Origin of the sequence: Bradyrhizobium sp. (assembly GCF_047605465.1) — a bacterium.
Taxonomy (GTDB): Bacteria; Pseudomonadota; Alphaproteobacteria; order Rhizobiales; family Xanthobacteraceae; genus Bradyrhizobium.
The window spans coordinates 1-56,419 of sequence record NZ_JASGFS010000037.1 but is presented as its reverse complement, the minus strand read 5'-3'; the positions used below and the strand labels follow the sequence as shown (position 1 = coordinate 56,419).

Annotated in this window: 52 protein-coding genes and 1 tRNA gene (1 of these 53 cut by a window edge); 24 read left to right on the top strand and 29 right to left on the bottom strand. The window is 64.3% G+C overall.

Translation table 11 applies throughout. The features are described 5' to 3' along the window. A protein-coding gene (locus QM712_RS23830; protein WP_415025589.1) for a DUF2244 domain-containing protein crosses the window boundary here: on the bottom strand, positions 1-79 show its 5' portion. 455 nt of this gene lie to the left of the window's left edge; the window shows 79 of its 534 coding nt (coding positions 1-79); its start codon is at positions 77-79; the stop codon falls past the left edge of the window. A 22-nt stretch (positions 80-101) separates the two neighbouring features. On the opposite strand from QM712_RS23830, the gene nth reads away from it, so the two are divergent. From nth to QM712_RS23815, 3 genes are all read left to right on the top strand, one after another. Further along, the gene (gene nth / locus QM712_RS23825; RefSeq protein ID WP_415025588.1) at positions 102-908 is read left to right on the top strand and encodes an endonuclease III; all 807 of its coding nucleotides are present in this window, start codon (positions 102-104) and stop codon (positions 906-908) included. 82 nt (positions 909-990) lie between these two features. After that, positions 991-2,124, top strand: a complete 1,134-nt coding sequence (locus QM712_RS23820) for an HlyD family secretion protein (RefSeq protein ID WP_415025587.1) — start codon at positions 991-993, stop codon at positions 2,122-2,124. Further along, positions 2,111-3,739 carry an MFS transporter gene (locus QM712_RS23815; RefSeq protein WP_415025586.1) on the top strand — a complete coding sequence of 543 codons (1,629 nt, stop codon included), beginning with the start codon at positions 2,111-2,113 and terminating at the stop codon, positions 3,737-3,739. The genes QM712_RS23820 and QM712_RS23815 overlap by 14 nt, the downstream gene beginning before the upstream one ends. 6 nt (positions 3,740-3,745) lie before the next feature. Here the strand turns inward: QM712_RS23815 and QM712_RS23810 are convergent, their stop codons facing one another. The 3 genes from QM712_RS23810 to QM712_RS23800 form a co-directional block, all read right to left on the bottom strand. After that, entirely contained in the window at positions 3,746-4,486 is a 741-nt protein-coding gene (locus QM712_RS23810; protein ID WP_415025585.1) for a sulfate transporter family protein, read from the bottom strand. Between the two features lie 213 nt (positions 4,487-4,699). Beyond that, positions 4,700-5,146: a nickel-responsive transcriptional regulator NikR gene (gene nikR / locus QM712_RS23805; RefSeq protein WP_415025584.1), complete on the bottom strand. Its 447-nt coding sequence runs from the start codon at positions 5,144-5,146 to the stop codon at positions 4,700-4,702. A 77-nt stretch (positions 5,147-5,223) separates the two neighbouring features. Beyond that, a complete protein-coding gene (locus QM712_RS23800) occupies positions 5,224-7,683 on the bottom strand; it encodes a heavy metal translocating P-type ATPase (protein ID WP_415025583.1) in 2,460 nt (819 codons plus the stop codon). Positions 7,684-7,733: 50 nt separating this feature from the next. Here QM712_RS23800 and QM712_RS23795 point away from each other — a divergent pair, with 50 nt between their 5' ends. Continuing rightward, positions 7,734-8,009 carry a metal-sensitive transcriptional regulator gene (locus tag QM712_RS23795; protein ID WP_063685637.1) on the top strand — a complete coding sequence of 92 codons (276 nt, stop codon included), beginning with the start codon at positions 7,734-7,736 and terminating at the stop codon, positions 8,007-8,009. Positions 8,010-8,300: 291 nt separating this feature from the next. Here the strand turns inward: QM712_RS23795 and QM712_RS23790 are convergent, their stop codons facing one another. Next, positions 8,301-9,260 carry a YiiX/YebB-like N1pC/P60 family cysteine hydrolase gene (locus tag QM712_RS23790; RefSeq protein WP_415025582.1) on the bottom strand — a complete coding sequence of 320 codons (960 nt, stop codon included), beginning with the start codon at positions 9,258-9,260 and terminating at the stop codon, positions 8,301-8,303. A 193-nt stretch (positions 9,261-9,453) separates the two neighbouring features. Here QM712_RS23790 and QM712_RS23785 point away from each other — a divergent pair, with 193 nt between their 5' ends. Continuing rightward, complete coding sequence (locus tag QM712_RS23785) at positions 9,454-10,851, top strand: flavin monoamine oxidase family protein (protein WP_415025581.1); 1,398 nt, start codon at positions 9,454-9,456, stop codon at positions 10,849-10,851. A 159-nt stretch (positions 10,852-11,010) separates the two neighbouring features. On the opposite strand, the gene QM712_RS23780 is transcribed toward QM712_RS23785, so the two are convergent. The 4 genes from QM712_RS23780 to pheS all read right to left on the bottom strand — a co-directional run bounded on the left by QM712_RS23780 (position 11,011) and on the right by pheS (position 15,980). Next, positions 11,011-11,781, bottom strand: a complete 771-nt coding sequence (locus QM712_RS23780; protein WP_415025580.1) for a sulfite exporter TauE/SafE family protein — start codon at positions 11,779-11,781, stop codon at positions 11,011-11,013. A gap of 55 nt (positions 11,782-11,836) precedes the next feature. Continuing rightward, complete coding sequence (pheT, locus tag QM712_RS23775) at positions 11,837-14,245, bottom strand: phenylalanine--tRNA ligase subunit beta (protein ID WP_415025579.1); 2,409 nt, start codon at positions 14,243-14,245, stop codon at positions 11,837-11,839. Continuing rightward, positions 14,242-14,688 carry an endonuclease domain-containing protein gene (locus QM712_RS23770; RefSeq protein WP_415025578.1) on the bottom strand — a complete coding sequence of 149 codons (447 nt, stop codon included), beginning with the start codon at positions 14,686-14,688 and terminating at the stop codon, positions 14,242-14,244. The genes pheT and QM712_RS23770 overlap by 4 nt, the downstream gene beginning before the upstream one ends. 209 nt (positions 14,689-14,897) lie before the next feature. Next, positions 14,898-15,980, bottom strand: a complete 1,083-nt coding sequence (gene pheS / locus QM712_RS23765; RefSeq protein WP_415025577.1) for a phenylalanine--tRNA ligase subunit alpha — start codon at positions 15,978-15,980, stop codon at positions 14,898-14,900. A 137-nt stretch (positions 15,981-16,117) separates the two neighbouring features. On the opposite strand from pheS, the gene QM712_RS23760 reads away from it, so the two are divergent. Then, positions 16,118-16,525 carry a hypothetical protein gene (locus QM712_RS23760; RefSeq protein ID WP_415025576.1) on the top strand — a complete coding sequence of 136 codons (408 nt, stop codon included), beginning with the start codon at positions 16,118-16,120 and terminating at the stop codon, positions 16,523-16,525. A gap of 32 nt (positions 16,526-16,557) precedes the next feature. On the opposite strand, the gene rplT is transcribed toward QM712_RS23760, so the two are convergent. From rplT to infC, 3 genes are all read right to left on the bottom strand, one after another. Further along, positions 16,558-16,917 (bottom strand): 50S ribosomal protein L20, encoded by a 360-nt coding sequence (gene rplT / locus QM712_RS23755; RefSeq protein ID WP_027550107.1) that lies wholly within the window; start codon positions 16,915-16,917, stop codon positions 16,558-16,560. 80 nt (positions 16,918-16,997) lie between these two features. After that, complete coding sequence (rpmI, locus tag QM712_RS23750) at positions 16,998-17,198, bottom strand: 50S ribosomal protein L35 (RefSeq protein ID WP_008539890.1); 201 nt, start codon at positions 17,196-17,198, stop codon at positions 16,998-17,000. A gap of 416 nt (positions 17,199-17,614) precedes the next feature. Beyond that, complete coding sequence (infC, locus tag QM712_RS23745) at positions 17,615-18,154, bottom strand: translation initiation factor IF-3 (protein ID WP_415025600.1); 540 nt, start codon at positions 18,152-18,154, stop codon at positions 17,615-17,617. A 250-nt stretch (positions 18,155-18,404) separates the two neighbouring features. On the opposite strand from infC, the gene QM712_RS23740 reads away from it, so the two are divergent. Further along, a complete protein-coding gene (locus QM712_RS23740) occupies positions 18,405-19,214 on the top strand; it encodes an alpha/beta hydrolase (RefSeq protein WP_415025575.1) in 810 nt (269 codons plus the stop codon). A gap of 87 nt (positions 19,215-19,301) precedes the next feature. Further along, positions 19,302-19,769, top strand: a complete 468-nt coding sequence (locus QM712_RS23735; RefSeq protein WP_415025574.1) for a nuclear transport factor 2 family protein — start codon at positions 19,302-19,304, stop codon at positions 19,767-19,769. A gap of 117 nt (positions 19,770-19,886) precedes the next feature. Here QM712_RS23735 and QM712_RS23730 read toward each other — a convergent pair whose 3' ends face one another. Next, the gene (locus QM712_RS23730; protein ID WP_415025573.1) at positions 19,887-20,684 is read right to left on the bottom strand and encodes an acyl-CoA thioesterase domain-containing protein; all 798 of its coding nucleotides are present in this window, start codon (positions 20,682-20,684) and stop codon (positions 19,887-19,889) included. 96 nt (positions 20,685-20,780) lie between these two features. After that, positions 20,781-21,473 (bottom strand): glutathione S-transferase family protein, encoded by a 693-nt coding sequence (locus QM712_RS23725; RefSeq protein ID WP_415025572.1) that lies wholly within the window; start codon positions 21,471-21,473, stop codon positions 20,781-20,783. A 168-nt stretch (positions 21,474-21,641) separates the two neighbouring features. On the opposite strand from QM712_RS23725, the gene QM712_RS23720 reads away from it, so the two are divergent. From QM712_RS23720 to QM712_RS23710, 3 genes are all read left to right on the top strand, one after another. Beyond that, positions 21,642-22,448 (top strand): undecaprenyl-diphosphate phosphatase, encoded by an 807-nt coding sequence (locus tag QM712_RS23720; RefSeq protein ID WP_415025571.1) that lies wholly within the window; start codon positions 21,642-21,644, stop codon positions 22,446-22,448. Positions 22,449-22,593: 145 nt separating this feature from the next. Continuing rightward, entirely contained in the window at positions 22,594-23,925 is a 1,332-nt protein-coding gene (locus tag QM712_RS23715) for an FAD-binding oxidoreductase (protein WP_415025570.1), read from the top strand. Positions 23,926-23,928: 3 nt separating this feature from the next. Beyond that, on the top strand, positions 23,929-24,669 hold the full coding sequence (locus QM712_RS23710; protein ID WP_415025569.1) for an SDR family oxidoreductase: 741 nt from the start codon (positions 23,929-23,931) through the stop codon (positions 24,667-24,669). Between the two features lie 151 nt (positions 24,670-24,820). On the opposite strand, the gene QM712_RS23705 is transcribed toward QM712_RS23710, so the two are convergent. Then, on the bottom strand, positions 24,821-25,786 hold the full coding sequence (locus QM712_RS23705) for a complex I NDUFA9 subunit family protein (RefSeq protein ID WP_415025568.1): 966 nt from the start codon (positions 25,784-25,786) through the stop codon (positions 24,821-24,823). A 152-nt stretch (positions 25,787-25,938) separates the two neighbouring features. Between QM712_RS23705 and QM712_RS23700 the strand changes: the two genes are divergently transcribed. The 3 genes from QM712_RS23700 to QM712_RS23690 all read left to right on the top strand — a co-directional run bounded on the left by QM712_RS23700 (position 25,939) and on the right by QM712_RS23690 (position 28,463). Beyond that, positions 25,939-26,025, top strand: a tRNA-Leu gene (locus tag QM712_RS23700). An 88-nt stretch (positions 26,026-26,113) separates the two neighbouring features. Continuing rightward, a complete protein-coding gene (locus QM712_RS23695; RefSeq protein WP_415025567.1) occupies positions 26,114-27,772 on the top strand; it encodes a tyrosine-type recombinase/integrase in 1,659 nt (552 codons plus the stop codon). Positions 27,773-28,100: 328 nt separating this feature from the next. Next, on the top strand, positions 28,101-28,463 hold the full coding sequence (locus QM712_RS23690) for a hypothetical protein (protein ID WP_415025566.1): 363 nt from the start codon (positions 28,101-28,103) through the stop codon (positions 28,461-28,463). A 190-nt stretch (positions 28,464-28,653) separates the two neighbouring features. On the opposite strand, the gene QM712_RS23685 is transcribed toward QM712_RS23690, so the two are convergent. Then, positions 28,654-29,349, bottom strand: coding sequence for a hypothetical protein (locus tag QM712_RS23685; RefSeq protein ID WP_415025565.1), 696 nt, complete (start codon positions 29,347-29,349; stop codon positions 28,654-28,656). Between the two features lie 551 nt (positions 29,350-29,900). Then, a complete protein-coding gene (locus tag QM712_RS23680; RefSeq protein WP_415025564.1) occupies positions 29,901-30,539 on the bottom strand; it encodes a recombinase family protein in 639 nt (212 codons plus the stop codon). 430 nt (positions 30,540-30,969) lie between these two features. Between QM712_RS23680 and QM712_RS23675 the strand changes: the two genes are divergently transcribed. Continuing rightward, positions 30,970-31,587, top strand: coding sequence for a ComF family protein (locus QM712_RS23675; protein WP_415025563.1), 618 nt, complete (start codon positions 30,970-30,972; stop codon positions 31,585-31,587). Here the strand turns inward: QM712_RS23675 and QM712_RS23670 are convergent. Both QM712_RS23670 and QM712_RS23665 read right to left on the bottom strand, forming a co-directional pair. After that, a complete protein-coding gene (locus QM712_RS23670; RefSeq protein WP_415025562.1) occupies positions 31,555-32,337 on the bottom strand; it encodes a DNA-processing protein DprA in 783 nt (260 codons plus the stop codon). The genes QM712_RS23675 and QM712_RS23670 overlap by 33 nt on opposite strands. A gap of 676 nt (positions 32,338-33,013) precedes the next feature. Next, complete coding sequence (locus QM712_RS23665; RefSeq protein WP_415025561.1) at positions 33,014-34,060, bottom strand: ParA family protein; 1,047 nt, start codon at positions 34,058-34,060, stop codon at positions 33,014-33,016. A 1,019-nt stretch (positions 34,061-35,079) separates the two neighbouring features. On the opposite strand from QM712_RS23665, the gene QM712_RS23660 reads away from it, so the two are divergent. Continuing rightward, positions 35,080-35,904 (top strand): AraC family transcriptional regulator, encoded by an 825-nt coding sequence (locus QM712_RS23660; protein WP_415025560.1) that lies wholly within the window; start codon positions 35,080-35,082, stop codon positions 35,902-35,904. Between the two features lie 140 nt (positions 35,905-36,044). Here QM712_RS23660 and QM712_RS23655 read toward each other — a convergent pair whose 3' ends face one another. Further along, positions 36,045-38,132 (bottom strand): TonB-dependent receptor, encoded by a 2,088-nt coding sequence (locus QM712_RS23655; RefSeq protein ID WP_415025559.1) that lies wholly within the window; start codon positions 38,130-38,132, stop codon positions 36,045-36,047. Between the two features lie 773 nt (positions 38,133-38,905). Next, positions 38,906-40,177 carry an MFS transporter gene (locus tag QM712_RS23650; RefSeq protein WP_415025558.1) on the bottom strand — a complete coding sequence of 424 codons (1,272 nt, stop codon included), beginning with the start codon at positions 40,175-40,177 and terminating at the stop codon, positions 38,906-38,908. A gap of 348 nt (positions 40,178-40,525) precedes the next feature. Between QM712_RS23650 and QM712_RS23645 the strand changes: the two genes are divergently transcribed. The 8 genes from QM712_RS23645 (at position 40,526) to ptsN (ending at position 48,487) form a co-directional block, all read left to right on the top strand. Further along, complete coding sequence (locus QM712_RS23645) at positions 40,526-41,851, top strand: UbiA family prenyltransferase (RefSeq protein WP_415025557.1); 1,326 nt, start codon at positions 40,526-40,528, stop codon at positions 41,849-41,851. Between the two features lie 108 nt (positions 41,852-41,959). Next, positions 41,960-42,574 (top strand): ribonuclease D, encoded by a 615-nt coding sequence (locus QM712_RS23640; protein WP_415025556.1) that lies wholly within the window; start codon positions 41,960-41,962, stop codon positions 42,572-42,574. 146 nt (positions 42,575-42,720) lie between these two features. Then, positions 42,721-43,458 carry an LPS export ABC transporter periplasmic protein LptC gene (gene lptC / locus QM712_RS23635; protein ID WP_415025555.1) on the top strand — a complete coding sequence of 246 codons (738 nt, stop codon included), beginning with the start codon at positions 42,721-42,723 and terminating at the stop codon, positions 43,456-43,458. Between the two features lie 5 nt (positions 43,459-43,463). Next, positions 43,464-44,171 (top strand): LptA/OstA family protein, encoded by a 708-nt coding sequence (locus tag QM712_RS23630; protein ID WP_415025554.1) that lies wholly within the window; start codon positions 43,464-43,466, stop codon positions 44,169-44,171. A 209-nt stretch (positions 44,172-44,380) separates the two neighbouring features. Next, on the top strand, positions 44,381-45,403 hold the full coding sequence (gene lptB, locus QM712_RS23625) for an LPS export ABC transporter ATP-binding protein (protein ID WP_415025553.1): 1,023 nt from the start codon (positions 44,381-44,383) through the stop codon (positions 45,401-45,403). A 91-nt stretch (positions 45,404-45,494) separates the two neighbouring features. After that, positions 45,495-47,117 (top strand): RNA polymerase factor sigma-54, encoded by a 1,623-nt coding sequence (gene rpoN / locus QM712_RS23620; RefSeq protein ID WP_415025552.1) that lies wholly within the window; start codon positions 45,495-45,497, stop codon positions 47,115-47,117. A gap of 77 nt (positions 47,118-47,194) precedes the next feature. After that, positions 47,195-47,803, top strand: a complete 609-nt coding sequence (hpf, locus tag QM712_RS23615; RefSeq protein WP_415025551.1) for a ribosome hibernation-promoting factor, HPF/YfiA family — start codon at positions 47,195-47,197, stop codon at positions 47,801-47,803. Between the two features lie 222 nt (positions 47,804-48,025). Beyond that, positions 48,026-48,487 carry a PTS IIA-like nitrogen regulatory protein PtsN gene (gene ptsN, locus QM712_RS23610; RefSeq protein ID WP_074122528.1) on the top strand — a complete coding sequence of 154 codons (462 nt, stop codon included), beginning with the start codon at positions 48,026-48,028 and terminating at the stop codon, positions 48,485-48,487. A gap of 273 nt (positions 48,488-48,760) precedes the next feature. Here ptsN and QM712_RS23605 read toward each other — a convergent pair whose 3' ends face one another. The 8 genes from QM712_RS23605 to QM712_RS23570 all read right to left on the bottom strand — a co-directional run bounded on the left by QM712_RS23605 (position 48,761) and on the right by QM712_RS23570 (position 56,174). Then, positions 48,761-49,033 carry a DUF1150 family protein gene (locus tag QM712_RS23605; protein ID WP_415025550.1) on the bottom strand — a complete coding sequence of 91 codons (273 nt, stop codon included), beginning with the start codon at positions 49,031-49,033 and terminating at the stop codon, positions 48,761-48,763. Between the two features lie 51 nt (positions 49,034-49,084). Then, positions 49,085-49,510: an Hsp20 family protein gene (locus tag QM712_RS23600; protein WP_211388084.1), complete on the bottom strand. Its 426-nt coding sequence runs from the start codon at positions 49,508-49,510 to the stop codon at positions 49,085-49,087. A 282-nt stretch (positions 49,511-49,792) separates the two neighbouring features. Continuing rightward, entirely contained in the window at positions 49,793-50,878 is a 1,086-nt protein-coding gene (locus QM712_RS23595; RefSeq protein ID WP_415025549.1) for a sn-glycerol-3-phosphate import ATP-binding protein UgpC, read from the bottom strand. 108 nt (positions 50,879-50,986) lie between these two features. Continuing rightward, positions 50,987-51,835, bottom strand: coding sequence for a sn-glycerol-3-phosphate ABC transporter permease UgpE (ugpE, locus tag QM712_RS23590; RefSeq protein ID WP_415025548.1), 849 nt, complete (start codon positions 51,833-51,835; stop codon positions 50,987-50,989). Continuing rightward, positions 51,835-52,716, bottom strand: a complete 882-nt coding sequence (gene ugpA, locus QM712_RS23585; RefSeq protein ID WP_415025599.1) for a sn-glycerol-3-phosphate ABC transporter permease UgpA — start codon at positions 52,714-52,716, stop codon at positions 51,835-51,837. The genes ugpE and ugpA overlap by 1 nt, the downstream gene beginning before the upstream one ends. A 50-nt stretch (positions 52,717-52,766) precedes the next feature. Beyond that, positions 52,767-54,083 carry a sn-glycerol-3-phosphate ABC transporter substrate-binding protein UgpB gene (gene ugpB / locus QM712_RS23580; RefSeq protein ID WP_415025547.1) on the bottom strand — a complete coding sequence of 439 codons (1,317 nt, stop codon included), beginning with the start codon at positions 54,081-54,083 and terminating at the stop codon, positions 52,767-52,769. Positions 54,084-54,351: 268 nt separating this feature from the next. Continuing rightward, positions 54,352-55,572: a CaiB/BaiF CoA transferase family protein gene (locus QM712_RS23575; protein WP_415025546.1), complete on the bottom strand. Its 1,221-nt coding sequence runs from the start codon at positions 55,570-55,572 to the stop codon at positions 54,352-54,354. Between the two features lie 176 nt (positions 55,573-55,748). After that, positions 55,749-56,174 (bottom strand): organic hydroperoxide resistance protein, encoded by a 426-nt coding sequence (locus QM712_RS23570; RefSeq protein ID WP_415025545.1) that lies wholly within the window; start codon positions 56,172-56,174, stop codon positions 55,749-55,751. Between the last annotated feature and the right edge of the window lie 245 nt (positions 56,175-56,419).

The window sequence follows — 56,419 nt, the reverse complement described above, 5'->3', positions numbered from 1 at the left end:
GCGTCAGGCGCGCGGAGAAGATCTGCGGCTCGTCTTCGCCTTCGGATCGGCCGCGCTCAATTTCGTTGCCTGTGCTCATCGTCCCTCAGTATATCCCGATCATGGCGAAAATCATCCGCACGCCGGCCCCGCGCAAAGCGGCCGCGCCGAAGAAAAAGGCAAAGACGGCCGCCGCAAAGCCGACGGCCTCGGCGAACAAACCGCTCAAGGCCGCGAAGTCAGAATCTGCAAAATCCAAGCCTGTAAAATCCAAGCCTGCGAAGTCGACCAAGCCCTGGACCGCGGCCGAGATCCGCGAAGTCTTCAGCCGCTTCCAGAAGGCCAATCCGGAGCCCAAGGGCGAACTCGAGCACCTCAACCCCTACACGCTGCTCGTCGCCGTGGTCCTGTCGGCGCAGGCGACCGACGCCGGGGTCAACAAGGCGACGCGCGAATTGTTCAAGATCGCCGACACGCCGCAGAAGATGCTCGACCTCGGCGAGGACAGGCTCCGCGACTACATCAAGACCATCGGCCTCTACCGCACCAAGGCGAAGAACGTGATCGCGCTGTCGGCCAAGCTGCTCGCCGAGTTCGGCGGGGAGGTGCCGCGCACGCGGGCCGAAATCGAGTCGCTGCCCGGCGCCGGGCGCAAGACCGCCAACGTCGTGCTCAACATGGCCTTCGGCGAGCACACCATGGCGGTCGACACGCATGTGTTCCGGGTCGGCAATCGCACCGGGATCGCCCCCGGGAAGACGCCGCTCGAGGTCGAGCTCGGTCTCGAAAAGGTGATCCCGTCCGAGTTCATGCTGCATGCCCATCATTGGCTGATCCTGCACGGCCGCTATACTTGCCTGGCGCGCAAGCCGCGCTGCGAGGTTTGTCTGATCAACGATCTCTGCCGCTGGCCGGAGAAGACGGTCTGAGGCAGTTCCGTGTCACTCCCGGGCCGGCTTGCCGGACCTGCGGGATGACGGTGGCGAGAGCGAAGCGGTCCGGGGGCATGTCGTGAGTCAGCAGGAACAGGTCCCGTCGCCACCATCCGCCGCGCCGGCCTCGCCGCCCAGGCCTTCGCAGCGGCCGGCGAGCTCGCTCTGGGGCCGGCTTGCGATCCCGCTGTTCGCCGTGATCGTCGCGCTCGCCTTCGTGGCGCTGGCCACGCTGCGCTTCGACGAATGGGTCGGCAATGCGGTGTTCCAGACCACCAACGACGCCTATGTCCGGGCGGAGCTGACGCGCCTCGCGAGCCGCGTCTCCGGCGAAGTGCTGACCGTCGCGGTCACCGACTTTCAGACCGTCAAGGCCGGCGACCTGCTGATCCAGATCGACCCCGCCGATTACGAGGCCCAGGTCGCGCAATCCGAAGCGGCGGTGGCCGCGGCGCAAGCCGCGCTCGACAATCTCGCCAACCAGGTCGAGCTGCAATACGCGACGATCGCGCAGGCGCAGGCCGCGCGGCTGTCCGCTGAAGCTCTCGAAGTCGAGGCGCGGCAGGAGCAGGAGCGCCAGCAATCGCTGTCGCAAACCGAATCCGGCACGCGCCAGCGCTTTGAACAGGCGGTCGCGGCCTATGCGAAGGCGCAGGCCGACGTGCACGCCAGCCGCGCCGTGATCGCCGCGCAGCAGCACCAGCTCGAGGTCCTGCAGGGCACCAAGAAGCAGCGCGCCGCCGACGTCGATGCGGCCAAGGCGACGCTGGCGAGCGCGAAGCTGAGGCTCGGCTACACCAGGATCACGGCGCCGTTCGACGGCGTCGTCGGCGAGCGTCAGGTGCAGCCGGGCGACTACGTCAACATCGGCACCAACCTCATCAACGTCGTGCCGCTGCCGAAAGTGTATGTGATCGCGAACTACAAGGAGACGCAGCTCACGCATGTGGCGCCGGGCCAGCCGGTCGAGATCACCGTCGACAGCTTCCCGCGCGAAAAGCTGCGCGGCCGGGTCGAGCGCATCGCGCCCGCGACCGGCGCGCAGGTCGCGCTGCTGCCGCCCGACAACGCCACCGGCAATTTCACCAAGGTGGTGCAGCGCATTCCCGTGCGCATCCAGTTCGACGAGAACCAGCCGCTGCTGGCGCGGCTGGTGCCGGGCATGTCTGTCGTGACCAGCATCGACACGAAGGACGCCAATGGCGCCAAATGACGATGCCGGTCGCGGGCCGGTCTCGCGCGGCGGCATCGCGCCACAGCCATTGTTCGCCGTGGCGGCGGTGCTGCTCGGCTCGTTCCTCGCCAATTTCGACAGCCGTCTGACGACGGTCGGGCTGCCCGATCTGCGTGGCGCGTTCTCGCTCAGTTTCGATGAGGGCGCCTGGCTCTCGACCGCCGGCATCGGCTCGCAGATCCTGATCGCGCCCGCGGTGGCCTGGCTTGCCACCGCATTCGGCCTGCGCCGCGTGCTCGCCATTCCGAGCCTGGTCTATGCCGCGATCTCGCTGATCATCCCCTTCGTGCGCGACTACCCGACGCTACTCGTGCTCAGCGTCGTGCATGGGCTGCTGCTCGGCACGTTCGTGCCGGCGACCTTGATGATCGTGTTCCGCAACCTGCCGATCCGCTGGTGGCTGCCCGCGATCGCGATCTATTCGATCCGGGTCGGGTTCGCGCTGGATACCTCGACCTCGCTGGTCGGCTTCTATGTCGACCATCTCGGCTGGCAATGGCTGTACTGGCAGGGCGTCGTGATCGCGCCCCTGATGGGATTGATGGTCTACCTGGGCACGCCGAGCGAGCCGGTGAACCGTGCCTTGCTGCGGGAAGCCGACTGGGGCGGCATGGTGCTGCTGAGCGCCTCGGTGGCGATGATCTATGCCGGCCTCGACCAGGGCAATCGCCTGGACTGGCTCAGCTCCGGCACGGTGATGGCGCTGCTGGTCGGTGGCGCGGTGCTGTTCGTGGCCTTCGTCATCAACGAGATGCTGGCGCCCCAGCCCTGGGCGCATGTGAACGTGCTGTTCTCGCGCAACATCGGGCTGTCGCTCGTCGTGATCCTGCTCTACACGCTGACGTCGCTTTCGAACTCGTCGCTGGTGCCGAATTTCCTCGGCAATGTCAGCCTGCTCAGGCCGGAGCAGAGCGGGCTGCTGCTGCTGACCTACGGCGCGCTGCCGATGTTCGTGCTGGTGCCGATCTCGATCTGGCTGCTCCGCCATTTCGACGCGCGCGTGGTCACCGTGCTGGGATTCGCCTGCTTCGCCGCCGCCAATCTCTGGGGCACCCAGCTCACCCACGATTGGGCGCGCGAGGATTTCATCGGCATCGTGCTGCTGCAAGCGGTCGGCCAGTCGCTGACGCTCCTGCCGATCATCATCATAGCGCTGTCGAATTCCGATCCGAGCCGCGCCACGGCCTTCGCCGCCTACATCCAGATCATGCGTCTGGGCGGCGCCGAGATCGGCGTGGCGCTGATGGGAACGTGGCTGCGCGTCCGCGAGCAGGTCCACTCCTACTATCTCGGCCAGCACATCATCACCGGCGATGTCGACGTGGTGCGGATGCTGAAACAGCTCGCCGACCATTTCGCGGCCCACGGCGCCGGCGCCGCGCAGGCGCGCGCGGTCGGCACGCTCGCAAGCTTCGTGGCACGCGAGGCCAACGTTCTCGCCTATATCGACGGCTTCTGGCTGTGCTTCTGGCTCGCGATGATCGCGCTCGGACTGATCGCGCTGATCACGCGCGCGCCACCCGGGCCGTTCACGCCGGCGCCGTTCGGCTTCGCCAAGACGGTGTTGCGCAAATGCGGCGTGCCGGTGACCTGAGAGAGGTCACCGCATCTGCCGCGCCGGCTCGATCAGCTCGGGCCGCGGCCCGGACAGGCGCTTGTGCATGTGGACCATGAAGGCCATGCCGAAGATCGGCGTTGCCAGATTGACGATCGGGATCGAGACGAAGGCCGCGATGAACAGCCCGGCGGTGAAGATGGTCGCGGCGTTGTCGCGCCGCATCGCCTTGGCCTCTTCCGGCGTGCGGAAGCGCATCGCCGCGAGCTCGAAATATTCGCGGCCGAGGAGCCAGGCGGCGGCGAGGAAGAAGATCAGGAAGCCGGCGCCGGCCAGCAGCACCAGCGGAAGTGCGGCGAGGTAGATCAGGATCGTCAGCGAGGCGGTCTTGAGGCCTTCGAGGATCGCCTGGTTGAACGGCAGCGCGACACCCGGCCGTTCGGCGGGATAGTATTCGCGCTCGACGATGTCGGCGACGTCGTCGACGAACAGGCTCGCCACCAGCGAGGTGATGGCCGGCATCAGGAAGATGCCGCCGAACACGACCCCGAGACCTGCGGCGATCGAGACGATCCAGGCGATCACTTCGAGCGACGAATGCCAGCCCGGCCCGAGCAGGCCCTCCAGCCAGACCTCGCCATAGGTCGCGAACCAGCTCAACAGGCGATGCAGCCCGATCGCCAGCACGGTGATCAGCACGAGCGCGACGCCGATCGACCGCCACAGGATCGAGCGCATCGGCGGCGACAGCATTTGCGACAGCGCCTTGACGGCGGCATCCAGCATGGGAGTTCCTCTCACGACGACCACCCGCGAGAGGTAGACACCCGGCGCCCCTTCGGCAAGGGAGGCCGGCTCGGCTACGCCCGCGGCTCGAAGCTCAGCTCCACGCGTGTCCGGGACGCGTGGCGGTATGGTAGAGTGCCGTCACCTGGGCACCTGCTCAACCGCGCATCTCCGAGGCGCTGCGCGGCGTTCGGGGCAGGAGAGCGGGCGTTCCTAATCGTGCCGATGCGCGTGCTTCCGCGGCTTGGCTGCCTTGCTCTCGCGCGTCGGGATCATCACCACGCGGCCGTAGCGCACGCCGCGTTCGGCGATGATGTGGTCGGCGAAATGCTTGACCTCGCCGGCATCGCCGCGCAGCGCCGTCATCTCCATGCAATTGTTGTCGTCGAGATGGACATGCAGGGTCGCCAGCGCGAGGTCGTGGTGGCCGTGGAATTCCTGTACCAGCCGTTTCGAAAGATCGCGCGCGGCATGGTCGTAGACATAGATGAGGCCGGCGACGCAGGGGCCGCTCTGGGCGGTATCCTCGGCGCTCTGCTGCAGCCCGGCCCGCGCGAGGTCCCGGATGATCTCGGAGCGGTTCTGGTAGCCGCGCGCTTCGGCCGCGGCATCGATCTCCGCCAGCAGATCGTCCTCGATCGTGATCGTAATTCGCTGCATGAACCTGCTCCTGTGCCGTCGGCCGGATCCTTCTTACCTCGTCCCCGCAGGCGGGGCGAGGGAGCTGCCGCGCTTGCCTAGAGGCGGGTCGCGCGCAGCCGCAGGGCGTTGCCGACCACGCTCACCGAGGACAGCGCCATCGCGGCCGCGGCGATGATCGGTGACAGCAGCACGCCGAAGGCCGGATAGAGGATGCCGGCGGCGATCGGAATGCCGGCGGCGTTGTAGATGAAGGCGAAGAACAGGTTCTGCCGGATGTTGCTCATGGTCGCCTGTGACAGCTTTCGCGCGCGCACGATGCCGACGAGGTCGCCCTTCAGCAGGGTGACGCCGGCACTCTCCATCGCGACGTCCGTGCCGGTGCCCATGGCGATGCCGACCTCGGCCGCGGCCAGCGCCGGGGCGTCGTTGACGCCGTCGCCGGCCATCGCGACGCTGCGGCCGGCCTTCTGCAGCTTCGTCACCACCGCGCTCTTCTGATCCGGCAGCACTTCCGCTTCGACGTCGGCAATCCCGAGTCTGCGGGCGACCGCTTCGGCCGTGGTGCGGTTGTCACCCGTCAGCATGATCACCTTGATGCCTTCGGCGGCGAGCGCCTTCAGCGCCTCGGGGGTCGAGGCCTTGACCGGATCGGCGATCGCGAACAGGCCTGCGAGCCTGCCGTCGACGGCCATGTTGATCACGGTCGCGCCGTCGCCGCGCAGCCGTTCGGCCTCGGCGTCGAGCGCGCCGGTGTCGATGCCGATCGCGGCGAGATATTTGGCGTTGCCGAGCACGATCGTCCTGCCGTCGACCTTGCCGGTCGCACCCTTGCCGGTCGGCGAATCGAACTGCTCGACCGGGCCGAGCGCGAGCTGCTTTTCCGTGGCTGCGCGCACGATGGCGTCGGCGAGCGGATGCTCGCTGGCGCGCTCGACGCTGGCGGCGAGGCGGAGGATGTCATTCTCCGCAAAGCCCGCTGCGGCGACGGTCGCGACCACCTTGGGCTTGCCCTCGGTCAGCGTGCCCGTCTTGTCGACCACCAGCGTGTCGATCTTCTCCATCCGCTCCAGCGCTTCGGCGTTCTTGATGAGGACGCCCGCCTGCGCGCCGCGGCCGACACCGACCATGATCGACATCGGGGTCGCCAGTCCCAGCGCACAGGGGCAGGCGATGATCAGCACGCTCACCCCGGCGACGAGGCCGAAGGCAAGCCGCGGTTCCGGCCCGAACCAGGCCCAGGCGCCGAACGCGGCGAGGGCGACGAGGATCACGGTCGGCACGAACCAGCCGGCGACCTGGTCGGCCAGGCGCTGGATCGGCGCGCGCGAGCGCTGCGCGTCCGCGACCATCTGCACGATCTGCGACAGCAGCGTCTCGCGTCCCACCTTGTCGGCGCGCATGATGAAGCTGCCCGACTGATTGAGCGTGCCGGCGATCACCTTCGCGCCGGTCTCCTTCGTGACCGGCATTGACTCGCCGGTGACCAGCGATTCGTCGAGCGAGGAGCGTCCGTCGAGAATGGTTCCGTCGACCGGCACCTTCTCGCCGGGGCGCACGCGCAGGCGGTCGCCGGCGTGCAGCGAATCGATCTCGACCTCATGCTCGCTGTTATCGGCATCGACGCGGCGCGCGGTCTTGGGGGCGAGCTGCAGCAATGCCTTGATCGCGCCCGACGTCGCATCGCGGGCGCGCAACTCCAGCACCTGGCCGAGCAGCACCAGCACGGTGATGACCGCCGCGGCCTCGAAATAGACGGCGACCGCGCCGCCATGTCCGCGGAAGGTCGCGGGGAAAATCTGCGGCGCGATGGTGCCGATCAGGCTGTAGGCATAGGCGACGCCCGTACCCATCGCGATCAGCGTGAACATGTTGAGATTGCGCGTGACCAGCGACTGCCAGCCGCGGACGAGGAACGGCCAGCCCGCCCAGAACACCACGGGCGTGGCGAAGACGAGCTGGATCCAGTTCGACAGCGACGGATCGACCCTGCTGTGCGGGCCCGCGAGGTGTCCGCCCATCTCCAGCACCACAGCCGGCAGTGCCAGCGCGCCGCCGATCCAGAATCGGCGGGTCATGTCAGCGAGCTCGGGGTTGGGGCCGGTCTCAAGGCTCGCGACCTCCGGCTCCAGCGCCATGCCGCAGATCGGGCAGCTGCCGGGTCCGACCTGGCGAATCTCCGGATGCATCGGGCAGGTGTAGATCGTGCCGGCCGGCATCTCCGGCTCGGGCGCCTTTTCCTTGGCGAGATATTTGGCGGGATCAGCGGCGAATTTGGTGCGGCAGCCGGCCGAGCAGAAATGGAAGGTCTCGCCGTGATGCTCGAAACGATGCTTCGAGGTCGCGGGATCGACCGTCATGCCGCAGACGGGGTCGAGTACCTTCGTCGCGGCCGCGCCGTGGTCATGGCCGTGTTGATGCGCGTGGCCGGCGTGATCGCCGTGCCCGCCGCAGCACGAGGAAGCCGCCGGCTTTGCGACCGGAGCCGCTTTCGATGAACAGCCGCATCCGGAATGACCGTCCGCATTGTGATGATGGCTGTGTTCCGTGTCGTTCATTCCCATGCTCCGGCCTTGCAACCCATACCCGGTAGGGGTATATAGACGCCATGCGCAAGGACATCAAGGCATCTGTCGGAAAACGTCTCGGCCGAATCGAAGGCCAGGTCCGCGGCCTCTCGAAAATGGTCGAGGAGGACCGCTACTGCATCGACATCGTGACGCAGATATCCGCGGTGCGCGCGGCGCTGCGCCGGGTCGAGGAAGAGGTTCTGAAGGACCACGTCGCCCATTGCGTCGAGCACGCGATCTCGAGCGGCGACAAGGCGGATCAGCGCGAGAAGATCGCGGAACTGATGGCGGTGATCGGACGGGCGGAGCGGTAGGCTTCGCATTCAACCGTCATTGCGCGGAGCATCGCGACGAAGCAATCTAGACTGCTGCTCCGGGTAGAAGTCTGGATTGCTTCGCTGCGTTCGCAATGACGAGGAGGAGGCGCGTCACACCCTCCACGTCGTCCCGGCGAAGGCCGGGACCCATACCGCGCAATCCATCGGCTGGCGGACAGACACAGTCCCAACCCAGCACGACTTCGCCAAAATCCTTGCTGAGATGTTGGGTCCCGGCCCTCATGTGCAATTGCGCACCAGACCGGGACGACGAGGCAATGGCGGCGATTACGCCGCTCTCTCACGCTCGCGTGCTGGCCGTTGCGGGCAGTCCATCGCCATCGTCTCCAGCGGCGCGGCATTTTCCGCGGCAACACCACTTGTCACTTCTTCAGCCGCAGTTTCATGCGACGCTTTCGCGTCAATCGTTTCAGGAACGAGCGACGGCGCACCGATCGTTTCTGGAAACACACTGAAGGTGCCCGCTACCTCCTCGAGCGGCTTCTGCTTGTCGGCCCAGTGCAGGCTCGTGTAGTCGAACCCGTGCACGATGGTGGGTTTGACGACTTCGAAATAGGGCGAGATGTCGAAGTCGCGGGGCATGTAGAGCGAGGAATCGCGGATGTGCAGGATCTCGCGGCGCGCGGCGCGGCTGCCGGCCTTGGTGATCTTCGGCAGGATCGGGTAGCGCACCGCGTCGAACGCCTGCGCGATCAGCGCCGAGCAGATGATCTTGGTCGGGTCGCCCGAGCCGATCGCGATCATGCGGCGCCGCCAGCGCTGCGGCACCGGCAGCGGGAACAGGTAGCGCATGAGGTCGATGATATTCTTGGTGTCGTAGCCGAAGCCGATGCGGTTGATCGCATAGCGGCAGACCGTGGTGCGGTCCTCGTAGGACAGTCCGACGGGGCGGCAGATGCGGGTGTGATAGGGAAAGTATTTCGACAAAGGCGCGGAGGTGACGCCTTCGCCGATATTGGCCTCGATCAGCACATGGGGCTCGCCGTCGGGCTCCAGCGCGCCTTCCACCGCGCCGACATAGAGCGCGGCGTGCGACCAGGTCGACTGCGTCAGATACTTGATGATGCCGGAAATGCGGTTGTTGCCCTCGACCAGCAGCACGTCGCCGGGCTGGACCACGCCGCGCAGATGCTCGGGGTCGCTCGGCGTGAACGGCTCGTAGCCCGGCACCTCCTTGGAGAGGTACGCGGCAATCAGCTTGCCGACTGAGTCTAGGACGGTCCCCATGTCGAACTCCCCCCGCGGCTTTTTTTGGCCGCCTTTTTTCCCTTCTCTATCATGGTCGAAACGTGTTGCAATTCGGTTCATCGCTCCGTGACGTCAAGCACGATTGATTCACCATGACGGTTGCCGTGCAACATCAGATGCGGCAAGGTTCGCGGGCTGTTCCCCCTCGCCGCAAGTCTCCGGAAACCATGACATGACAATCACGCGCCGCAGCTTCCTATCGGCGTCCGCAGCCTTTGCTGCAACGCCGATCCTGCGCGCAACGGCCGCACCGCTGCCGCGTGACGCTGACATTGTCGTGATCGGCGCGGGCGCGGCCGGTATCGCTGCCGCGCGGCGCGTCATGGCGGCCAATCGCAAGGTCGTGGTGGTGGAAGCCGCATCCCGGATCGGCGGCCGCTGCATCACGGATACGACCACCTTCGACGTGCCGTTCGATCGCGGCGCGCGCTGGATGCACAATCCCGAGACGAACCCGATGATCCGGCTGGCGCGCAGCGTCGGGCTCGACGTCTCGCAGGCACCGTCCGGCCAGAAGATGCGCATCGGTCGCCGCAACGCGCGCGCCGGCGAGACCGAGGAATTCCTGGCGGCGCTGGTGCGGGCCAATCGCGCCATCGACGAAGCCGCGCGCGGCAAGCTCGACACCGCCTGCGCCTCCGTGCTGCCGAAGGATCTCGGCGACTGGGCGGGCGCGGCCGAGTTCGTGCTCGGCGCCGGTTTCGCCGGCAAGGATCTGAAGGAGCTTTCGGCGATCGACAAGGCGCGCGCGCAGGATCGCAACGCCGCGATCGCCTGCCGCCAGGGCCTGGGGACGCTGATCACCAAGCTCGGCGAGCAGGCGCCGATCGTGCTCTCGACGCCGGCGAGCCGTATCGCCTGGAGCAATCGCGACGTCAGCGTGGAGACGCAGGCCGGCAAGATCGCCGCGCGCGCCGCCATCGTCACGGTCTCGACCGAAGTCCTCACCGCAGGCGCGATCAAGTTCGCGCCCGACATTCCCAAGCGCACGCTCGATGCGGCCTCGAAGCTCGGCCTCGGCAGCTATGATCACATCGTGCTGCAACTGCCGGGCAATCCGCTCGGCCTGTCGCGCGACGACATCCTCATCGAGCAGAGCAATTCCAACCGCACGGCCTTGCTGTTCGCCAATATCGGCGGTTCCTCGCTGTGCTCGATCGATGTCGGCGGCTCCTTCGGCCGCGATCTCTCGGCGCAGGGCGAGGCAGCCATGGTCGCCTTCGCCAAGGAGTGGCTCACGAAACTGTTCGGCAGCGAGGCCGCCGCCGCGGTGCAGAAGACCAGCGTCACGCGCTGGAATGCTTCGCCCTTCGTCATGGGGGCGATGTCGGCGTCCTCACCCGGCGGCCAGCTTTCGCGCAGGATCCTGACCGAACCGATCGGCTGCATGTTCCTCGCCGGCGAGGCCACCCACGAGACACTGTGGGGCACCGTCGACGGTGCCTGGGAAAGCGGCGAGCGCGCCGCCGACGCCGCGCTGCGCAAGATCGGCGCGCTGAGGGATGAAACCGTCGACGTGCCGACGCAATCGACCAAGAAGCGTCGCGCGCCGCGGCCTCAGGCGAACTGAGCGTCAGCGCGCGTCGCCGTCGTCCCGGACGAGCGAAGCGCAGATCCGGGACCGCAGCCACGGCGAATGGTTTGGCGGCGACTCGCGCTTGTCAGCCCTCGCGCGGAATCTCGCCGAGACGATGGGTCCCGGCCTCCGCCAGTGCGGCAGCGGATCGGTTCAGCGCAGCACACCGTCCAGCACCGGCAGCCCCGCGATCACCGCCATCGCGATCAACGCGTAGCAGATGCCGCGAAACAGCCTTTCGCTGGCGCGGCCGAACAGCGACGCGCCGAATGCGACACCGACGGCATAGACCGGACCGACGATCAGCGAGAGCAGCAGCGATTCGCGCGAGATCAGGCCGGTGCTCGCGTAGCTGACGAGCGAGAAGAAATCCGAGGCGCCGAAGAACAGCACGATGTTGGCGCGCGCCACGATCGGGGCGATGGGACGGCCGAGCCAGTAGCCCACGATCGGCGGGCCGCCGGTCTGCGCCAGCCCGCTGCAGAAGCCGGACAGGCCGCCGATGCCGACCGACAGCCAGGTGTGGTCCTTGCCGCGATAGCGCCAGCCCGACAGCAGCAGGAGCAGCAGCGCGGCCACGAAGCAGGAGATGATCCAGCGCGTGGTGACGGGTTCGAGCACGCTGAGGAAATAGGTGCCGATGGGCACGCCGACCAGCGCGCCCAGCACGATCACCGCCGTCGCCTTGCGGTCGGCCTTGCGCCATGCGTCCGGCAGCAGCGGCGCGGCGGCGACGAAGTCGATGAGGAGGAGCAGCGCGGCGACCAGCCGCGGCGCTGCGACGCTGCTCGCGAGCGGCATGAAGATCAGCGCGGAGCCGAAGCCGGAAAAGCCGCGCGCGGTACCCGAGACGAAAGCGATGGCGCAGAGCGCCATCGCGATGGCGAGGCTGACATCCTGCGGGAGGAAGTCGGCGAGACTCATGTCCGATGAATCTCGCGGATGATGTCGTCCGAAAACCCCGTCACGCGTTCCGGCATCATGCCCTCAGCGTGCCGCCGGTCTTCTTCGTGACTTCGGCCACGATCTTGGTGGCGACGGCCTCGATTTCTTGGTCGGTCAGGGTCTTCTCGCGCGGCTGGATCGTCACCGCGATCGCGATCGACTTCTTGCCGTCCTCGATGCCCTTGCCTTCGTAGACGTCGAAGACGTTCACGCCGGTGATCAGCTTCTTGTCGACGCCCTGCGCGGCGCGCACGATGTCGCCGGCCTTCACGCCGCGGTCGACGATGAAGGCGAAATCGCGCGAGACCGGCTGGAAGGCCGACAGCTCGATCACGGGCTTGGCCCGCGTCGGCTTCTTCTTCGCCTCCGGAATGCGGTCGAGGGTCACCTCGAACACCATCAGCGGGCCGTCGGCGCCGAGCGCTTCGAGCGCGCGCGGATGCATCTCGCCGAAATAGCCGAGCACGTTCTGCGGGCCGATCTGGATCGTGCCGGAGCGGCCCGGATGCAGCCATGCCGGTCCGCCGGCCACGATCTGAAGCGCCTGGACCGGCGCGCCGGCGGCAGCGAGCACGGCGAGCGCGTCGGCCTTGGCGTCGAAGACGTCGGCCTGTGCCGAGCCCGTCCAGTGACGCCCGAGGCCTTCGGACGACGCAAGGCCGCGGCGCACGCCGCTCGCAGCCGTGAATTGATCCTCCGGACGGTCGCCCTTGAAGGTCTGGCCGACCTCGAACAGCGCGACGTCGCCGAAGCCGCGATCGGCATTGGCCTGTGCCGCCGCGACCAGGCCGGGCAGTAGGCTCGGCCGCATGTCCGAGAGATCCGATGCGATCGGGTTCGCCACTTCGAGCTGACGCTGACCGCCGCCGAAGAGCTCGGCGGCCGGCTTTGCGATGAAGGACCAGGTGACGGCCTCGATCATGCCGCGGCTTGCCAGCGCGCGCCTGGCGCGGCGGGTGCGGAGCTGAAGCGGTGTCAGCACGGATTTGCGCGCGTCCTCGCCGCGCTCGAACGGCGTCATCGGCACCTTGTCGACGCCGTAGATGCGGATGACCTCCTCGACGATGTCGGCCTTGCCGTGCACGTCGGAGCGCCAGGACGGCACCGCGACCTTCACCACGGGACCCGGGCCCGCCATCATGAAGCCGAGATGGGTCAGGATGCGCTTCATCTCGACCTGCGGCACCTCGATGCCGGAGAGCCGCTTCACCTCGGTGATCGGGAAGTCGATGACGCGGTCGTCGCCGAAGGCCTTGCCGACCACGACGTTCTCGGACGGCGTGCCGCCGCACATCTCCATGACGAGCCTGGTCGCAAGCTCCAGTCCCGGCACCATGAAGGCCGGATCGACGCCGCGTTCGAAGCGGTAGCGCGCATCGGAGTTGATGCCGAGCCTGCGGCCGCTCTGGGCGATGTTGATCTCGTTCCACAGCGCCGATTCGATCAGCACGTCGGTGGTGTTCTCGTCGCAGCCCGACGTCTCGCCGCCCATGATGCCGGCGAGCGATTCGACGCCGTGCTCGTCGGCGATCACGCAGACATTGGTATCGAGAGTGTAGGTGCGGCCGTCCAGCGCGAGCAGCGTCTCGCCGTCGCGGGCGCGCCGCACCACGAGGTTGCCCTTCACCTTCCTGGCGTCGAACACGTGCAGCGGCCGCGCGCGGTCGAAGGTCATGAAATTGGTGATGTCGACCAGCGCGTTGATCGGGCGCAGCCCGATCGCGGTCAGCCGCTTCTGCAGCCATTCCGGCGACGGGCCGTTCTTCACCCCGCGTACGAGGCGTAGCGCGAAGCCCGGACACAGCGCGGCATCCTCGACCGTGACCTTCACCGGGCAGGGGAATTCGCCCTTGATCGGCTTGATCGTGGGGTCCTTGAACTTGCCCATGTCGGCGGCGGCGAGATCGCGTGCGATGCCGTGCACGCCGGTGCAGTCCTGCCGGTTCGGCGTCAGGTTGATCTCGACCACGGGATCGCCGAGCGCGGCCCATTCGGCGTAAGCGGCGCCGATCGGCGCGTCCGCCGGCAATTCCATGATGCCGTCATGGTCGTTGGAGATCTGCAGTTCGGCGGCCGAGCACAGCATGCCGCGGCTTTCGACGCCACGGATGGTGCCGATGCCGAGCGTGATGTCCTTGCCGGGAATGTAGGTGCCGGGCGGCGAGAACACGCTGACCAGCCCGGCGCGCGCGTTCGGCGCGCCGCAGACGACCTGCACCGGCGCGCCACCGTCACCGGTGTCGACCATGCAGACGCGCAGGCGGTCCGCATTCGGATGCTGCTCGGCCGAGATCACCTTGGCAATGGTGAAGGGCTTCAGCGCCTTCGCCTTGTCCTCGATGTTCTCGACCTCGAGCCCGATCATGGTGAGCTTCTCGGCGAGCTTCTCGAGCGGCTCGTCGGTGTCGAGATGATCCTTCAGCCAGGAGAGGGTGAATTTCATGGCTGCTTTTTCTCCACGGAGACGGTCTGCTCCCTCTCCCGCTTGCGGGGGAGGGTTGGGGTGGGGGCTCTCTCCGCAACGGTGGTCGCGATCGCTTCGAGAACGCCGCCGCGATTGGTCATAACATCGAGATTGCTGAAGCGGAGCACTTTGAAGCCCTTTGCTTCGATAACGGCCGAGCGACGTGCATCGGCGCGCTCGCCTTCGTCCGAGAAGTGTTGACCACCATCGAGCTCGATAACGAGCTTGGCCGTGTGGCAGACGAAATCGGCGATGTAGCGCTCAACAGGCACCTGGCGGCGGAAGATCGCGCCGTTCAACCGACCGGCGCGCAGCTCCGACCACAGAAGACGCTCCGCGTCGGTCGCGTTGCGCCTCAGCGCACGCGCATTGGCTCGCGGCTCGGTCGATACTTTCCAGTCCGGATGTTCAGGATCGACCATCGGTAACCACATCTCGGAGAAACCCTCACCCCAACCCTCCCCCGCAGGCGGGGGAGGGGGCTCGACCAGTCGGGCCGATGGCGAATGCGTACCCATGAGACAAAAGCCACGTTCCATCCACTCCCTCCCCCGCTTGCGGGGAAGGGGCAGGGAGAGGGCTCTCACGACGGAGGGAATGGCGAGAGTCGCCGTATGGCCTATCGCCACCGTCACGAGCTCAGCCCTCCGGCGAGCGTCGGCACTTCGAGCGGCTTGAAGCCGTAATGGGACAGCCAGCGGACGTCGCTGTCGAACAGCTGGCGCAAATCGGCGATGCCGTATTTCAGCATGGCGATGCGGTCGATGCCCATGCCCCAGGCAAAGCCCTGGTACTCGTCGGGATCGATGCCGCAGGCGCGCAGCACGTTCGGATGCACCATGCCGCAGCCGAGAATCTCGAGCCAGTCCTCGCCTTCGCCGAAGCGGATCTCGCCCTTGTCGCGGCGGCACTGGATGTCGACTTCCAGCGACGGCTCGGTGAACGGGAAGAACGAGGGCCGGAAGCGCATGTTGATGTGGTCGACCTCGAAGAACGCCTTGCAGAACTCGTGCAGGATCCATTTGAGGTGGCCGAGATGCGAGCCCTTGTCGATGACGAGGCCTTCGACCTGGTGGAATTGCGGCGTGTGGGTCGCGTCCGAATCGATGCGATAGGTGCGGCCCGGGCAGATCACGCGGATCGGCGGCTTCTGGCTCAGCATGGTGCGCACCTGCACCGGCGAGGTGTGGGTCCGCAGCAGCATGCGCGAGCCGTCCTCCTTCGGATGAAAGAAGAAGGTGTCGTGCATCTCGCGCGCCGGATGGCCTTCCGGGAAGTTCAGCTTGGTGAAGTTGTAGTCGTCGGTCTCGATGTCTGGGCCTTCGGCGACCGAGAAGCCCATGTCGGCGAAGATCGTGGTCAGTTCGTCCCAGACCTGGCTCAGCGGATGGATGCGGCCTGCCTCGGCGGGCGTCTCGCGCAGCGGCAGCGTGACGTCGATGGTCTCGGCGGCGAGCCGCGCATCGAGTGCTGCGGATTTCAGGATGTCGCGCCGTGCCGTCAGCGCCTCGGTGACCTGGTCCTTGGCCTGGTTGATCGCCGCGCCTTGCGTCTTGCGTTCGTCCGGGGACATCTTGCCGAGCGTCGCGAGCAAGGCGGAGATCGAGCCCTTCTTGCCGAGCGAGGCGACGCGGACGGTCTCGAGGGCCGTTTCGTCGCCGGCGGAGGCGATCTGCGCGAGGATGGATTGGACGAGGCTGGGAAGGTCGGACACGGTCGGATCCTTTCAAAAGGCTGCCGGTTGTGGCCGCAGCGGGGCCGGAACGTCAAGCCGTCAGGCGAGCGGAAACGGCCGGGTTCTTGAACCGTTTTGGCATGGCTGGCACCAACCTGATGTCGAAGGAGAGGACCGTGCGCTTGCGATCCTGCCTGGCCGCCCTGGCCCTGCTTCTGACGGGGTGTGCGGTTCACGCTGCGGAAGAATGCCCGGCCAAGTCCACCGCGATGGAGGACATCGTCGCCGTCCTCACGGCGGCGCCGAGCTGCGACCGCGCCATGAAGCTGTTCGAGGCTTGCGAATACGGCGCCAGCGGCGACGTCCAGTTCGGCGCGGTGGTCGAGAAGAAATGCGAGGCCGATTTCCTCGGCCGCCTGAAGCCGCCGCAGAAGCTCAGCTATCAGCGCGAGTTGCGGGTCTGCGACCGGAAGTACCGGAACCGGTCCGGCACGATGTACGTCTCGTTCACAGCCTTCTGCCGGGCGGAGGTCGCCCAGCGTTACTCGCGAAGAGCGCTGAAGGCCGGCAGCGCCGGCCGTTAGCGTCGCGCGGCTCGGGCCGCGAAGGCGGCCTCTTAGGCGGCCAGCGCAGCCTTGGCCTTCTCGGCGATCGCCTGGAACGCCGCGGGCTCGCGGATCGCGAGATCCGACAGCACCTTGCGGTCCACGGTGATGCCCGACTTGGCGAGGCCGTCGATAAATCGGCTGTAGGTGAGGCCGAACGGACGGACGGCGGCGTTCAGACGCTGGATCCAGAGCGCGCGGAAGGTGCGCTTGCGACGCTTGCGGTCGCGGAAGGCGTACTGCTGGGCCTTCTCCACGGCCGGCTTGGCGGCGCGGATGGTGTTCTTGCGGCGGCCGTAGAAACCCTTGGCGGCCTTGTAGACTTTCTTGTGCTTGGCGTGGGCGGTCACACCGCGTTTGACGCGAGACATGACAAAAATCCTTCAGAGATGACTTCGGTTTTGGGATCGCCGCGCGGGTGCGGCGCAGATGGCAGTGATCGTGGACGCGATCAGGCGTTCGGCAAGAAGTACTTCTTGACGTTGTCGCCGTCGGTCTTGAACAGCACGCGGGTGCCGCGAAGCTGACGGATCTGCTTCTTCGTCCGCTTGATCATGCCGTGACGCTTGCCGCGCTGGGCGTGCATCACTTTGCCGGTGGCAGTCACCTTGAAGCGCTTTTTAGCGCCCGATTTGGTCTTCAGCTTGGGCATTTGGCTCTCCTATGGCCACAACAGAAATCCGCCCGTGAAGGCGGTTGGCCGTCAAAAATGCTCGTTAGAGCGTTGATTGTGCTCAGGTTTTTGCGAACTGGCGCCAAACCCGCACGAACATCGCCACGGCAGCCCTTAAATCAGCCGGGCGATGAAGGTTGGGCTTATGACAGAGCCGGGGCGAAATGGCAACGATGAACCGCGGAAACCGGCCCGGTGGCCATTCGGCGTCGCCACCACAAGTTCCGGCGTTTTCTGCCGGGAGCCGGACCGAAATGGCCCATTTCCCGCAATCGACCCGTCTGCCCTTGTCCGCCCGCGGCAAGCCACCAGCCACCGGCAACAGCCACCAGGCAAAACGGCCCGCCGGAGGTCCGGACGGGCCGTTCGAATTTTCGCGTTCTCAAGAACCGGCGTCAGCGCGGCGCCAGCACCATGACGACTTGGCGGCCTTCGAACTTCGCGTCCTGCTCGACCTTGGCGAGCTCGGCGACGTCGCTCTTGATCTTGTCCAGAAGCTTGGTGCCGATCTCCTGGTGCGCCATTTCGCGGCCACGGTAGCGGAGCGTGATCTTGACCTTGTCGCCCTCTTCGAAGAACCGCTGCATTGCGCGCATCTTCACGTCGTAATCGTGGTCATCGATCATCGGGCGGAGCTTGATCTCCTTGATCTCGACGATCTTCTGCCGCTTGCGGGCTTCGGCGGCTTTCTTCTGGGCGGAATACTTGTACTTCCCGTAGTCCATGATCTTGCATACGGGAGGGCTGACATTCGGCGAAATCTCAACCAGATCCATGCCGGCTTCCTGGGCCATGCGAATGGCCATCACGGTCTCGACAGTGCCCTTGTTTTCACCGGCCTGATCGATGAGCTGGATCTGTGCATTGCGGATATCATCATTGATGCGCGGCCCGTCTTTGGCGGCAACGGGCGGGGCTTTATTGGGACGGCGAATGGGTGGTTCTCCAACATTGTGAAAGAGGCAGTTATTTTGCAGGAAGATGCGTTTCCCGGCAAGCAATTCGCTCGCGCCACGGGCGAAAAACCCTCAAATGCGAGGCATTTTGGCCACGCCCGACGGCACGCTGCTCGACATAGACACCTTGCTTGTGTTCCGCAAGCGTCCCAAAGGGTCGATGCTGACATCGGGTCGCGCAGCCGCCCCGGCCAGACTGCTGAAACCTGATAACCAGAGTAAACGTTCCATGACAGATCCGATTTCCGATGCGCCGAGTTTCATCGAAATGGGCGCCGGCGCGTCAGCGCGCAGGATCGCGGTGCGCAGCCGTCCGGGACAGGGACCCGGCTTGTTCTGGCTCGGCGGTTTCAAATCCGACATGCAAGGCAGCAAGGCGGTGGCGCTCGACACCTGGGCCCGCGAGCGCGGCCGCGCCGCCGTCCGGTTCGATTATTCGGGCCACGGCGAATCCGGCGGCGATTTCGCGGACGGAACCATCGGGCGCTGGCTCGAGGAAAGCGTCGCGGTGTTCGAGCGGTTCTGTGACGGCCCGCAGGTCGTGATCGGATCGTCCATGGGCGGCTGGATGGCGCTGCTGCTCGCCCGCGAACTGAGGAAGCGCGAGGAGACTCGACCGAAAGGCGAGCAAGGACGCGCATCGCTCGCCGGCCTCGTCCTGATCGCGCCGGCGCCCGATTTCACCGAGGAGCTGATGTGGAAGAACTTCCCGGCCGCGGTGAAGAAGGAGATCGAGACCACGGGCGTCTGGCTCAGGCCATCGGAGTATGGCGACGGCTCGCCCTATCCGATCACGCGAAACCTGATCGAGGAGGGACGCAACCATCTCGTGCTCGGCAGCGCGATCGACCTCGGCTGTCCGGTCCGCATCCTGCAGGGCGCGAAGGATCCGGACGTGCCATGGCAGCACGCCTTCGCGTTGACGCATCGGCTCCCGGCCGACGACGTCGTGCTGACCATGATCCAGGACGGCGATCATCGCCTGTCGCGTCCGCAGGACATCGCGCGTATTCTTGCGGCGGTGGCCGAGATCGGGTGATCTCGCCCAAGTGAATGCGTGTCAACGAGCAGAGCTGCCCTCTCCTGCAAGGGCAAGAGGGTGCGATAAAACACCGGGAGGCCTACGATGACCGCCACCGCCATGCTGCGCGCCTTCTGCGACGCGGTCGAGCAACGCAACGGCAAGGCCTTTGCCGAACTGTTCACCGAGGACGGCGTCTATCACGACGTGTTCTACGGCGCTTTCGCGGGCCGTGACAAAATCGCCGTGATGGTCGAGGACTGGTTCTATCGCACGGCGACCGACTTCCGCTGGGACATGCATGATCCGGTGTCGGACGGCACCACGCTCTATGCGCGCTACACGTTCAGCTATCGCTCGACCTTGCCGGAAGCGAACGGCGCGCGGGCGATGTTCGAGGGCGTTGCGATCATGACGCTGCACGACGGCAGGATCGCCTCCTATCACGAGGTCGCCAACACCGCGCCGGCCTTCGTCGACCTCAAATTCGCGCCGGAGCGGATCGCGAAGATCGTCGGCAAGCAGGGCGCCGAGTTGAAGGCGCGGCCGGAGATGAAGCGGCATCTGGGCTGACTGTCATTCCGGGGCGCGCCATTTGGCGCGAGCCCGGAATCCATCGGACTGCAGGTCGTGTCGCGCAAGTGATTCCAGGCTCACGCTCCGCGTGCCCTGCGGTGACGACGGTGAAAACTACGGCGGCGGAGGCTTCGCCATCGGCTTGCGCTGCGCCAGCGCGGCCACCGTGGCTGTGCCGATCGGGCCCTGTTCGTCGTAGAGCCAGCATTCGCCGATCGCGATGCCGTCGGTGGCGTGGTGGTTCACCACCTCGAATCCGATCCAGCGCGTCACCGGCAAGCGGTGCAGATAGATCGTCACGTCGCTGTTGATGAAGCCGAGCCCCTTGTCGCCGGCATTGGCGAAGGGACTGGCGAAATCGGCGCCGGTGGCGACATGGACGAACGGCGTCATCGGCACGCCCGCGACCAGCTCGCGGACCTCGCTCATCCAGAGCCGGCGCGGACCGAGCGCGCCCATGTGGCCGACGATCGGCCGCGTCGTCCATTTGCCGTTCATGCCGAGCCGCGGATCGGTCGGCGGTGGAATGTCCGCCGGCATCGGCGCGTCCCAGTTCGGGGTCGACCAGACATTGCCTTCCGGATTCTGCGTCCGCCGCAGCAGCTGGCACGAGGCGCGCGCCATGCTGACGCCGCCCGAGAAGAATTCCGCCTCGATCACGCGGATGCGCAGGCCGTCGCGCGCCAGCCGCGTCGTCACCTCGATCGGCTTGTCGATGGTCGGCAGGCGAAACATGTCGACGGTCAGCCGCGCTGGCACGAATTCCGGACCCGAATGACGCTCCTCGATGGCGAAGCCGAGCAGGCCGATGATGACGCGTCCGTGCAGCGATTTCGGGTCCCACGGACCGTTGGCGACGTCCGTCGGATGGAATGTGTCGCCGTCGCGGGTGAAGAAGGGCGTGTTTGTCATGGCGCGCGACCTTGAAGCATCGCGCGGGGAAATCAAGGTCCGGGACTGAAGCCGGCGCTCATGCGGTGCTCGGGCCGATTGATCGAGAGCGGGAGCTCAGAAATCGAGGTCCACATAGGTCCGCGAGGCCGGCACGCCGGCCAGCCATTCGCTCAGCAGCGGACGGAATGACGGGCGGGACTTCACCCGCGCGTACCAGGCCTTCGCGGCCTCGTCCTCGCTCCACGGCACGTCGCCGAGATAGTCGATCGCGGAGAGATGCGCCGCCGCGGCGAGGTCCGCATAGGTCAATCGGTCGCCGGCGAGGAAATTGCGCGTCTGCGCCAGCCAGCCGATATAGGCGAGGTGATAGCGCACGTTCGCCTTCGCCGCGCGCATCACGTCGGCCGAGGGGGCGCCGCCGCCGTTCTCCTCGCTCATGAAGCGCTTGTAGATGCGTTCGGTGACGAGAGGATGCGAGACTTCCTCGAAGAACTTCTCGTTGAACCAGGCCATCAGCCGGCGCACCTCGACACGCTCGGCAATCGTGTCCGGCATCAGTCGCTTGGGGCCCATCTCGGCGCCATAAGCTTCGTCGACATATTCGGCGATGATGGCCGCGCCAGGAATCGGAAGCTGCTCGTCGTCGACGAGAACCGGCGTCGTTCCCGCCGCGTTGAGCAGCAGAAACGCCTCACGCCGCTCCCAGCTGCGCTCTTCAACCAGCCGTAGTTCGAGCCCGTATTCTCCCGCGATCAGGCGGATGAAACGCGAATGCGGGCAGAACGGATGATGAAACAGCGTGAACATGAAGCCTTTGACTATTTGATGGTGCTTAAGAATCCATCAATGTTTGCGCGGCGCCACACTAGTCCTTCAAAACCGCGAGACAACCCGCGATTTCGCATTTAGCGATTGCGGCATGAGGACGAATAGGCGAGAAGAACCCCGCTTTTCCAGCGGAAATGGACCGTAAATATGTCAGACGTAATACGGGCAGTGATCCTCGGCATCATCGAGGGTGTGACGGAGTTCCTTCCCGTTTCCTCGACCGGCCACCTGTTGCTCGCGGAACGCTTCTTCCATCTCGGCGAGGGTCCCTTCTGGGATTCGTTTACCGTCCTGATCCAGCTCGGCGCGATCCTCGCGATCGTCGGCCTCTATTTCAAGAAGCTGTGGGACGTCGTGATCGGCTTCTTCTCGGGCGACACCTATTCGCGCCGCTTCGTGATCGGCGTGCTGGTCGCGTTCCTGCCCGCTGTCGTGGTCGGCCTCGTCGCCGGCAAATACATCAAGAGCGTGCTGTTCAATCCGTGGGTGGTTTGCTTCACCCTGATCGTCGGCGGCGCCATCCTGCTCTGGGTCGACCGGCTCGATCTCAAGCCGCGCGAGCATGACGCCACCAAGTTTCCGCTGCTGATGTATCTCTATATCGGCATGGCGCAGTGCGTCGCGATGATCCCGGGCGTGTCGCGCTCCGGCGCGAGCATCGTCGCGGCGATGCTGCTCGGCGCCGACAAGCGCGCGGCGGCGGAGTTCTCCTTCTTCCTCGCCATTCCCACCATGATCGGCGCGTTCGCCTACGACTTCTACAAGAGCCGCTCTGAGATGACGATGGACCACATGGGCATCGTTGCGATCGGCTTCGTGGTGTCGTTCATCACCGCGATCATCGTGGTGAAGTCGTTCCTGGAATATGTCACGCGCCACGGCTTCATGGTGTTCGCGTGGTGGCGCGTCGTCATCGGCACGCTCGGCCTGATCGCGCTGGCGCTCGGTCACTGACCGTTGGGCTGCGGCCCGGATTGGTCCGCGCTTCATCCGGGTGACTTCCGCCGGCCGGGCCGGCGCTCTCAACGCAATATAAGCTTTTGATCGGTAGACAGTTTCCCAAGGCGGGGCGGCATTCGCCCTGCGCGGGAGCTGAACGATGACGCTCGTCAGCGGCTGGGGGCGATTCCCGGTCGTCGATACCGAAATCCTGCATCCGCGGTCGTTCGCGGCGGTCGGTGAGGCCGTCACGTCGGCGGCCGGCGCCGTCGCGCGCGGCAACGGCCGCGCCTATGGCGATGCCGCCATCGGCGTTGCCAGGACCATCGGAATGACGGGGTTCGACCGGGTCAGGTCGTTCGATCCCGCGACGGGACGCATTCGTCTCGAAGCCGGTGTGCTGCTGTCCGACCTGATCGACACTTTCGGCCCGCGCGGTTACCTGCCCTTCGTCGTTCCCGGCACGCGCTTCGTGTCCGTCGGCGGCGCCATCGCGGCCGACGTGCATGGCAAGAACCACCATTGCGAAGGCGGCTTCGGCCGTCATGTCGAGAGCATCCTGCTGCGCACCGGGCAGGGCGAGACCATCGAGGCCTCGCGCGAGCGGAATTCCGATGCGTTCTTCGCGACCGTCGGCGGCATGGGGCTGACCGGTGTCATCCTCGAGGCGACATTGGGGCTGCGGCCGGTCAAGACCGGCTGGATCCGCGAGCGCGTGATCTCGGCGTCCGATCTCGATGCGGCGATGCGTGCGCTCGATGCCGGCGATGCCGCGACCTATTCGGTGGCGTGGATCGATTGCGCCGCGCGCGGCGGTGATCTCGGCCGCGCACTGATCTATCTCGGTGAGCATGCCCGCGCGAACGAGCTGGCGGACGGTGCCGATCGCTTTCCGTCCGGCAAGGCTCCCGGGCTGAGCGTGCCCGTCGATCTTCCGTCGATGACGCTGAACCGCTACAGCATCCGCGCCTTCAACGAGCTCTACTACCGCATGGGCGCGAGGCGTGCCGGCGGCAGCCATCTGGTCTCGCTCTATCCCTATTTCTTTCCGCTCGACAGCGTCGGCGCCTGGAATCGCATTTATGGCCGGCGCGGATTCCTCCAGCATCAATGCGTGGTTCCGGCGCAGGGCGCGCGCGACGTGCTCGGCACCATTCTCGAGCGTGTCGCAAGACGCGGCGACGCTTCGTTCCTCGCGGTGCTCAAGAAGCTCGGCCAGGGTGACGGCATATTGTCGTTTCCGCTGCCCGGCTACACGCTCGCGCTGGATTTCCCGGTGCGGGGCGACATCCTGAATTTCCTCGACGAGATCGACCGCGTCGTCGTCGCCGCTGGCGGGCGGCTGTATCTCGCCAAGGACGCGCGCCAGTCGCGCGCGACCTTCGAGGCCGGCTATCCGGCCTTGCCGCGTTTCAACGCGATCCGCAGATCGCTCGATCCCGCGGGGAATATCCGATCGAAACTTTCACAACGACTGTTTGATGAGGTCTAGGCCGTGACGTCGCGCAAGACAGTATTGGTGCTTGGTGGCTCCTCCGACATTGGTCGCGCAGCCGCGCGCGCCTTTGCCAAGGCGGGATACGACGTGCAGCTCGCGGGGCGCGACGCCGCCGCGCTGGAGCCCGACGTCGCCGATCTCGGCGCGCGTTACAATGTCGGGGTGAGCGTGTCGAAATTCGACGTGCTCGATACCGCTTCCTTCGACGGCTTCGTCGGCGGCCTTGCCGTATTGCCGGATGTCGTCGTCTCGATCGTGGGATTGCTTGGCACGCAGGAGACGGCGCAGGCGGATCTCGCGCACGCCGCCACGATCATGCGCTCGAATTACGAAGGCCCGTCGCTGATCCTCGGCCTGTTCGCGGAGAAGTTCCTGGCCCGCGGCACCGGCACGATCGTCGGGGTGTCGTCGGTCGCGGGCGATCGGGGGCGCGCCTCGAACTATGTCTACGGCTCCGCCAAGGCCGGCTTCTCGGCGTTCCTCTCGGGCTTGCGCGCCCGCGCCAGCCGCAGCGGCGTTCACGTCGTCACCGTGAAGCCGGGCTTCGTCCGCACCAAGATGACCGAGGGCATGAAGCTGATCGGCCCGCTGACCGTCGAGGCGCCGGTGGTCGGCGATGCGATCCTCGCGGCCGTCGAGAAGAAGGCCGACGTCGTCTATGTCAGCGGCAAATGGCGACTCGTGATGCTCGTCATCAAGACGCTGCCGGAAGCGATCTTCAAGAAGCTGAAGTTCTGAGGCTTGAGCGATTTGCGTCGTGGCGACGGCGCGCTCCGTCGCCCGGCTCTCCGTTTCGTCATGGCCGGACTCGACCCGGCCATCAACGCATCCGCAACCGCCACGAGACGTGAGTACCCGGGTCAGGCCCGGGCATGACGACGTGGTGAGTTTACGCGTTCTTGCGCTGGAACTGGCCCGCGGCGCGGAAGCGCCAGAGATATTGTGGGGCGATCGCTTCCAGCGAATCGGCCGTGATGCCGAGGCCTTCCAGCGTCAGTCCGGCGGATTTCGCCGCGTCCGACACGACATTGTCGCGCTCGAGCAGCGTGACCTGGTCCGGCGTCAGCTTCAGCGCGCCGGGCGCGAACTGCAGGAAGGCGGCCTTGATACGGGCAAGGCCGAACGGCAGCGGAAGCAGCATGCGCTCGCGGTCGGTGATGGCGAGGATCGCCTCGATGATCTCGCGCATGGTCAGCACTTCCGGCCCGCCGAGTTCGTAGGTGGCACCCTGCTTGGCCTTGCCGTCGATGGCATCCGCGATCGCGGTGGCGACGTCGCCGACATAGACCGGCTGCATCTTCGTCTCGCCGCCGATCAGCGGCAGCACGGGCGACATCCGGGCGAGCGCGGCGAAGCGGTTGGTGAACTGGTCCTCGGGCCCGAACATCACGGAGGGGCGGAAGATCGTGGCCGACGGCACCGCGGCGGTCACGGCCTGCTCGCCGGCCGCCTTGGCCCTGGCATAGCGCGAGGGCGATTGCGCATCGGCGCCGATCGCAGAGACATGCACCAGGCTGGCCCCGGCGGCGGCGGCCGCCTTGGCGACGGTCTCGGCCCCCTTGGCCTGGACGGCGTCGAAGGTCTGCCCGCCACCCTCGGCGAGAATGCCGACCAGATTGATGGCGATATGCGAATCACGCATCGCGGCCTCGACCGAGGCCGGATAGCGCAGATTGGCCTGCACGGTGTGGACCTGGCCGACCTTGCCGGAGGGCTGCAGGAAGCCCGCGAGTTCCGGCCGGCGCACGGCGACTCGAACCCGGTAGTCGCGTTTGCAGAGGGCGCGGACGACATTCCGGCCCAAAAACCCCGATCCGCCGAAAACCGTGACGAGAGTTTCCAGATTCGATGCCATGGGGGTCCATTCCTGCAGGAAGAGTGCGTCTTGTCAGGCTTGTATCGGGCCGGTTTGCGATGCGCAATCCGCAAGCCCAAACCGGAGGGCACGCATGAATTGACAACCGCGTCACCGAACCGTAGTAACCGCCTCCGTGCCCCAAACGGCATGCCCAGGTGGTGGAATTGGTAGACGCGCTGGCTTCAGGTGCCAGTGGCTTAACGGCCGTGAAGGTTCGAGTCCTTTCCTGGGCACCATACGATTCTGGATATCAAACAAATCCAGATAGATAAGCCCAATCAGAGTGTTGCGTTGGCCCCGACTGTGTAACAATGGGGTGTAACATTGCTGTTCAGGGTTGTTCGGCCGATGAGCCGGGACGGGTCTCGCTCTCCTCTTTTTGTGCAACGCATTCCGGCCGACGTTCGCGACGAGGCGATAGGCAATACACTCGCGATTCCTCTCGGTGATGGCTTCGTGTTTGTGACGCCCGGCGAGAGCGCACAGGCGATTAGATTCTCTCTCCGCACTACAGACCCAAGCGAAATAAAAACCCGTCAGGCGGCTGCTGCGGCCTTTCTAGAGTCGGTCTGGAAGTCGCTGCGCAGTGATGCTCCCGCACATCTTACCCACCGGCAGGCGACAGCCTTGGCAGGCGAACTCTATCGCGTCTGGGCGGACAGCGAGAGCCGAGCCCGGAGTGTCGCTATGGTCCACACGCCCGGTGTCGGCTGGGCGCCGGATACTGAAAGCCACGAGGAGCAGGAAGCTCACTGGGCGGCCGTAACGGAGATGTGGGAAAGGGTTGGCGGTGACGGAGAGGCCAAGAGATTAGAGAAGGTGCTCGGGCCCATCGTGGACCGACTCTTGCTGACCAAGGGCATTCGCCGGGTCGATAGCGATTCACGCGCTCTCTTGCTCACCGCCTTTTGGATGGCGCTGCGTGACGCCTTCGCGAGCCGTCAACGGAATGCTGGGGGAGACTATTCGCCGGACCCCAAGGCCGCTCGCTTCCCTGAGTGGCAGGCTCTGGCAGATGCGCCCAAGGAAAAGCCAAAGCGGAGCCCCTCTAAGAATTCCCTCACCGGGCTGGTTGAGGACTGGTGGAAGGAAGCCAAGCGGGCTGGCCGGAAGCAGAGCACCTACGAGAGCTATCGCAACTCGATGGCCCGGCTCGTGACGTTCTTGAAGCACGACACCGCCAGCCGGGTGACGCCGGAGAACATCGTTCGCTTCAAGGATTATCGCGTGCAGAGCGGCGTGAGCCCGAAGACCGTGAAGGATAGCGACCTCGCGGGGATGAAGACGGTGTTCGGTTGGGCGGTGGTCAATCGGCGGCTGCCGAGCAACCCGGCCGAAGGGATCACAATCAAGGTCGGAAAGCCGCGCAAACTCCGCTCGAAGGGGTTCTATGATTCCGAGGCAATCGCCATCCTGAAGCATGCTCGCGAGTTCGTGCCCGGCCGCGAGGCTCCGAAGCTGGCGGCGGCCAAGCGGTGGGTGCCGTGGCTGTGCGCCTTCACGGGGGCCCGCGTTGGCGAGATGATCCAGATTCGCAAGGAGGACCTTAGGCGCGAAGGCAAGCTCTGGGTGCTGCATGTGACGCCCGAGGCGGGGCCGGTGAAGACGGATGAAGCGCGTGATGTCGTGCTCCATCGGCAAGTTATCGAGGCGGGCTTCTTGGAGTTCTATGAGAGTTCGAAGGGCGGCTATCTGTTCATTGATCCCAAGGCTGGCGAGTTAGGCGTGCGCAACGCGGTGAAGACGGCGCGGAATAAGGTCAATGAGTTCGTCCGCGAGGTGGTGACGGACAAGAACGTTGATCCTAGCCACGGCTGGCGGCATCGGTTCAAGACGGTTGGCATTGATCATGGCGTCGAGATGCGCGTGCTGGATGCGATACAGGGGCATGCGCCGCGCAATGTCTCGGAGGGCTACGGAGACGTAACGATCAAGGCGAAGTCAAACGCTATCGCGAAGTTTCCGAACGTCCGAGTATATTAGGGCACGATGAGCGGCAGGCGTGCCACGTCTAGAGCGCCCGTTGCTTCTCAAACCGTTGCCGAGTCGAGGGCAAGTCCGTTAGACTCTCATTGAGCGATACGCGTCGCTCCGGGGCGTGGAAACCCTGAACAAGCGGTTGGTGTCACCGGGTTTGGCACCGAATCCTTGACCATTATGGTCGGGGAGCCTGCGACGTATGTCCAGGTTCACCCGAACTAAAGGTCGTAGGGACCGGCTTGTTCGGTTTTCCAACTCCCCGATCACCAGGGGTCAAGAGGCAATTGCTTACGGGGGCGCACCGTGGGCTCGCCCTCCGGGAGTTGGAACGATGAATGCGACGGCAACTGCACTCACCGACGATAAGAAGAAGGAGGCTGCCGGTCGGATAGCCGCACTGCTTTGGATCGCGACCGGTGTCTACTACTTCGCGACTACACCAGTTGCACCGTTCCTTTCATGGCAAGCGGCAGTGTTCTTCCTGGGCGGAATGTTTGCTGCTGCGCTTATATTTGGAGCCGCGAGCCACTACCTCTTTGCCGCCCATCGGGGCTTTTACCTTAACCATGCACGTGGCAAGCCCGCGCTAGCCGTACTGACGGGTTTCGCAAGCCTGCTGCTGAACGTCTTTGAGATCGGGGCGCCGATTGTGACCGCGAGGTGGGCCTTCATGGGACTGTTTGGACTGACCTGATATCGAGGCAAGCCGATAGGGCCCCCCCCCCTCAAAGCCAATCCTCTTGTGGCCCCCAAGAGGTACCCCGGGGGGGGGGCGGTATCAATTTCGCCCGGAGCCAAGCAGATCATATTGAGCACTGACTCCGGGCTCTGCGCCCCAAAGGTTGATGACGGTCCGCCTCCGCAGTACTCGCCTGGTTGGCCCCTCAGGAGGGCTGTTTTAGCGGGCGATTGTCGAGAAGTGCGAAGGCCTGAGCTATCCGGCGCCGTAGCTCCTCGGGTGTCACCTTGAAGTCAAGCTTGTCGGCATTCTGGCAGAGCAGCCGACATGCGAGGTCGATGGCATCATCACGGTCCAAGTAGGGAGACTTCGTTGGCTTGCCCTCCTGCGTAAGGTCGAAGCTTGGCCGGTGCGCCTCACGGTCGGGTATATCCGCACGCCGTAGGTAGTAGTGGTTCTCCCCGCTGGAGGTCTGATAGCCAGCTTGGGTGTCTGCGATCAGACGTAGCAAGGGCACCTTGTAGTCCTGCCCAGCGATGCACCACCGGAGGTGCGGGTAATCCTTCCGGCTGGGTTGATCCATGTTCTTGCGATTCAGTCCGAACGATCCCCCGGCGAGTAGTAGCAGGCGGATGGCGACTACCGTCTCAGGGTCTACATGCCGGGGACTGCGCAGTGCTCCCTCGGGGCCGGTGTCTTTCACTTGTATCCCTAGCGCGGGAGTAAGCGCCAAAATGGACCCTTGCGGTATGCCCACCCACAGTAAGCTGGGGTCCGGCTTCGATGGGTCCGCCCAGTAAGCTTGGTCTTGGTCGAGATAGCTGCACAGCGCCTCATACCCCGCCTTTGAGATGGGCGGATAGGCAGGCATGCGGGTTCGTTCCGGCGAGGGCTTCGCCATTGTGGTTCTCCTTTGGCTGATGTTGGGTGGCTTGGTGCCCGCTAAGGGGGCCGTAGAGGGTGTTTTCGAGAAGTGCACGACAGAGGTGGTGTCACGCGAGACCCCAAGGGCAGCTAAATGCTCCGGGCTCTTTCAATAGGGAGCGACCCACAGGGGCTTGCGATTGCTAAGGAATTTCGCCCCGGGGTTCCCTAAACGGAGATGTAGGGCATCATGATAGGCAAACCCGCAGGCCTTTGATCCGACTTCGCTTTTGGCCCGGTGTATCCCATTAGGAACGGAGACTTCCTAAGCCTTGGATGTTCTCTCCTGCGAGGGACAGCTTCGAGCCGCACCCTCCGAGGGTCGAAAGGCTCCTCTGGGTAATCCTGAGGGCCATCTATAGTGACTGACACACAGGTCATTGATATCATTGAGGTATATGAGCCCGATTTTCCGTTTTGTAGCTTACTTTAGATTGTTGTTTTTTCTCGCAAACAACGATGGGTGGTTGTTGCAGGGGCAGCCCATCGCGCAGACAGGGGAACTTGGATACCCGCGACGGGAGGCATCTACCCTTGCCATCGCGCCAGAGCGCTTTGCGCCCCCGTCCGGTCATCTCGGATGCGATAGATAGTCTGCCGGCTCAAGCCTGTGGCGCTGGCGATTTCACCGATTCCCGCCGATAGCTCCAACATTTCGCAAACGGCGGAGAACTGTTCTTTGCTGAAACTGGGTTTCCGGCCCCGATACTTCGCTTCGCCGTCCGTCGAGCGAGCCAGCGCAATGCCGCCGCGCTGTGCCTCCTTCATCGCCTCCGCGTTGGCCTGCGCGGTTGCGGCCATGAAGGCGATGAGAGCGTCCCGGACGGCTTGCTGCATCGGGTCCTTCGTCGCCCCATCGAATGTCAGTCCGTTGATCACAGTCCGGATTACGACCCCTTGCCGCATGAACTGGCGGATGGTGTCGCATACATCAGCGTAGTTCCGACCGAGACGGTCAACCCAGCGCACGACCAGCGTGTCCCCGCTGCGGAGAATGTCGAAGAGGCGCTTCCCCTCCGGCCGGTCTGCCAGAGCGGTGGTGACCCCTGACACACCGTGATCGGCGACCACCCGGTCTATCTTGAAGCCGGCCGCCTCAGCTTGTTGGCGCTGGTGTTCGATCGTTTGCTCGGCGGTCGAAACGCGAGCGTAGAAAATCACGGCCATAAGAGGGCCCTTCCTTGTCCGTTAGGATATTGTCCGTTGAATATAATGTCCGTTGAACAAAGTCAACCTTAGCGGACGCGCGGCAACTTGGCTTCCGGCCGACCGAAAGGGTATACCTTAACGGACAATCTCATTGAGGTAGGCGCCAATTACGTGTGAGAGCTGAGGCTTACAGCCTCTCGCTGCCTACACCGTGCTATAAGGGTCCGGAAAAATCGATTCTCGGATGAACTGCGAGGCGAGAAACCCCACACCACTCATCCGCACTGAGGGACGGATCACAGCCAGATTAGCCCAATCGCCGGCAGGCTCTGCGACAAGCACCTACATTCACTGGACCATCCGCGGTGGAAGCTTGTCGCGTGACCGCAATACCCACCCCCACGGGGGAGGACCGCTGTTACTTCAGCCTAGGTCACCCCTCACATTCGTGACCACTACGAATTTTGTGCCGGAGTCGCTCAGCCTCGCCATTGCATCGGATCAGCCCAAGATAGGACTGGCAAACTTGATAATCTCAAATCACCAACGGTTTTGGAATGACATCGCGATCTTTGGCGACTATCGGCCCTGGGGCGTGCATCGCGCGATGGGCGGAGATCGATCCAACTACCCGGAATACAGCGGCAAGATACTTGATCTCAAGGACGGTAAGGACGGTGCGGCTGCCTACTTCGCGAACTTGATGGCCCCCGCGTTAGGGGACAATTTCGCGGTAGCCGTCGTTCCGGGACATGATCCTGCAAGAGTGAGCCCGGGACTGCGTACGTTGGCAGCCGAAATCGCGAAAGGGGGGCGCCAGCGGCTTGATGCCTCTGGGGTGCTCTTGCGAACGAAGAGAATCGACAAGCTTGCCCATGGCGGAGACCGAAGCGAGCAAGTTCATCTGGAGAGCGTTTCTGTCGGCGATCCCCGTTCCGTCGCTATGCGAGATATTTTATTGTTGGACGATGTTACGAAAACCGGTCACTCCCTGCACGCCTGCCGCCGACTACTAGCTCAGGCAGGGGCAAGATCAGTCGTTTGCGCGGCGATTGGACTGGTCTAGCAATCGGTCTGTGATCTGGGAGACCCGCTCCAGAACCACACACGTGTCATACTTCAAAAATCTGTGCGGCCACGTTAGGCGAGGATTGTCGACAACGGCTTTCGAGATGAAAAGCCATCGGCCCAATCTAGTGCATTCCGCAGCTTGATGCAGTGTCCCAGAAGTGTCCGACGCTTCCATAACCACCGTCGCATCGGAAATCGTTGCCATCAAACGATTGCGCAGCGGAAAGGAGGATTTGTGGGTCCTTTCACCTGGGGCGAACTGCGAAATTAGTAGGTGCCGCTCGTAGATTGCGGTTTGCAGCTCTGCGTTCTCTGATGGCGTCGCTTTATCGAGCGGCGTGGCAATTACGGCGACCGTGCTTCCTCCTGCGTCAATCGTCGAGGAGTGGGCTACCGTATCAACGCCATACGCCAAGCCGGAAACGATAACCACGCCTTGGCCTGACAGCTTTCGAGCGAGCCAATCCGTCGCTTTTTTTCCAGCTTCTGATACTTCTCTCGTCCCAACGATGGAAACGCACGGCCGCGTCAGGAGAGAGAGATCACCTGCATAATGCAGGATTTGATCGCCAATGCTCTTTTGATTTCCCAGCCAGTCTCCTTGACGGGAGTCGGGCAAGCGATTCGTACCATCGAGCGCATGAGCGAGATTCGTCCTCTGTGGCTGGGCGGGCCCAACGTACTTCGATCTCGTCAACGTCATCTCGGGATCATCGCGCCTTGCCTTAGCTGCAAATTGAATCATGCACCTGCCCGCGATTCGTTCCCGCGGAACTATATCCTTGAATCCGCGGCTGCGAAAGGTCTTTTTAGTTTTGATTCAATGGCTTAGCGGCTGAATCAAAAGATTCTACTTTTCAACCACATAGCGCCCCCCGATTTCCTTCGGGGCGGGATCAACGCTTGATTGTAAATTACGGGACCGTCACGCCAGCGACATCGCGAAGAGGGGCCATTGTCCAACGGGCACCCGCGGCGATTTGCCGATCCGACGCAAGAGCCGGGCCTCGGGGAACGCCGAACAATAGCCGTGGCAAGAACTCGAATCCGCGCAGCCGATCGGAGGCAGAGCTATACGTGATAAACCGCGGTACTAGGCTAGTCCTTCGAGTCCTTAGAGCTGGATATAATCCTGGCCCATTCGCGCAAGCTAGTCTCTGCGTTGGGCGTATCAACGAGCTTCGGAACCTTTAGAGACGCGCTCTTCTTGACGGCTCGCTTCGTAGATTTGGGTCTATTCGTCTTCTTGCTCTTGGTCTTTGCCAGAGCTTTGCCCTTGTTGGCACGTTTCTCCGCTGAGGATCTAACGGATTTGGCAGGGGATGTCGGCTTTACGTTCGCGAGAGCTCGCTCGATGTCGCGGGCCGTGTACTTGCGAAGCAACGAAAGGACCTGCCTCAACAATGCTGCTTGTCTGGAAGTCAAAGCCCAATCTCCTGAAGAAATTCAGTGCCTACCCTGCTTAGCTCGTCCTTTTTTGTCCATCGTGCGTTGTCCGTCAAAAAGATGGGCCTCGCGGTTCTGGCGCCGGCCGGATAAGACTCCGAATGGCTCAGCTCGTTGCGAAAAACCTTCCACTTGTAGGCCTTGGCTAGTTCCTGGACTGCCCGCTTTGACCTCGTCTGCTCGGGCTTGTTGGTCGTATCATTGAAGATGATGCCGCCCACCTCTGGCACGCTGGCTTCCGGATACACGCTGGCAAACTCTTCCATTGATTTCTTTAGCAACGGCAACCCGATTGTAGGGAGGAATTCGGGCTTTACGGGGATGAAGACATAGTCAGCCGCATAGTACGCCGCGAACGACAGCAAAGACTCCGTGGGTGGACAGTCGATAAGGATGAGATCGTAGCGGTTTCGCACTTCATCTAGATACTTCTTCAGAAGCTGCGCTTTGTCGGAGGCTGTCTTAATGGTCCAACCTAACTCTAGGCTTGCTGGGATAAGGTGAATGCAAGAGCCGTCGTGATATTCTTGAACATTGCGTATAAGGCTGACGATGCTGTTCGGCCTTCCTTCGTTCCTGAACACGACTTCGACCGTTGGACTTTTCTCCTTCAGTAATTCCTCGTAGCCTTCCGTCCCGAGAATGTACTGACTCAGATTAAACTGCGGATCGAGATCAACCAGCAGAACACGGCACGTACGCTCAAACACACCGAACCAGCCAAGGTTCGCGGTCAGCGTCGATTTACCGACACCGCCCTTCATGTTCATTAGTGCAACGATGACAGCATCATGAGTTGGAGCCTTCTTCGAAGGGCGGGCCGATTTGCCATCTTCGGCCAGCGGGATTGATTCCTGCTTTGCCCATTTGATGATGTCGTCACGTTGCCACACGGGGCCGCTTTTGAGATCAGCGATTGCCGCCGGAAAGTTTTTCTTTCGCGTGCGCCAGTTGCTCGCGACCTGCTTGGTTATTCCAAACAGCGCCGCAATCTCCGCCAAGCCAACGAGTTCGGTGGCCACCAGCCCCTCCTGTGTACAACGTCTCGGAGGAATCTAGGGTGTTTCCATTGTCACGGCAACCGTGACGGTGTATACAGACTAGGAAGTTTGTTGACGATTCGCATGGAGACAAAAAAGGGAGCCGGTCAGGGCCCCCTAATTCTAAGTCCTAGTAATCGACAGGTGGGCAGCGGAACTTGCCATCACGAGAGCGACGACAATTGCCTTAACGCACCTATTTGGTCCGCAACCCTATAGCGTCGCGTTCGGAGCGAAAGTCAAGGACCTCCTCCGTTCCGGGGGCTACTCCCATGAAGAGGAAGCCGAACGTCATCTTTAGGCGTTTTCGGTACGATCCTCGGACAGGGGCGCGGCTCGATGCCCATAAGTACGGGCTTCGGGCTTGGCCTATCCATGTCCGCGATCGCTAACCGTGAAGACTTCAACAGGTACGGAAGGGGGGCCGAGAGGCTCCCCTTTTGCTAACTGCCGGTGTGTACTTCGCTGTGTAACATCCGGCTTTCTGTTTCCAAAAAACTCTGATATTTCAAACCTCTCGGGGGTCCGGCGGCCGATCCTTTCCTGGGCACCACTCTTCTGAATATTAAGTTATTCCAGATAGATAGGCCTGCTTAGCGGCTGCGGCGGCACTGGCTGTTCAACCAGTGTGGCGCAGCGCTGCTGTCCGGATCTGTCCGGCCGATGCGCCTGGATGGATCTCGCTCCCGATGAGCTGTGCAGCCTGCTCCGTCAGGCATTCGCGATGGGCGCTACGCGCGCGGTTTCCGCTCCGCGTCGTTTTGGTGACGCCCGGCGAGCGTACGCCGTCCGTCCGTTTTCCTTTACCGCCGAACCCCGCGAGATAACGACGTGCCTCCGCGGCATGCGCTCCTGTTGTGACCGCGACAAGAGTTTGCCGGCCGATCGCTTGTGCGATCTCGGATCGGCGGCGAGCGATGCTCGCTCAAATAAATTGCAAGCGAGCCTCGATCTACTTGTCCTATAAGCGACCGGATTTAGTCGGCTGACGGGCTCCTGCCATGAATAAACTTGAAGCGCCAATTCGCGGGATCGGCCGTGACCGCGGGAATGCCGAGGCCGGCGTCGGCTTGATCGCGCTGAGCTACCTCCAGGGCGTGTGGCTCGACCCACACCGGCATCATGAAGCGCAGCTGGTCTATGCCGCCAGCGGTACGATGCAGGTCACCACGCCGAAGGGGCGGTGGCTGGTGCCGCCGGACAGGGCGGTCTGGGTACCGGGAGGCCTGACGCATGAAATTCACATGCTCGCCGACATCCAGATGCGGACGCTGTATTTCGAGCAGGACTGGCTCGACCGCGAGGGCCATGGCGACCGGCTCGACCAGGAATTCGTGATCCAGGTTTCGCCGCTGCTGCAGCAGGCGATCCTGGCCCTGTTCGACGGGAACGACGACGCGCTTCGCACGGCGCTGCTCGTCCGTCTTGCCCTGCGCGAGTTGCGCCAGGTGGACGATTCATCGACCTTCGTGCCGCTGCCCAACGATCCCCGCTGCCGTCGCGCCGCCGAATTGGTGCTGGCGGCTCCCGGGGATGTCCACGAGATCACCACCCTGGCTGAAGAAGTCGGGACCTCGGCACGCACCTTGTCGCGCCTCTTCGTTGCGGAGACCAGGCTGAGCTTCAAGGCCTGGTGTCAGCGCGCGCGGATCGCGGCCGCCATCGGGCGACTGTCGACCGAGCGCCATCTCTCGGTCGGCCAGCTCGCATCCGATCTCGGCTACGCCAGCGTTCCCGCATTCTCGCATGCATTCCGGCAGGTGACCGGAAAATCGCCGACCGAGTTTGCCGGACAGAGCAGCCTGACTGCGGTGCGCGTCGTCTAGGGCGAGGCTGCTCCACGCGTGCACCCGAAATCAGCGTTCGAGCGCTTTGCGAGTCATGCTTGCGCGCGCAGCTCCGTGAGGAGCTGCCTACGCATGAAGCGAAACGAATGTTCGATCGCTCCATCGCTGGCGGCGTGGAATCAGAAGTCCGCCGTCGCGGAGATCATGTAGACGCGTGGCGCACCAAGCGTGGCCGTTCCGGAAGCAGCAACGCCCTCCCAATATTGGGCGCCGAACAGGTTGCGTATCTGGGCGCGAACGGTCACCGGCGTCTGGCCCAGTCTTGTCACATATCGTCCGCCCAGGTCGAAACGGGTCCAGCTCGGCAGCTTTATCGTATTCGCTGCGTCGAGATATTGTGCGCTCGTGGTGATGACGCGGCCGGTCACGGTGAACCCTCTGACCCACGGCGTATCGTATTCAAGGCCGATATTGGCCGACCAGGGGGCCGCCCCGGGCGCGGCGTTGCCGTCCTGCGCGCCGCGCTCGGTTTTGGCGAGGATGCCGTCGAGATAGGTCACGCCGCCCAAAGCCCGCAAGCCGGGGCTTATCTCGCCGAACACGTTCCACTCGATTCCCCTGTTGCGCTGCTCGCCGTCCACCCGCAGGGTCGGCAGAGGTGTCGTGGTGTAATCCGCGACGGTGAACGGCTTCTCGATCTGGAAGAAGCTGATCGTGTTGGTGATGTGTCCCGTCTCCAGCTTGGCGCCGAACTCGATCTGCTTCGTCTGATAGGGCGCAAACACCTGACCGACATTGTTGTAGGCCCCGGCGACGATCGTGCCCTGCGACAGGCCTTCGATGTAGTTGCCGTACAGGGACAGGTTCTCGACGGGTTTCACGACGAGGCCGACGAATGGCGAAGCGGCGCTCTTGTCGTAGCTCGCCGTCGTCGCTCCGGAGGTGTTGAAGTTCTGAGCCGCCACGTCCTGATGCCTGATGCCGAGCGTGAGCAGCACGCGGTCGTTGATGAAGCCGAGCGTGTCCGCGATGGCCACGCCTTCGAGCTGCGTGCTCGAGGTCTTCAACGGATTGGCTGGTGCTGCCGGCAGCGTTCCCGTGAACACGGGATTGTAGATGTTGATGGTCGTCACGTTGAAGGCGAAGGCGGATTTCGTCTCGTTGTCGAGGCGCGAAGCGCTCAGGACGAGATTGTGACTGATCGGCCCCGTGTTGAATTTGCTCCGCAAGCCGACCTCGCTCGATGTTCCCGAATAATCATAGGGGTTGTTCATGACGACGGCGCTGCCTGTTCCGTTCGCCTGGAGATTGAAGACGCTGGAGGATTGATAGCCGCGAAAATCGTAATCGAAGCCGCCGACCTTGCCGTACACCGTCAGGAAATCGTTGAGATCATACTCGCCGCTGAACATCGCGGCCTTCGTGTTTGCATCGTAGTTGATCCAGGGGACCGCGTTGGTGCTTCCCTTCGGGGCGGCTGGCATCGAGGTCAATCCGTCGGCCGTGCTGACGGCGAGCGAGACGCCGCCGCGATTCCTGTCCTGAAGGCTATAGGCATCGACGGCGAGGCGCAGGCGGTCTCCGCGGTAATCCAGGGCAACGGAGCCGTTGCCGCTGAACGCTTTCGATTGCCCGTCGATGGAGGTGTCGCCGTTCTGCAGCGTGCCGTTGACGCGTATGCCCCACTCGCCTTTCTCGCCGTAGCGACGTCCGACATCGAAATGCGTGTTCCAGAGGGTGTCGGAATCGAGCCCGGTTGTGACACGGGTGGTCGGCGCATCGGTTGCGCGCTTTGCGACCAGGTTGATGGCGCCACCGACAGCGCCGCTCGGCGACATTCCGTTCAGGAAGGCACTCGGTCCCTTCAGCACCTCCACTCTCTCGAAGAAGTCGACGGGAATGCTGCCGTAGAGCGGCACCAGCCCATAAAGACCGTTCCAGGCGATATCGCTGCTCTTCACGATGAAGCCGCGGATGTTGAAGTACTCGTACAGCCCGCTGGCCGGCGAGGCGCGGCGGATCGAGGGATCGTTGTCGAGCACGTCGCCGATCGTTCTGCTCTGCTGGTTCTCGATCAGCTGCGCCGTGTAGCTGGTCTGGTTGAACGGTGTGTCGAGAACGCTGCGATTGCCGAGGACGCCGAGTTGGCCGCCGCTCGCGACCTGCCCTCCATAATAAGGGACGGGAGGTGCGCCTATGGCTGACGGTGCTCGGCTGACGACCGGCGCTGCGCGATCCGGGTTGGCACGGGCGGTCCGGCTCGGCACGCTCGGACGACCGCTGTTCGCGCGAACTGCGGGACGCGCTGCGCGCGCTGGTCTCGGCGCATCGACGGTGACGGGAGGCAATGTGGCTGACGGCTGCGTCGGCGCGGCAGATGACTGCGCCTGTAACTGTTGAGTTGAAGCCAAGATTGCGAAGCAGCTCGTCGCCGCCAAGAGCACAGCCCGATCAGACACCTGCGTATTCCCCAAAAACCAAAGAGAATGCGCCTATTGCACGCGGAACTTTGCCGGACAACGAAATGAGATTTGGAATTTATCTAGACATTTCAATGTGATGTCCGCTGCTCGACAACGCTGCGCGAGCTGACCGCTGCGCGACATTCCCTGGCCTTTGCCAGCTTGTCGCCGCGAACGATCCCCAACCGGCCGGCGCGCAGCGAGCGCGCTTTGTTGAGCGAGGCGGAATTCTTGCGGCGACGATTCTCCGGAGAGCGCAAACATGATCGCGCCCGGCGCTGGACCGAGCTTGCCTCGCGGAGCGATGCCGCCACGGCTCGCTATTCCAAGAGATCTTGAGCGGACGCCGGTGCGCTCGAAGCCGTTGTCTTCCTTTTGATCCGAAGCGCCGCGCGCGACACGCACGCTGGCACAAAGCGCACAAAACGTGGCGCGCGCGAGAGCTGTAGTTCGCCCTCTCCGCGCCACCTCTTGCGGAAGTCAGAAATTGCGGTCGCATCTAGGAGTCTTGTTATGAGCAACGGACCCAGAGCGGCAAGTTCACGCTTTCCGGCGATGCCGATGTCCGCCTGCGTCCCTCACACCACGCTCCTGCCGGCCTTCTCCGCGACCGATTTCTGCACGAAATACATCGCCACCAGCGAGACGATCGACGTCGCGACGACGACGTAGCCGATGCGGTCGAAATGGATCAGCGACCCGTCCGGCGCCTGCGCGATGATCGCACCGGCGAGCATCGAGCCGAGCCCGCCTGAGAGCTGCTGGAGCGAGGCGCTGACCGCGCTGAACGAGCCGCGCTGGCTCGGCTCGGGAATCGCCGACATCAGGGCCTGCGACGGAATCATGCGCGAGAAGATGCCGACGAACATCAGCACGTTGACGAGGATCGCGGTCGCGAGCGAGACGTGACCGAGATGGGTGTAGATCGACACCATGATCACGGACACCACGCTGCCGAAGACGAAGGTCGGATATTTGCCGAACGCGTCGCTCGCCTTGCCGACCAGCGGCCCGGTGACGATGCTGAACAGGCCGGAGACGAGATAGATCGTCGGCAGGTGCACGATGTCGATGCCGATATTGTGCACGGTGAAGGCGCTGGAGAACGGCATCAGCATGAACCCGCCGGTCGCCAGCAGCGTCGTCACCGCGAAGGCCAGCGTGTAGCGCGGCTGTCCGATGGTCGCGATCAGGTGGCGAAACGGGTTCCTGTCCTGCTTCAGCCGCAGATGGGCGTCGACCGGCTCCATCGCGAACGCGATGACGGCGATCGCGATGATGGAGACACCGACGATCGCAACGAAGCACAGATGCCAGTTCCAGTGATTGGCGAGGAACAGCCCCGCCGGAATGCCGAGCACCTGGCTCGCCGCGAACGCGGTCTGGATGAAGCCCATCACCCGGCCACGATGGTGCAGGGGAAACAGGTCGGTGACGATCGCAAGCACGATCGAGCCGATCACGCCGCCGAACAATCCGGTCACGACCCTGCCGAGCAGCAGCACATGGTAAGTCTGCGCCACGGCGCAGAGCATCGTGCCGAGCGTGAAGCCGACATAGAAGAACAGCAGCAGGCGCTTGCGGTCGAAGCGATCGGCAAAGCCGGCGGCCAGGATGCCGGAAATTCCCGCGCTGAACGCGTAGGCCGAAACCGCGATGCCGAACTGTCCGGCCGTGATGTTGAGCGACGGCATCAGGATGGCGCCGAGCGGCGACATGATGATGAAGTCGAGAATGATCGTGAACTGCGTGAACGCGAGCAGCGCGATGAGCAGCGACTGGTAGCGTGAAAAGCCGCGCTGGCGTTCCTTTTGATCATCGAGCGGCGCTGCGAGCGTCTGTTCGGTCATGGCACTTCATTCGTGGTGAGACGGCGCAGGATGCGCGAGAAACTGGCAACAGATAGGGTGCGCCGAGGCGATTTCCACGGGGCGCATGGCACAAGTTCCCAGCGATCGCGGAGATGGCGCCGGGTTGTGGAATCCATGCAACAGCGCGGCCGGCCGTGAACGTCCCGGCGATTTGGCCCGGATTCCCGCCGATCTCGCTGCCGCCGGGCCCTCGACCGCCCCGCGAAGGCCGCCCGTTCCGGTCGGATTAAGCCGCCCTTAGCGAATGATCCCCTAGGCTGGCGGCCGTCCATGTCCCTGCTCCCCGGCCACCGGCCGGTCATGTCGCGGTCAGTAGAGCGTTTTCGGATGGAGCAGCCTGCCCGGCAGTATGATCCCAGCGTGCCAGCGCCGTCGGCGACCCCGGCGCCCGCGCGCACGCTTCTCATCGATCTCGCAGGCGCGCTGCTGCGCTCGGAGCTGGCTTGCGAGGCCTTCTTCGCCGATGTCGGCCGGTCGCTGGCCCGTCTGCGTGCCGGCGGATCGCTGGCCCCGGCGGCACTGCAGGACGTGCTGGCGCGGGCCGATGTCGACTATGCCCATCTGCCCTATGACGCCGAGGTGCTGAACCAGGCGCTGGCGGCGCGGGCGCGTGGCGTCCGGATCTATCTCGTCGCGGGCCGCTTCGCCGATCATGCCGCCGGCATCGCCGCACATCTCGGCTTCGATGGTGTCGTTGCGCCGGATGCCCTCGCGGAAGGCTCTGCGCCGTTCGATCCCGCTCACGCCGAGCGCGTCGAGGGCCGCAATGGCGGCCGCCGCGCCGGCCTTGCGACCTGGATCAAGGCGCTGCGCGTCTATCAATACGCCAAGAACACGCTGGTGTTCGTGCCGGCGATCACCGCGCATCAGATGACGCTCGCCGCGCTTGGCGACGCGCTGCTGGCGTTCCTGGCGTTCTCCGCCTGCGCGTCGGGCGCCTATCTGATGAACGATCTGTTCGATCTCGCCGCCGACCGGCAGCACCCGACCAAGCGCCATCGCGCGCTCGCGGCCGGCGATCTGCCGATCTCCTCGGCGCTGCTCGCGATCCCCGCGCTGTGGCTGTTCGCGATTGCCGCCAGCCTCTGCATCTCGCCCTTGTTCCTCGGCGTGCTCGGCGCCTATCTCGCCACCACCATCGCCTATTCGCTCGTGCTCAAGCGCAAGATGCTGGTCGATGTCGTAACGCTCGCCGGCCTCTACACGCTGCGCATCATCGCCGGCGCGGTCGGCGTCGGCGTCGTGCTGTCGGAATGGCTGCTGATCTTCTCGCTGTTCGTGTTCACCTCGCTGGCGCTGATCAAGCGTTTCAGCGAGCTCAGCATGCGCCAGGGCGCCGGCCTCGCCGACCCCTCCAACCGCGACTACAGGATTACCGACCTGCAGATCATCGCGGCGATGGCCGCGGCGAGCGGCATGAACGCGGTGACCGTGTTCTCGCTCTATGTGTCCTCGCCCGCGGTGACGCCGCTGTACAGCCGTCCCTGGATGCTGTGGCTCCTGAACCCGCTGCTGCTCTACTGGTTCGGCCGCGCGCTGATGATGGCGCATCGGCGCGAGATGCCCGACGACCCCATCATCTACACCTTTCGCGACAGCGCCAGCCGCATCACGGTGGCGGCGATGATCTGCATCATGCTGGCGGCGATCTGACCGGGCCCTGCGAGGGCGCTTGCGCGGTTCGCCGGCAGTGGATACATCGCGGATCATCCGATGAGCCTGATCCGCCGACGCATTGATTCATTGAGGTTTTGAAACGCCATGACCGTACGCCTGCATCGCGGCGACCTGCCCGACCTCTCCCGCTACACCGGATCGGTGGCGATCGACACCGAGACCATGGGGCTGAACCCGCATCGCGACCGGCTCTGCGTGGTCCAGCTCTCGCCCGGCGACGGCAGCGCCGACGTGGTGCAGATTCCGAAAGGCCACACCGACGCGCCGAACCTGAAGGCGCTGCTGGCCAATCCCGCGATCACCAAGATCTTCCACTACGCGCGCTTCGACGTCGCCGTGCTGTACCAGACCTTCGGCGTCATGACGCAGCCGCTGTACTGCACCAAGATCGCGTCGCGCCTGACCCGCACCTATACCGACCGGCACGGCCTGAAGGACCTCGTCCGCGAGGTGCTCAATGTCGACCTCTCCAAGCAACAGCAATCCAGCGACTGGGGCTCCGACAGCCTCACCGAGCCGCAGCTCGCCTACGCCGCCTCGGACGTGCTGCACCTGCATGGCCTGCGCGAGCGGCTGGACGCGATGCTGGTGCGCGAGGGCCGCACGGGGCTGGCGAAGGCCTGCTTCGAATTCCTGCCGACCCGGGCCTTGCTCGACCTCCAGGGCTGGGAGGCCGAGGACATTTTTGCGCATTCCTGAGCGGCGCCGCGGCGGCCGCCGCCCCGTTTCGGACACAGTCGTAACGGCCTGTCGCTGGCTGCATATCCCGGCCGCGCCGGGTACAATGGGGCATCCTCGATTGGAGCCTTCCTCTGGAACAGGCTAGCGACGCCCCTGGAGCAGCGGTGAACTCGGCCCAGAATCCAACCTACGACGCCGCGCTCGCGGCGAAGTTCGCCAGCGCGGCGCGTCACAGCCGCCTGGTGAGGATTCTGCGCATCGCCGTGCCGGGCGCGGTGCTGCTGTCCATGGCCGCCATCGTCGGCGTGTCGATCTTCAACCCGTTCCGCATGCTGATGCCGAAGCTGCCGCTCGATTCCGGAAACCTGGTGGTGTCGGGCACCAAGATCACGATGGAATCGCCGCACCTGGCCGGCTACACGCCGGACCGGCGCCCCTACGAGCTCTGGGCCAAGACGGCGACCCAGGACATCACCGATCCCGACCATGTCGATCTCGCGGATCTGCGCGCGAAGGTCCTGATGGAGGACCAATCGACCCTGTTCCTCGATGCCCGCAACGGGCGGTTCGACAACAAGCAGCAGCAGCTCGACCTGCACAAGGACATCTTCCTGCGCACCTCGACCGGCTACGAGGCGCGGCTGAACTCGGCCTTCGTCGACATGGGCAAGGGCACGGTTTCGTCGGACGAGCATGTCGACGTCAAGCTGACCAACGGCACGCTGACCTCCGACCGGCTGCGCATCACCGAGGGCGGCGATGTCATCCGCTTCGAGGGCAATGTGGTGATGCATCTGGACAAGCTCAGCACGGATGAGCCGGCGCCGCCTTCGGAGCCCGCGCCTGCGCCCACGCCCGCGGCAAAGCCGCGCGCCTCCAACAAATCCGCCAATTCAAGATGATCGAAATGACGAAGCCCTTTTCCCGCGGCGCAGACAGGCGTGCCGCTGCCACCGGCGCTGCCGCAGCCGCTCTCCTGATCGCGCTGTTCGCGGCCGATGCCGGCTTTGCGCAGAGCACCATGCAGGGCGTGCCCAACGCGATGCAGGGCTTCTCGCAGAACCGCGATCAGCCGATCCAGATCGAAGCGGCTTCGCTCGAGATGCGGGACAAGAAGAAGGAGGCGACCTTCGCCGGCAACGTGAAGGTCGTGCAGGGCGACACCACCATGACGTCGAAGACGCTTGTGGTGTTCTACGAATCCAGCGGCGGCCAGCCGGCTGCTTCGCCGCAGCCTGCGGCGAAGGCCACCAAAGGCGCGGCGATGCAGTCGGCGACGCCGGGCCCGGGCGGCAGCTCCTCGATCAAGCGGCTGGAGGCGCGCGGCAATGTCGTCGTCACCCAGAAGGATCAGGTCGTGACCGGCGAGACCGCCGTCTTCGACACCAAGACGAACCTCATCACCATGCTCGGCGGCGTGGTTCTGACGCAGTGCAAGAACGTGCTGCGCGGCGACCGGCTGATGGTCGACATGACGACCGGCGTGTCGCGCGTGGAATCGGACAGCGGCAGGGTGCAGGCGCTGCTGCCGCAGGGCGGCGGCAATGATTGTGGCCAGGGCAAGCCCGGCGCCGGGCCGCCTTTGCAATTGCCTGGCGCAACTAAACAGAAGTAGTTTCAATGGCTTGGGTCGATTGGTGTCGATCCGAGGTTGAAGCTTGCCCGGCGAGACTGTATCTAGCGCGGCGGGCTTTCGAAGCGGAAACCGCCGCTTATCTGGGGTGTGTCACTGGGCATGAGACACCTTTTCACCCATGCTGCATCGGGCCAATCGCAACCGGTGCGGCTGATCGCGGAATCGCCGCGCAAGGCTAGAAGGCGGGGATGGTCGACCTATTCAGCATGTTCCGTCGGCGCCCCGCCAAACGCGGCCGGCCAGGATTTGCGCGTCAGGACATCACGTCGCTCGGTGACAATGTCGGGGGTCTCGTGACCAGCCCGGTTCGGGACGCGCCGCCGATCGCCCGCGAGAGGACGGCGGCCGCGCCCGGCCAGTTCCAGGGCGATTTCCAGGCGGACTACCAGGGCGAGTTTCAGCCCGAGCCCCGTCCGCAGGCGGTTCATCCGGTCAGGGCCGCGAGCCGGCCCAATGCTGCTGCCGGCGCGCCGCAGCTCTTGCGGCGGCCGGGCTTCCTGGCTGTGCATAGCGTGGAAAAGGCCTTCGGCAGCCGCCAGGTGGTGCGCGGGGTCAGCATCTATGTGCGCCGCGGCGAAGCGGTCGGCCTGCTCGGCCCCAACGGCGCCGGCAAGACCACCGTGTTCTACATGATCACCGGCCTGATCAAGGCCGATCGCGGTGCGATCGAGCTTGACGGCCACGATGTCACGAAGCTGCCGATGTACCAGCGCGCCCGGCTCGGCATCGGCTATCTGCCACAGGAAGCCTCGATCTTCCGCGGCCTCACGGTCGAGCAGAACATCCGCGCCGTGCTCGAAGTGGTCGAGCCTTCGCGCAAGAAGCGCGAGCAGCAGCTGGATTCACTGCTCGACGAGTTCAACATCACGCGGCTGCGGAAATCGCCCTCGATCGCGCTGTCCGGCGGCGAGCGCCGCCGCGTCGAGATCGCGCGCGCGCTGGCGACGCGTCCGAACTACATGCTGCTCGACGAGCCTTTCGCCGGCATCGATCCGATCGCGGTCGGCGACATTCAGGATCTCGTCCGCCATCTCACCAATCGCGGCATCGGCGTTCTCATCACCGACCACAATGTCCGCGAGACGCTCGGCCTCACCGACCGCGCCTATATCGTCTATGCCGGTGAAATCTTGACCGAGGGGAGCCCGGATGAGATCGTCGCTGATCCGGATGTTCGCCGCCTTTACCTTGGCGAGGAGTTCCGCCTCTAGCCCGTTTTTCCAATTCGTCAAGGCGTGTACATCGGGCTCAGACTAGGATAAGCAAAAATCGGACCAAATTTTTGGGAACGGTTCTTGCTTCATGGCGCTGACGCAGAGATTAGAGTTCCGACAGTCGCAGTCGTTGGTGATGACGCCGCAGTTGATGCAGGCGATCAAGCTGCTGCAGCTGTCCAATCTCGATCTCACGACCTTCGTCGAGGAGGAGCTGGAGCGCAATCCGCTGCTGGAACGCGCGAGTGACGAGCCCCCGGCGGGCGAAGCTCCGGCCGAGGCCGCGAATTACGGCGATTCCGACGAATCCGGCGGCAGCCATGGCGAGGAAGGCCTGGGCGGCAGCACCGACGGGTTCGAACCGGGCCAGGAAGAATGGATGAGCAAGGATCTCGGCACCCGCGCCGAGATCGAGCAGACCCTGGACACCGGCCTGGACAACGTCTTCTCCGAGGAACCGGCCGAGGCGGCTGCGCGCAACGCCCAGGACGCGGCCCCCAGCGTCTACACCGAATGGGGCGGCGGCGCCTCCGGGGACGAGGACTACAATCTCGAGGCTTTCGTCGCGGCGGAAACGACGCTCGGAGATCATCTGGCCGAGCAGCTCTCGGTCGCCTTCTCCGCGCCCGCGCAGCGCATGATCGGCCAGTATCTGATCGACCTCGTCGATGAGGCCGGCTATCTGCCGCCCGATCTCGGACAGGCCGCCGAGCGGCTTGGCGCATCGCAGCAGGACGTCGAGGACGTTCTCGCCGTGCTGCAAAAATTCGATCCGCCCGGCGTCTGTGCGCGCAGCCTCAGCGAATGCCTGGCGATCCAGCTCCGCGAACTCGACCGTTACGATCCCGCGATGCAGGCGCTGGTCGAGCGCCTCGATCTTCTCGCCAAGCGCGACATTGCGGGCCTGCGCAAGGTCTGCGGTGTCGACGACGAGGACATCGCCGACATGATCGGCGAGATTCGCCGCCTCAATCCCAAGCCGGGCATGAAGTTCGGCACTTCGCGCCTGCAGACCATGGTGCCGGACGTCTACGTCCGTCCGGGTCCCGACGGCGGCTGGCACGTCGAGCTCAACAGCGACACGTTGCCGCGCGTGCTGGTGAACCAGACCTACTATTCCGAGCTATCGAAGAAGATCGGCAAGGACGGCGACAAGTCCTATTTCACCGACGCGCTGCAGAACGCCACGTGGCTCGTGCGCGCGCTCGACCAGCGCGCCCGCACCATCCTGAAGGTCGCGACCGAGATCGTGCGCCAGCAGGACGGCTTCTTCACCCACGGCGTGGCGCACCTGCGGCCGCTGAATCTGAAGGCTGTCGCGGACGCCATCCAGATGCACGAATCGACGGTGTCGCGCGTCACCGCCAACAAATACATGGCGACCAATCGCGGCACGTTCGAGCTGAAATATTTCTTCACGGCGTCGATCGCATCGGCCGATGGCGGCGAGGCGCACTCGGCCGAGGCCGTTCGCCACCACATCAAGCAACTGATCGATTCGGAAGATCCTTCCGCGATCCTGTCGGACGACACGATCGTGGAACGGTTACGCGCTTCGGGCATTGATATTGCCCGCCGCACGGTCGCGAAATACCGCGAAGCCATGCGCATTCCCTCCTCGGTGCAACGCCGCAGAGACAAGCAGAGCGCTCTTGGTAACGTCCTCTCTACCGCAATGTCCGATCGCTCCCGCAACACCGAACCGGCCTGATTGCGTCGGCGCCAAATCGCGCTACTCTCAATCTCACATCGAGATCGATCCAAGCTAGGCAACTAGGTGAGGTTCTCATGACTCTCCGCATTTCGGGAAAGAGCATCAGCGTCGGCGAGGCCCTGCGCGGCCGCGTTGCAGACCGCACCGACGAGGTTCTTCGCAAATATTTCGACGGCAACTATTCCGGCCACATCACGCTGAGCAAGGACGGCTTCGGCTTCCGGACCGACTGCGCGCTGCATCTCGATTCGGGAATCACGCTGGAAGCCGATTCGAACGCGCCGGACGCCTATGCCAGCGCCGACCAGGCGCTGCTGATGATCGAGAAGCGATTGCGGCGCTACAAGAGCCGCCTGAAGGATCGCTCCGCCCGCAAGGCCCATGTCGCGTCCGCCGCGCTCGCGGCGCTCGACGCCACCAGCTACGTGCTGGAGGCGCCGGCCGAAGGCGAGGACGAAGTCACCGGCTACAGCCCCGTGATCATTGCGGAGGCAACCACCTCGCTGAAGCTGCTGTCGGTCAGCGAGGCCGTCATGGAACTCGACCTGAGCGGGGCACCCTGCCTGGTATTCCAGCACGGCTCGAGCGGCCGGGTGAACATCATTTACCGGCGCGCCGACGGCAATGTCGGCTGGGTCGATCCGCCCGGAGCCAAGGCGGATAAGGCCGACGGCAAGGCCTGAGGTCCCATATCCCGGGGCCGGCCCCCGCACCCCCTTAACAATGTCCGGGGCAAAGCTGCACGCGGGAGTTGGCACCGGGATTGCGTTGGAGTAGAAGCGCCCCACATCTGGACCGGGGCTAAGTCCGCCTTCCGCTTCACCTTATCGACGCCGGCCCGGCTTGGTTCTTCCAAGCTGGCAAATTTGGAACCTCACGGTTTTAATTCACCTCGGAACACTTTCATGCCGATTACCGATCTGGTCGCGCCCGAGGCGATTCTTCCGGCACTGAAGGTCAACAGCAAGAAACAGGCTCTCCAGGAACTCGCGGCCAAGGCCGCCGAGCTCACTGGCCAGAACGAGCGCTCGATCTTCGAGGTTCTGCTGCAGCGGGAAAAGCTCGGCACAACTGCCGTCGGTTACGGCGTTGCGATTCCGCACGGCAAGCTGCCCAAGCTGGAAAAGATCTTCGGTCTGTTCGCGCGCCTCGATCGTCCGATCGATTTCGAGGCGATGGACGGCCAGCCGGTCGATCTCGTGTTCCTGCTGCTGGCGCCGGAAGGCGCGGGCGCCGATCATCTCAAGGCGCTGGCACGCATCGCCCGCCTGCTGCGCGACCAGGACATCGCCAAGAAGCTCCGCGCCTCGCGCGATGCCCAGGCGATCTACTCCGTGCTCGCACTGCCGCCGGCGACCGCGGCTTAATCTTCATCTCCGATCGCGAGCGCAGGTGCTGCGTCTCGCTTCCCGTGCGCCGGACGCATGCGCTCCGTCATTGGCGCACCGTTTCTCGTTCTCGTCATTGCGAGGAGCGAAGCGACGAAGCAATCCAGACAGTCTCAGAGCACACAGTCCGGATTGTTCCGCTGCGCTCGCAATGAAGAGGGCCGCATGCGCGCGCCGCCATCCAAAATAAAAACGGGCACGCCTTCGTGTGAAGGCATGCCCGCTTGAAATTTCAGTTCGCGTGGCGCGCGTTCAGTGCACGCTGACGGCTTGCAGCTCGTTACTCCAGGCGTTGGCGATCGCGGCTTCGCGGCTGTCGGTCAGCATGATCGGCGTGCCGTCGGCGGCGTGGAGCGCGAAGAGCTTGAGGCCGGGCGCAATCTTCGGAGCTTCGGGAAACAGGCCGGGCACATCCTCGGAGCGGATCTGCTTCACATAGGCGATGTGGCCTTCGCCGAGATTTGCCAGCGTCTCCGGCGAGACGTTCTGGGCTTCGTATTCGAACACAACGTGACCTTCACTCATGGTCTCGACTCCTCTCTCGAAACTAAGCGGTCGAGTCCGCTACTCGTTCCATTATTCGTGCTCATTGATAGCGATTGTCTTAACGATCCTCTCCGGTTCCGGCCGGGCGAGATCGATCGACAACAACCCGTTTTTCAGATCCGCTCCCAGCACAAGCATCCCCTCCGCCAGCACGAAGGTGCGCTGGAAGTGGCGCGCGGCGATGCCGCGGTGGATGTATTGCCGGGATTTGTCGTCCTGCTGCCGCCCGCGGATCACGAGCTGGTTTTCCTCAATGGTTACATCGAGTTGGTCACGGGTGAATCCGGCGACCGCCAGCGTGATGCGTAAGCGCTCGGGTTGGCCGTCCGATCGCTCACACCTCTCGATATTGTAGGGAGGGTAACCGTCGGCGCCTTTGACGACGCGATCGAGCACGCGCTCAATCTCGTCGAAGCCCAGGAGGAACGGACTGGAAAGCGTGGGAACACGAGACATAGTTTACAAAGTCCTCTCGAAGCGACTTTGGTGTTTCGGGGCCCGATCAAGGCACCCCTTGGTCAGCAATATGGGCATATCCCTGTGGAGGTTCAAGCACCTAGCCCGAGCCCTGCACAGCCGTCATTCCAGCCGGGCGCGAAGCACCGAATCCGGAATCCCCTGTGGAGCGCTGGAATTCGATCCGCCCGCGCCGGTGCTCCCGAGATGCCCCGGCAGGTTCCGGCTACTGTGCATGGGGTTGTTTTCGGCTTTTTGGCCGGACGCCCCTCGCGGAACCGGTCAGGCCTCGATCCGCGTCCGCCCGTCGCCGCTGAACAGATGCAGCTTGGCCGGCACCGCCGCGACGCGGATCTTCTGGCCGATGGCCGGGGCCTCGGTTCCGGGGATGCGGACGATGACCTCGCCCGGCGGCAGTTCGCCCGGGGTCGCGGCGACGCGCTGCTCGTCCTGGGCGCGCGAACCGTAGACGAAGGTCTCGGCGCCGACGCGCTCGATCGCTTCGACGGTCAGCGACAGTGCGACGCCGCCGGACGGCGTCAGCTCGGTGATGACGAAATCTTCCGGGCGGATGCCGAGGATGCCGGCGTCGGTCGCGCGGCCGCCGAGCTGCGATTTGATCTCGTCGGGACGCGTCGACATCAGGTTCATCGGTGGCGCGCCGATGAAGGAGGCGACGAAGGTCGTCGCCGGCTTCTCGTAGATCGCCAGGGGATTGCCGACCTGCTCGACCTGGCCGCCATTCATCACCACGAGAATGTCGGCGAGCGTCATCGCCTCGAGCTGGTCGTGGGTGACGTAGATCGACGTCGTGTTGAGCCGGCGCTGCAATTTGCGGATCTCGACCCGCATCGCGATGCGCAGCTTGGCGTCGAGATTGGAGAGCGGCTCGTCGAACAGGAACACCTTGGGCTGGCGCACGATGGCGCGGCCCATCGCGACACGCTGGCGCTGGCCGCCGGAGAGCTGGCGCGGCTTGCGTTCCAGCATCGGGGAGAGCTCGAGCACGCGCGCGGCGTCCTCGACGCGGGTCTTGATCTCGGCCTCGGCCATGCCGCGGTTGCGCAGGCCGTAGGCCATGTTGTTGTAGACGCTCATATGCGGGTAGAGCGCGTAGTTCTGGAACACCATCGCGATGTCGCGGTCGGCGGGCTCGACCTGGTTGACGACGCGGCCGCCGATGTCGATCTCGCCGCCGGTGACGGTCTCGAGCCCCGCGACCATCCGGAGCAGCGTCGACTTGCCGCAGCCGGAAGGACCGACCAGCACGCAGAACTGGCCGTCGCCGACATCGACGTCGACGCCCTTGATGGCCTCGAAGCCGCCGGGATAGGTCTTGCGGACGTTGCGCAGGGTGACGTTAGCCATGGGTTCTTCCAGCGAGTAGCGAACGGCGAAAGCCGAATGGGGAAACAAGGCACGCGAAGCGGCTGACGGGCACGTCCATTCGCGATGCGCCAGTCACCGATCGCCCCATCACTTTTCGGTCTCGACCAGTCCGCGCACGAACAATTTCTGCATGGCGACGACGACGAACACCGGCGGCAGCATCGCCAGCACGGCGGTCGCCATCACGATCGGCCATTCGGTCAGCGCATCGGTGGTGGTGATCATCTTGCGGATGCCGACCTGGATGGTCTGCATGTCGTCGCGCGTGGTGATGAGCAGCGGCCAGAGATACTGGTTCCAGCCGAGAATGAAGAGGATCACGAACAGCGCCGCCATGTTGGTGCGCGACAGCGGCAGCAGCGTGTCCCAGAAGAAGCGCAGCGGACCGGCGCCGTCGATGCGGGAGGCTTCGAGCAGCTCGTCCGGCACGGTCATGAAGAACTGGCGGAACAGCAGCGTCGCGGTGGCTGAGGCGATCAGCGGCAGCGCCAGGCCCGCATAGCTGTCGAGCATGTGCAGGTCGGCGACGATCTTGTAGGTCGGATAGATGCGCACCTCGACCGGGAGCATCAGAGTGATGAAGATGATCCAGAAGATCGGCATCCGGAACGGAAAGCGGAAATACACGATCGCATAGGCCGAGATGATCGAGATCGCGATCTTGCCAACCGCGATCAGCAGCGCCATCACCAGCGAGTTCAGCATCATGTTGCCGACGGGCTCGCGGGTCGAGCCGCTCGTGCCGACGAAGATTGTCTGGTAGTAGACCTCGAAGAAATGCCCGCCCGGCAGCAGCGACATCTGTCCGTTCGCGATCAGCGCGTTGTCCTGCGTCGAGGCGACGATCGCGATGTAGACGGGGAACGCGACGATCGCGATCCCGATCCAGAGGATGATGTGGGCGACGTAGCGCCGAAAGCCCTCTTGCTCGACCATCAGTAGGTCACCTTACGCTCGACGAAGCGGAACTGGATTCCCGTCAGTACGATGACGAGGATCATCAGGATCACCGATTGCGCCGCGGAGCTGCCGAGATTGCCGCCGAGCAGGCCGTCGGAATAGACCTTGTAGACCAGCGTGACCGTCGACGTTCCCGGACCGCCGCGCGTCATGGTGTCGATGATGCCGAACGTGTCGAAGAAGGCGTAGACGATGTTGACGACCAGCAGGAAGAAGATGGTCGGCGACAGCAGCGGGAAGGTGACGGTCCAGAACCGCCGCATCGGGCGCGCGCCGTCGATCGCGGCGGCTTCGAACACGCTTCGCGGGATGGCCTGCAGGCCGGCGAGGAAGAACAGGAAATTGTAGGAGATCTGCTTCCAGGCCGCGGCGAGGATGATCAGCAGCGCGGCCTGGTCGCCGTCGAGCAGCGGATTCCAGTCGATGCCGGCGGCGCGCAGGTAGCGCGCGAGCACGCCGAGCGAGGGATGCAGCATGAAGATCCAGAGCACGCCGACGACCGGCGGCGCGACCGCGTAGGGCCAGATCAGGAGCGTGCGGTAGAGCATCGAGCCGCGCAGCGGCTTGTCCGCCATGACGGCGAGCAGCAGCGCAAAGGACAGCGACGAGACCGCGATCGCGAACGAGAAGAAGAAGGTGCGGACGATCGCCTCGAAATAGGCGGGGTCCTTGAACAGCTCGATGTAATTGTCGAACCAGACGAAGGTGGTCGACAGGCCGAAGGCGTCCTGGAGCAGGAAGGACTGGATCACCGCCTGCAGCGCGGGCCAGTAGAAAAAGATCAGGACGATCGCCAGTTGCGGGGCAACCAGCGCATAGGGCAACAGCTTTGACTGGAAGATCGCCTGCTTCTGCATGATGTCAGGAGAGCGGCAGGCCACGCATTCGCGGCCTGCCGCTCATCGCCTCACTTCACGGCGGTCTTTTCGAACTGCCGCAGCATGGTGTTGCCGCGTTCGACGGCGGCATCGAGCGCCTGCTTGGCGGTCTTCTTGCCGGCGAGGGCCTGCTCGATCTCCTCCGACCAGACGTCACGCAGCTGAACCATGTTGCCGAGGCGCAGGCCGCGGGAGTTCTCGGTCGGCTCCTTGTTGGTCAGCTCGAGCAGCGGGGTCTCGAGATAGGGCTGGTCCTTGTAGAAGCCCTCGTCCTTCGCCTTGGCGTAGGCCGCCTTGGTGATCGGCAGATAGCCGGACGCCTTGTGGATGTAGACCTGGCGATCGGTGTCCGAGAGGAAGGTCAGGAACTTGGCAACGCCCTTGTATTCATCGGCCGACTTGCCGCCCATGACCCAGAGCGAAGCGCCGCCGATGATCGAGTTCTGCGGCGCGCCCTTGACGTCCGGATAATAGGGCATCGGCACGGCGTTGAAGTTGAACTTGGCCTGCGCCTTGACGTTGCCGAAGAAGGCCGACGACGTCAGGTAGATCGCGCATTCACCCGAGGTGAAGCGGCCTTCGCCGGTGTTGGTGCGGCCGGCATAGTCGTAGGTCTTGTCCTTCTGGAGCTCGACCAGCTTCTCGAGATGCTTGACCTGGAGCGGTCCGTTGAACTCGAGCACGGTGTCGAAGCCGTCGAGGCCGTTGGCCTTGGTGGAGAGCGGCAGGTTGTGCCAGGCGGAGAGCTGCTCGAGATTGACCCAGGTGACCCAGGAACCGGAGAAGCCGCAGGTCGGATGACCGTTGTCGTGCAGCTTCTTGGCGACCTCGAACACTTCGGGCCAGGTCTTCGGGATCTCGGCGTTGACCTTCTTGAGCTCGTCGAGATTGACCCACATCACGGTCGACGACGAGTTGAAGGGGAAGGACAGCATGTCGCCCTTCGAGGTCGAGTAGTAGCCGGTGATCGCGGGCAGGTAGGCCTTCGGATCGAACTTCTCGCCGGTCTCGGCCATCAGCTTGTAGACGGGCTTCACGGCGCCGGTCGCGGCCATCATGGTCGCGGTGCCGACCTCGAACACCTGCATGATGTGCGGGGCGTTGCCGGCGCGGAAGGCGGCGATGCCGGCGTTCATCGTGTCGGGATAGTTGCCCTTGTAGGTCGGGATGACCTTGTAGTCGGTCTGCGACGCGTTGAAGTCGTTGGCGAGCTTGACGATGACGTCGTTGTTGGCGCCGGTCATCGCGTGCCACCACTGGATCTCGGTCACAGCCAGCGCCGGTGAAGCCGTCAAGCCGACCGTGACTGCTACAGCGGCAGCCGCCCCAAAGTGTCGAAGAGCCATCAAGTAAACCTCCCTTGCCGTCAAAAAGAAGCGCTTGCGCTAGCAGCGCCACATGACGTTCACATGACTGTGTAAGCGGGAGAAACGAAAGCAGCAAGCGCTGCCGATTGGGAAGTCGTCAAATAGGCGAAGGCGGCGCGGCGGCCTCCTCCGTTCGATGCAGGCGCGGATCCCGCACCGCAGTGCGGCATTGCGAGACCGGCGAGCGGGCCGCAGCTTCGAAAACCTCCCCCGCTTGCGGGAGAGGGAACGCATCGCCGCGAAAAGCCTAGCGCTTGCGCTCGGGTCCGCAGACCGTGCCTTTCTCGACCAGCGCGTCGATCTCGGCCTTGGTATACCCGAATTCGCCCAGGACCTCGGCAGAGTGCTGGCTGAATTTCGGCGGCAGGCGGCGCAGGCTCGGCTTGCTGCGGTCGAGCCGGATCGGCGATGCCACGCCCTTGTACCAGTCCTTCTCGATGATATCGCCGCGGGCGATTGTGTGCGGGTTGGTCAGCGCCTGGTCGATCTTCTGCACGGGGCCCGCCGGCAGGCCCGCCGCGAGCAGGCGGTTGCAGAGCGGCTCGGCCTCGTGCTGGCTGAACACGGCGGCCAGTTCGGCGCGCAGTGCTTCGCGATTGGCGATGCGGTCCTTGTTGCGGGCGAAGCGCGGATCGGTGCCGAGCTCGGGCTTGCCGATCTCCTTGGCGAGCTTGCGGAAGGTGCCGTCATTGCCGACGCCGATGAAGATGTTGTCGGTCTTCGTCGGGAAGATCGCGTAGGGCACGAGGTTCGGATGCTCGTTGCCGGTCAGGCTCGGTGGCTTGCCGTGCATGAAATAGTTCGCGGTGTGCGGATGCATGATGGCGAGGCCGGTCTCGTACAGCGTCGTCTCCAGGAACTGTCCCTGGCCAGACCGCTGCCGCTCCGACAGTGCCATCAGGATGCCGATCGCGGCGTAGAGGCCGGTGGTGATGTCGACCAGCGGCACGCCGATCCGCATCGGCCCGCTCTCCGGCGAGCCGGTCGCCGCGATCATGCCGGTCATCGCCTGGATGATGGCGTCATAGCCGGGGTTGCCGCCGCGCGGACCGTCGGCGCCGAAGCCGCAGATCCGGCAATGCACGAGACGCGGGAATTTCTCGCGCAGCACCTCGTTGCCGATGCCCCATTTCTCCAGCGTGCCCGGCTTGAAATTCTCGATCAGGACGTCGGCGGTCTCCAGCATCTTCAGCAGCACGGTACGGCCGCCCTCCGAGGCGAGGTCGATCCCGATCGAGCGCTTGTTGCGGTTGATGCCGACGAAATAAGCCGCGTCGTCGTCGTGGAAGGGAGGGCCCCAGTCGCGCACCTCGTCGCCTGCGGGCGGCTCGACCTTGATCACGTCGGCGCCGTGGTCGGCGAGAATCTGGGTGCAGTAGGGACCGCCGAGCACGCGCGTGAGGTCGATGACGCGCAGTCCGCTCATTGCGCCCGATGCGGCTCCAGAACCGGCGGCTTCAGAACTCATGCCTTCGCTTCCCCTGTGTCGGTCGTCGATCACAGGCCTAGCGAGGTTCGGCGGGACCGGCAATGGCTTCCTGCGCGGGCGCGTATGCGGCGCTCAGGTCCAATCCCGCAACGTGGCAAATCGAGCGGAAGTGGCCGACCCGAGGGGGATCTCGGACCGGCCAATCCGCCCGAGGATCAGACGATCTTCAGACGGACGTCGACATTGCCGCGCGTGGCATTGGAGTAGGGGCACACCTGATGGGCCTTCGTCACCAGCGCCTCGGCGTCCGCGCGGGCGAGGCCCGGCAGCGAGACGGCAAGCTCGACGTCGAGGCCGAAGCCGCCCTCGGAGCGCGGGCCGATGCCGACGGTCGAGGTGACGGAGGCGTCGGCCGGGACCTTCGCGCCGCCCTGAGAGGCCACGAATTTCATCGCGCCAATGAAGCAGGCGGCATAGCCGGCCGCGAAGAGCTGCTCGGGATTGTTGCCCGCGCCGCCTCCGCCGCCGAGCTCCTTCGGCGTGGTGAGCTTGACGTCGAGCGCGCCGTCGAGGGTCGCGGCATGGCCGTCGCGGCCGCCGGTGGCCTTCGCGCTGGTCTTGTAGAGGACGTTGACCGACATGTTCCGTCTCCGTGGGATTCCGGTTGGGAGCATTCGTATTGCAGACAATTAGATTGTGCGCAATTGAAATTGCATCGTCTCACATTTAATTGTCCGCAATTGAATATTCGGCGCGCGCGCCCCACAATGCGGACGAATCCCGGAGGACGACGCGACCATGGCCCGGAAACAATCGGCGGCGGACACGCTGCTGCGGCTCGACAACCAGATCTGCTTCGCGGTCTATTCGGCCGCGCACACCTTCA

What these genes read in the sequence shown, in the direction of transcription:
- QM712_RS23815 (WP_415025586.1), top strand. Translation starts at nt 2,111, where the DNA reads ATGGCGCCAAATGACGATGCCGGTCGCGGGCCGGTCTCGCGCGGCGGC.
- rpmI (WP_008539890.1), bottom strand. Translation starts at nt 17,198, where the DNA reads ATGCCCAAGCTGAAGACCAAATCGGGCGCTAAAAAGCGCTTCAAGGTG.
- QM712_RS23570 (WP_415025545.1), bottom strand. Translation starts at nt 56,174, where the DNA reads ATGTCGGTCAACGTCCTCTACAAGACCAGCGCGAAGGCCACCGGCGGC.
- QM712_RS23735 (WP_415025574.1), top strand. Translation starts at nt 19,302, where the DNA reads ATGACCGCCACCGCCATGCTGCGCGCCTTCTGCGACGCGGTCGAGCAA.
- hpf (WP_415025551.1), top strand. Translation starts at nt 47,195, where the DNA reads ATGACTCTCCGCATTTCGGGAAAGAGCATCAGCGTCGGCGAGGCCCTG.
- QM712_RS23730 (WP_415025573.1), bottom strand. Translation starts at nt 20,684, where the DNA reads ATGACAAACACGCCCTTCTTCACCCGCGACGGCGACACATTCCATCCG.
- ptsN (WP_074122528.1), top strand. Translation starts at nt 48,026, where the DNA reads ATGCCGATTACCGATCTGGTCGCGCCCGAGGCGATTCTTCCGGCACTG.
- rplT (WP_027550107.1), bottom strand. Translation starts at nt 16,917, where the DNA reads ATGTCTCGCGTCAAACGCGGTGTGACCGCCCACGCCAAGCACAAGAAA.
- nikR (WP_415025584.1), bottom strand. Translation starts at nt 5,146, where the DNA reads ATGCAGCGAATTACGATCACGATCGAGGACGATCTGCTGGCGGAGATC.
- QM712_RS23680 (WP_415025564.1), bottom strand. Translation starts at nt 30,539, where the DNA reads ATGGCCGTGATTTTCTACGCTCGCGTTTCGACCGCCGAGCAAACGATC.
- QM712_RS23810 (WP_415025585.1), bottom strand. Translation starts at nt 4,486, where the DNA reads ATGCTGGATGCCGCCGTCAAGGCGCTGTCGCAAATGCTGTCGCCGCCG.
- ugpA (WP_415025599.1), bottom strand. Translation starts at nt 52,716, where the DNA reads ATGCAGAAGCAGGCGATCTTCCAGTCAAAGCTGTTGCCCTATGCGCTG.
- QM712_RS23640 (WP_415025556.1), top strand. Translation starts at nt 41,960, where the DNA reads ATGACCGTACGCCTGCATCGCGGCGACCTGCCCGACCTCTCCCGCTAC.
- QM712_RS23790 (WP_415025582.1), bottom strand. Translation starts at nt 9,260, where the DNA reads ATGGGGACCGTCCTAGACTCAGTCGGCAAGCTGATTGCCGCGTACCTC.
- QM712_RS23800 (WP_415025583.1), bottom strand. Translation starts at nt 7,683, where the DNA reads ATGAACGACACGGAACACAGCCATCATCACAATGCGGACGGTCATTCC.
- QM712_RS23715 (WP_415025570.1), top strand. Translation starts at nt 22,594, where the DNA reads ATGACGCTCGTCAGCGGCTGGGGGCGATTCCCGGTCGTCGATACCGAA.
- rpoN (WP_415025552.1), top strand. Translation starts at nt 45,495, where the DNA reads ATGGCGCTGACGCAGAGATTAGAGTTCCGACAGTCGCAGTCGTTGGTG.
- QM712_RS23690 (WP_415025566.1), top strand. Translation starts at nt 28,101, where the DNA reads ATGAATGCGACGGCAACTGCACTCACCGACGATAAGAAGAAGGAGGCT.
- QM712_RS23600 (WP_211388084.1), bottom strand. Translation starts at nt 49,510, where the DNA reads ATGTCTCGTGTTCCCACGCTTTCCAGTCCGTTCCTCCTGGGCTTCGAC.
- ugpB (WP_415025547.1), bottom strand. Translation starts at nt 54,083, where the DNA reads ATGGCTCTTCGACACTTTGGGGCGGCTGCCGCTGTAGCAGTCACGGTC.
- QM712_RS23645 (WP_415025557.1), top strand. Translation starts at nt 40,526, where the DNA reads ATGGAGCAGCCTGCCCGGCAGTATGATCCCAGCGTGCCAGCGCCGTCG.
- nth (WP_415025588.1), top strand. Translation starts at nt 102, where the DNA reads ATGGCGAAAATCATCCGCACGCCGGCCCCGCGCAAAGCGGCCGCGCCG.
- QM712_RS23575 (WP_415025546.1), bottom strand. Translation starts at nt 55,572, where the DNA reads ATGAGTTCTGAAGCCGCCGGTTCTGGAGCCGCATCGGGCGCAATGAGC.
- QM712_RS23780 (WP_415025580.1), bottom strand. Translation starts at nt 11,781, where the DNA reads ATGAGTCTCGCCGACTTCCTCCCGCAGGATGTCAGCCTCGCCATCGCG.
- pheT (WP_415025579.1), bottom strand. Translation starts at nt 14,245, where the DNA reads ATGAAATTCACCCTCTCCTGGCTGAAGGATCATCTCGACACCGACGAG.
- QM712_RS23595 (WP_415025549.1), bottom strand. Translation starts at nt 50,878, where the DNA reads ATGGCTAACGTCACCCTGCGCAACGTCCGCAAGACCTATCCCGGCGGC.
- QM712_RS23605 (WP_415025550.1), bottom strand. Translation starts at nt 49,033, where the DNA reads ATGAGTGAAGGTCACGTTGTGTTCGAATACGAAGCCCAGAACGTCTCG.
- QM712_RS23630 (WP_415025554.1), top strand. Translation starts at nt 43,464, where the DNA reads ATGACGAAGCCCTTTTCCCGCGGCGCAGACAGGCGTGCCGCTGCCACC.
- ugpE (WP_415025548.1), bottom strand. Translation starts at nt 51,835, where the DNA reads ATGGTCGAGCAAGAGGGCTTTCGGCGCTACGTCGCCCACATCATCCTC.
- QM712_RS23740 (WP_415025575.1), top strand. Translation starts at nt 18,405, where the DNA reads ATGACAGATCCGATTTCCGATGCGCCGAGTTTCATCGAAATGGGCGCC.
- QM712_RS23720 (WP_415025571.1), top strand. Translation starts at nt 21,642, where the DNA reads ATGTCAGACGTAATACGGGCAGTGATCCTCGGCATCATCGAGGGTGTG.
- QM712_RS23670 (WP_415025562.1), bottom strand. Translation starts at nt 32,337, where the DNA reads ATGATTCAATTTGCAGCTAAGGCAAGGCGCGATGATCCCGAGATGACG.
- QM712_RS23785 (WP_415025581.1), top strand. Translation starts at nt 9,454, where the DNA reads ATGACAATCACGCGCCGCAGCTTCCTATCGGCGTCCGCAGCCTTTGCT.
- QM712_RS23770 (WP_415025578.1), bottom strand. Translation starts at nt 14,688, where the DNA reads ATGGTCGATCCTGAACATCCGGACTGGAAAGTATCGACCGAGCCGCGA.
- QM712_RS23725 (WP_415025572.1), bottom strand. Translation starts at nt 21,473, where the DNA reads ATGTTCACGCTGTTTCATCATCCGTTCTGCCCGCATTCGCGTTTCATC.
- QM712_RS23795 (WP_063685637.1), top strand. Translation starts at nt 7,734, where the DNA reads ATGCGCAAGGACATCAAGGCATCTGTCGGAAAACGTCTCGGCCGAATC.
- QM712_RS23685 (WP_415025565.1), bottom strand. Translation starts at nt 29,349, where the DNA reads ATGGCGAAGCCCTCGCCGGAACGAACCCGCATGCCTGCCTATCCGCCC.
- lptB (WP_415025553.1), top strand. Translation starts at nt 44,381, where the DNA reads ATGGTCGACCTATTCAGCATGTTCCGTCGGCGCCCCGCCAAACGCGGC.
- QM712_RS23705 (WP_415025568.1), bottom strand. Translation starts at nt 25,786, where the DNA reads ATGGCATCGAATCTGGAAACTCTCGTCACGGTTTTCGGCGGATCGGGG.
- QM712_RS23650 (WP_415025558.1), bottom strand. Translation starts at nt 40,177, where the DNA reads ATGACCGAACAGACGCTCGCAGCGCCGCTCGATGATCAAAAGGAACGC.
- QM712_RS23660 (WP_415025560.1), top strand. Translation starts at nt 35,080, where the DNA reads ATGAATAAACTTGAAGCGCCAATTCGCGGGATCGGCCGTGACCGCGGG.